We start from the raw sequence: 51052 nt of genomic DNA, 5'->3' as shown, positions 1-51052 counted from the left end.
GAAGGCGGCGCGCGCGCTGGCGAAGACCGCCGCGGTGGAGAACGGGCTGAACGGCCCGCTCGCCAGCGCGAGGGCCAGTTCGCCGAGCACCCACCCGAAGGAGATGTAGAAGTTGAGTTTGGCGGCCGTCAGCAATCCGGTCGCGGACGGGCCGAACAACCGGCCCCGCCGCCGGTCGCCGCGCAGGACCGGCTCGGCGCCCCGCCGAAGCTGACCAAGAACGGGCTGCGCGTGTTCGCGCTCGGCGGTATCGGCGAGATCGGCCGCAATATGACGGTCTTCGAATACGGCGGCAAACTGCTCATCGTCGACTGCGGCGTGCTCTTCCCCGAGGACCAGCAGCCCGGTGTCGACCTGATCCTGCCCGACTTCCGGCCGATCGAGAACCGGATGGACGACATCGTCGCCATCGTGCTCACCCACGGCCACGAGGATCACATCGGCGCGGTGCCGTTCCTGCTGCGCATGCGTTCGGACATCCCGGTGCTCGGCGCCAAGTTCACCCTCGCCCTCGTCGCCGCCAAATGCCGTGAACATCGGCTGCATCCCAAGCTCACCGAGGTCGTGGAGGGTGAGACCACCATCCACGGGCCGTTCGAATGCGAGTACTTCGCGGTCAACCACTCGATCCCGGACGCGCTCGCCGTCGCCATCCGCACGCCCGCCGGTGTCGTGCTGCACACCGGCGACATCAAACTCGATCAGCTGCCGCTCGACGGCCGCCTGACCGACCTGGCCGGATTCTCCCGGCTCGGCGACGAGGGTGTCGACCTGTTCCTGGTCGACTCGACCAATGCCGAGGTCCCGGGTTTCGTCACCCCGGAGCGCGAGATCGGCGGTGTGCTCGACACCGTGATCGGCAAGGCCAAGCATCGCGTCATCGTCGCTTCCTTCGCCAGTCACGTGCACCGCATCCAGCAGGTCGTCGACGTGGCCCAGAAGTACGGGCGCCGAGTGTGTTTCATCGGCCGCTCGATGGTGCGCAATATGCAGATCGCGCAGGATCTCGGCTACCTGACGGTGCCCGACAACGTGGTGGTCGACCTCGATGTGGCCGCCACGCTGCCCGGCGACCGGCTGGTCCTGATCTCCACCGGTTCGCAGGGCGAACCGCTGTCGGCGCTGTCGCGGATGGCGCGCGGCGATCACCGTCAGATCCACATCCGCCCCGACGATCTGGTCGTGCTGGCCTCCTCGCTGATCCCCGGCAACGAGAATTCGGTATTCGCCGTCGTCAACGGTCTGGCCCGGCTCGGCGCGACGGTCATCACCCAGCAGAACGCGAAGGTGCACGTCTCCGGTCACGCGTCCGCCGGTGAACTGCTCTACCTGTACAACGCGGTGCGCCCGACCAATGCCATGCCCGTGCACGGCGAATGGCGTCATCTGCGCGCCAACGCCGCGCTCGCGATCGCGACCGGCGTGCCCGAGGAACGGGTCGTGCTCGCCGAGGACGGCGTCGTGGTCGACCTGGTCGACGGGATCGCCTCGATCGTCGGCCGGGTCCCGGTCGGTCACGTCTACGTCGACGGCCTTTCGGTCGGCGATGTCGGCGAATCGACACTGTCGGATCGCCTCGTGCTCGGCGAGGGCGGATTCATCTCGATCACCGTCGCGATCGACTCGACCACCGGAAAGGCGGTCAGCACACCGGAAGTCAGCGGACGCGGTTTCTCCGACGATCCGACCGCGCTGACCGCGGCGGCCGAACTCGTCGAGGCCGAACTGCTGCGCTTGGCGAGCGAGGGCGTCACCGAGACCCACCGCATCGCCCAGGGCGTGCGCCGGGTGGTCGGGCGCTGGGTCGCCGACACCTACCGCCGTCGTCCGATGATCGTGCCGACCGTCATCGGAGTCTGAGTACCCGAACCGCGAAAAGGCGCCGGAGCCACAGGCTTCCGGCGCCTTTCGCGTGCGCTACCTGGCTTGGCAGGCCGCCGAATCGAGTTTCGCCGCCCGCACGATATTGCAGGTGAACAGGTTCGACACCTTCCACTGATCGTCCTGCGCGACGAATTCCACGAAGGCGTCCCGCACCGGTTTACCGTCGATCGTGACGTCGGCGTCGGCTTTCAATTTCCCGTCGACGGGATTCTGCACGCCGGTGATCGTCACCTTCACGTTGTTACGTTCGGCGGCGTCGACGAGTTTGTCGACCAGTTGCGGATCCCGTTCGGCATCCTGCACCCACGCGGTCTTCTCTTCGGCGCCGACCGTCGGATCGAATGCCCGGTTGATACGGGTATTGAGTTCCTCGGCCGTCGGTTTCGCCAGATTCGGCGGCGTGGTCGAGGTCGGCGCCTCGCCCTCGATGAGCGCGTCCTGGCTCTTACCCGATTCGAAGTTGTTCGCGGCCGAGGTGGTGGCGGGCGACGCGCCGGATTCCCCGCCGTCGGAGGAGGAACAGGCTGCGAGGCTCACGGCCGCGCCGATGGTGAGTGCGGCCACGACGGCGCGCACAGAGCGAAGTTTCACGAAATTCCCCTGGTGTGAAAGTAATTCGCCGCACCCGGAACGGGCGGCGATCGGCGGTGTCAGCTCGAGTAGCCCTGTGTGCAGCGCCAGTTCACGACGTAGCCGCCGTAGACGCGCGAGAGGGCGGTATCGCGTGCCGCCGGGTAATTGCTGCTCGACGCGCTGCTCCAGTGCGTCCTGGACCTGGCGAGCACCCCGCACCCGTTACGCCAGGAGATACTCACCGAGCAACCGGGACCGCAGGAGTTCACCGCGTTGATCTCGGCCGCGTTGTAACTGCCGTAATTGTTGCTGATGCTGTATCGGCCATTGCTGCCGACGGCGATCGCGCCGTAGAACCCGGCCTGGGCTTGCGCGGCGGGCGCGGCGGTCGCCAGCGCCACGCCGACCGCCGCTACCGCGACGGCCGTCGTGAGAAAATTCTTCACGGAATCGAATGCCCCTTCTCATCGAATGTCCATTCCCCGATGGACCACGTGACAACGTACAGTTCCCGCGTCCGGCCTGACAACCGAGTGAATCTTCACCGTGAGCGTGTTCGGGGCTGCCTTTACCGTGGGCCATCCGATATGTTCGGCAGGTGAATATGGCGCAGCGAGAACGTCGGGATCTGGTCGAGACGATGTCCGCGGTCGGCCCCGACGCGCCGACCCTGTGCGGGACGTGGACGGTGCGAGACCTCGCCGCGCACTTGATCGTTCGCGAGCGCCGCCCGGACGCCTCGCTCGGCATCATGCTGAAACCGTTCGCCGGATATCTCGAATCGGTGCAGAACAAGGCCGCCGCGAAACCGTTCGACGACCTGCTGGAACTCGTCCGCACCGGCCCGCCGCTGTGGTCGCCGCTGAAGCCGATCGACGCCGTGGCCAATCTCGGCGAGATGTTCGTCCACCACGAGGACGTGCGTCGGGCCGCGCCCGGCTGGGAGCCGCGTCGACTCGACGCGGACGACGAGACCGCCCTGTGGAACATGGTCCGACGGATGGGCCGCGCGGCCTACCGCAAATCGCCGGTCGCGGTGGCCCTGGAGACCCCGGACGGTCGGCAGGCACAGGTGAAGAAGGTCCAGGGACCCGTCGTGACGCTGGTCGGCGCGCCGTCGGAACTGGTGCTGCACGCCTTCGGTCGCGATCAGGTGCGCATCGAGACGCGTGGTGAGCCCGAGGCCGTACGCGCGGTACTCGAGCTCGATCGGTCCATCTAGCCGCCGATAGGGCCCTCTTCCGGGGCTCGAGGCGCGTGATACCTGTGTTGCGGATGGTCGCAGCGGTGCGTTTGCGGCTAGCCTGAGTCCATGGCAGGTAAGCCCCGCAGCACCACGTCGTCCAGTGCGCGGGCGGGAGCGGCCCGGGGGAGGGCAGGCGCGGCTCGGCCACGCACGGCCGCACCGCGCCGCGGAACCGCACCGAACGGGCGTGCCACCCCGGCGCGACGCCCCGCCCCGAGGGCGGCGACCCGCGCGTCCAATCGCGCGTCGAACACCGCCCCGCTGGCCGTGGTCAGCCGTGCCATCGGCAGCGGCTGGACCATGATCGCGCGCGGGGTCGGCGCGGCGACGCGAACGTTGAGCAAGGCCGGAGAGATCGAGCACGGTCACCGGCGCGACGGGATCGCGCTCGCGTTGATCGCGCTCAGCGCCGTCATCGCGGCCGCGGTCTGGCTGTCGGCGGGCGGTCCGGTCGGACACTGGGTCGACGAAGGCATCCGCGCCGTCTCCGGGTCCGCCTCGGCCGCACTGCCGTTCGTCGCCTGCGGCATCGCCGTGATCCTGATGCGCACCGAGCCGCGCCCGGAGATCAGGCCGCGCCTGGTACTGGGCGGGTTGCTCGTCGGTCTGCCGCTGCTGGGCATCTGGCATCTCGCGGCGGACGCCCCCGGTGACGCGCACGGTCGTTCGCGCGCCGCCGGTTTCATCGGTTTCGTGGTCGGCGGCCCGCTGGCGGGTGGACTCACCGCGTGGCTGGCCGTGCCGATTCTGTTGCTGGCCATCGTCTTCGGCGTGCTGCTTCTCACCGGCACCACCGTCCGCGAGGTGCCGCAGCGGTTGCGCGAGTATTTCGGCACCGCGAGCGGTGGCGACGAATACGGCGAATACCAGGGTGAACAACTCGAATTCGATCCGGCGAACTACGACGCCGAAGGATTCCCGGTCGGCCGAGGCCGCACACGCAAGCGCGGCCGGACCCCCACCGAGAACTATCCGGCCGACGAGTTCGGTGATCCGAACGCGGTCACCGAGGCGCTCGGCGAACCACCGTTGCGCGATGCCAAGACCATCGCCACCGCGGCCGAATTCGGCGCCGAGATCGATGCCACGCCGCCGAAGCCGGCGCCGAGGAAGCGGGCCGCGCCGAAGGTCGCCGACCAGACCCCGCCCCCACCGAAAGAACCCGAATTCGTCGCCGATCGGGTCACCGAGGGCGATTACACGCTGCCGCCGGTTTCGCTGCTCACAGACGGCGATCCGCCGAAGAAGCGCAGTGCCGCCAACGAATCGATGATCGAGGCGATCACCGAGGTGCTGGTGCAGTTCAAGATCGACGCGGCGGTCACCGGATTCGTGCGCGGCCCGACCGTCACCAGGTACGAGGTGGAACTCGGTCCGGGCGTGAAGGTCGAGAAGATCACCGCGCTGGCCCGCAATATCGCCTACGCCGTCGCCACCGAGAACGTCCGGCTGCTCGCGCCGATCCCCGGCAAATCCGCCGTCGGCATCGAGGTCCCGAATTCCGACCGCGAGCTGGTGCGCCTGGCCGACGTCCTCAAGGCGCCGTCCACCCGCAACGATCACCATCCGTTGGTGATCGGGCTCGGCAAGAACATCGAAGGCGAATTCGTCTCGGCCAATCTCGCCAAGATGCCGCATCTGCTCGTCGCGGGCTCCACCGGTTCCGGTAAGTCCAGCTTCGTGAACTCGATGTTGGTATCGCTGTTGCAGCGGGCCACCCCGGAAGAGGTCAGGATGATCCTGATCGACCCCAAGATGGTGGAACTGACCCCCTACGAGGGGATTCCGCACCTGATCACGCCGATCATCACCCAGCCGAAGAAAGCCGCGGCCGCGTTGACCTGGCTGGTCGAGGAGATGGAACAGCGCTATCAGGACATGCAGGCCAACAAGGTTCGCCATATCGACGACTTCAACAAGAAGGTGAAGTCGGGGGCGATCACCGCGCCGCTGGGCAGCGAACGGGTGTACCGCCCCTACCCGTACATCCTCGCCATCGTCGACGAACTCGCCGACCTCATGATGACGGCCCCGCGCGACGTCGAGGAAGCCATCGTCCGCATCACCCAGAAGGCCCGCGCCGCGGGTATCCACCTGGTCCTCGCCACCCAGCGCCCGTCGGTCGACGTGGTGACCGGCCTGATCAAGACCAACGTCCCGTCGCGCCTGGCCTTCGCCACCTCGTCGCTGACCGACTCCCGCGTCATCCTGGATCAACCGGGCGCGGAGAAGCTGATCGGCATGGGCGACGCGCTGTTCCTGCCGATGGGCGCGGGTAAACCGACCCGCCTGCAGGGCGCGTTCATCAGCGACGAGGAGATCCACGGCGTCGTCGAATTCAGCAAGAACCAGGCCGAACCCGAATATCAGGAGGGCGTGACCGCGGCGAAGGCGGGCGAGAAGAAAGACGTCGATCCCGATATCGGCGACGATCTCGATGTCTTCCTCCAGGCCGTGGAACTGGTCGTCACCTCGCAATTCGGGTCGACGTCGATGCTGCAACGCAAACTGCGCGTCGGATTCGCCAAGGCGGGCCGTCTGATGGATCTGATGGAGACCAGGGGGGTCGTCGGGCCCAGCGAAGGTTCCAAGGCCCGCGACGTGCTCATCAAACCCGACGAGCTCGACGGTCTGCTGTGGAGTATTCGCGGCGGCGACGCACCGGACGCCGACGGCGAGGACGAGTAGCTCGTCGTGGAGTCGAACCACGCGACCGGGCCTTATGAGAGCTCGGGGGCGAACCTGCATGAGCCGTGCGCGTCATCGGTGACGCGTGGCTGGAGTGCCAGGATTCGAACCTGAACCGACTGAACCAAAATCAGCCGTGCTGCCCTTACACCACACTCCAGTGGCGCGCCCGGGGTCGCTCTCGCCATTGAGCTACGGACGCCTGTCCCGCGTTCGGCGCGGGATCGTTCCCTCGGCGAGATTCGAACTCGCATCTACCGGTTCCTAGGGCCGGCGCCTCTGCCAGTTGGGCCACGAGGGATTGTCTGTGTGTGCTCGACGAGCCACATCCGCGTGCCAGGGCGCCCCGTACACAGAAAAAGGGTCACTCCCGGCGCTTGCCGCGAAGTGACCCCTGTCTCAGGTCTGCTCGATATCGAGACCTCAGAGGCCGCTCCCGGAGCGTGCGAAGCACATGGCCGATAGCGCGGCACGGCTGCGCCGGACACCACGCGGCGACGACTGTCGCTCTCGCACGGTTTGCCCGATCATGTGCCTGGTCCCTTCGGTTTCCGCCTGTGCGGCGGTCGATTTCGTCGGGTTCGACGCTAACACCCGAAATCGGTACGCGAAACCCATTTTCACGTGGTGTCGCGACGTTTCTGCCGAGGCCGACGCCGGGACACCGCGGCGGCGGCGATCCGCCGCGTGTGAAATCATGGTCAGCAACTCGACCGCAACGTTGCCGGAACGGACAAATCGGGCATGATGGCAGTCATGAACTTCGATCGGACCACCGCATGCAGGTAACCGCACTGATCTGGGTGATCACTATCGTGGTGATCCTCGGCCTGTTCGTCTTCGATTTCTTCGCCCATGTGCGCACCCCGCACGACCCGACCTTCAAGGAATCGGGATTCTGGTCGGCCGTCTATATCGGCATCGCGCTGCTGTTCGGCGGATTCGTCGCCTGGAAATGGGGCAGCACCTACGCGGGGGAGTACTACGCGGGTTTCGTCACCGAGAAAGCACTCTCGGTGGACAACCTGTTCGTCTTCCTCATCATCATGACCACCTTCGCGGTGCCGAGGATCTACCAGCAGAAAGTGCTGCTGATCGGCATCGTGCTCGCGCTGGTCATGCGCGGCGCCTTCATCGCCGTCGGCGCGGCCGCCATCAACGCCTTCAGCTGGGTCTTCTATCTGTTCGGGGCCTTCCTCATCTTCACCGCGGTCAAATTGCTCAAGGACAGCGGTCACGAGGTCGAGGTCGAGGAGAAACGCGACAGCAGAATCGTCGCGTTGGCGAAGAGGATTCTGCCCACCACCGACGAATACGACGGCGACAAACTCGTCACCCGTATCGACGGCAAGCGGGCGGTCACACCGCTGCTGCTGGCGCTGCTCGCGATCGGATTCGCGGATCTGCTGTTCGCGCTCGATTCCATTCCGGCGATCTACGGCCTGACCGAACAGCCGTATCTGGTGTTCACGGCGAACGCCTTCGCGCTGATGGGTCTGCGTCAGCTGTACTTCCTGATCGGCGGATTGCTCGACCGGCTGGTGTACCTGTCCTACGGCCTCTCCGCGATTCTCGCGTTCATCGGCGCCAAACTGGTGCTGCACGCGCTGCACGAGAACACGCTGCCGTTCGTCAACGGCGGTGAACACATCTCGGTACCGGAGATCTCGACCCCGGTCTCGCTCGGGGTGATCCTCGGCATCCTCGTCGTCGCCACCGTCGCGAGCCTGATCAAAACGCGCGGTGGTGTGAGCGCACCCCCGCAGGCCTGACCTCCGCGAAACGAACAGCCCCTCGATCGTCGCGATCGAGGGGCTGTTCGTCTGTCGGATCAGGAGGCGAACGCGCCCATCACCGGGAGCCACTCGACCGCGCGCACCGCGTCGACGAGGCCCGCACGGGCGAACGGATCCTGGGTCAGCAGATCCTTCAGCGCGGCCTCGTCCTCGGCCCGGAAGATCAGCAGCGCGCCCGAGCCGTCCGGGTACGGGCCGCTGCTGAGCAGTGTGCCCTCGTCGACCAGGCCGAACAGCCATCCGCGATGGTCGGCACGATGGACGTCCCGGTCCGTGAGGGTGGCGTCGGAGTATGTGTAGTGAACGGCGAAGATCGGCACGGTGGTCGCTTCCTGTCTCAGAGGTTCAGCAGCATTCGAGTATTGCCGAGAGTGTTCGGCTTCACATAGCTGAGGTCGAGGAATTCCGCGACGCCGGTGTCGTAGGACCGGCACATCTCGGCGTAGACCTCGGCGGTGACCGGGGTGCCGTCGATTTCGGCGAAGCCGTGCCTGCTGAAGAAATCCACCTCGAAGGTCAGCACGAACAGCCTGCTCAGCTCCAATTCCCTGGCCACGGTGATCAGGCGTTCCACGATGAGTCTGCCCACACCGTGGCCCTTCACATCGGGGTGCACCGCGACCGTGCGGACCTCGCCGAGATCGGCCCACAGCACGTGCAGCGCGCCACAGCCGACGATCCGGCCCGCCAGTTCGGCGATCCAGAACTCCTGTACCGCCTCGTACAGTGTGACCAGGCTCTTCTCCAGCAGGATCCGACCCGCGTAGACGTCGACGAGGCGCTTGATATCGGGGATGTCGGAGGTTCGCGCGCGTCGCACTACCGGGATGACAGGCTGCGCGGCGGGTGCCGCGCCCGGATATGCGTCGCTGGTCGAACCACCCTGTGGTCCCCGAGAGGTCATGGGGTGCACAGTAGTCGGCCCGGTTACCGATAGTCTGATCGTGTGCCGCACATCCTGTCGTTCCGCTCACCGCATCGCGCCGGGCATGACGACCGGGCGCGAAACGGCGCGGGACACGCGGTCGAAGGGGGGCTTGTCGGCGCGAGAGCGGGGGCGCCCGCGTGCGTCGCCGTGCCGGAGCCGAGCTTCGGCGAGGCGAGGGCATGAGCGTGCAGCCGGAAGAAATCGACCGTCAGCGGTACACGGTCCCGGTGCGTCCGGTACTCGCGCCGGGGCAGGCCGAACCGGCGGCGGTCCCGCTGATGAATATCGCGAACATCCTCACGATGGCGCGGATCGCGATCGTTCCGCTGTTCGTACTGGCCCTGTTCGCCGGCGACGGCCACGAGACCGGCTGGCGGATCACCGCGGCGGCGCTGTTCGGTATCGCCGCCATCACCGATCGTTTCGACGGGCAACTCGCGCGCAAATACGGTCTTGTCACCGATTTCGGCAAACTCGCCGACCCCATCGCCGACAAGGCGCTGATCGGGTCGGCGCTGATCGGGCTCTCGGCGCTCGGTGACGTCCCCTGGTGGATAACCCTGGTGATCTGCGGGCGCGAGATCGGCATCACCCTGCTGCGATTGGCCGTGGTTCGCCGCGGTGTCATCCCGGCCGGGCGCGGGGGCAAATTGAAGACACTGGTGCAATCGCTCGCGATCGCGATGGTGCTGCTGCCGCTGTCGGGCGCCGCCGCCACCGCGGGAACCGTCCTGATGTACGCGGCGCTGGTGCTGACCGTCGTGACAGGCCTGGACTACATCGGGCAGGCCGCGCGCGTGTGGTTCGCGGGCGGGTCGCACTCGCGCGGGCGATGACCGATCCGCTCACCGCCGCGGCGCCCGCCGCCGAACTGGTGCGCGCGCTCATCGACGCGGGCGAGACCGTCGCCACCGCCGAATCGTTGACCGCGGGCCTGATGGCGGCGACCATCGCCGGGGTTCCCGGCGCGAGTGCGGTGCTGCGGGGCGGGCTCGTGGTCTACGCCACCGATCTCAAACACAGCCTCGGCGGCGTCGACGCGGATCAGTTGGCGAACGAGGGGGCGGTGTCGGCGGGCACGGCGCGACAGTTGGCTGCCGGGGCGCGTACCGCGTGCGAATCGGACTGGGGGATCGGTCTGACCGGCGTCGCCGGACCGGATTCGCAGGACGGTCATCCGGTCGGCACCGTCTTCCTCGGGCTGTCCGGTCCGCGGCATGCCGAGGTGATTCGGTTGCGCCTGTCCGGTGACAGGTGGACGATCAGACTCACCGCGACACAGATCGCGGTACGGGAACTGCTCCGGTGCGTCCGGGGTTGACTCGTCGTCGCCGAGTTCATCGTGACGGGAACCAACCGACCCTCGTCCGACGTTGTGCCAGAAAGAACGGTGCGCGCCGCGCGTTGGCCCGGTGACTGCCCCAGTGGTGACCGCCCGAAGCGGTGATTGCCCGAGGTGAAGGAGAACGAGATGACGCTGCTGCGAGAGGCAATCGGGGACAGTCTGCGGCGTGCGCGTCTCGCCCAGCATCGAACCCTGCGCGAGGTGTCCACCTCGGCGCGAGTCAGCCTCGGCTACCTGTCCGAGGTCGAGCGTGGCCGCAAGGAGGCGTCGAGCGAACTGCTCGCCGCGATCTGCTCGGCCCTGGACGTGCCGCTGTCGCGCGTGCTCTGGGATGTGAGCACGATCATGGCCGGTGCCGACGGTCTGCCCGCCGACCAGGCCGCCGCGGTGCCGGTGGACGCCGAGCAGTCGGTCGGCGCTGAGGCCGCGCGGGGACCCGCCGTCGAACCGGCTCCCGCGGCCGAGTCGGAACCCGCGCTCGCCCCCGCGAGCGCGAGCATGTCGGTCGATTCGGGTCTCCCCGCCGAATCCGCGCCGGTGGAGCCGGGGCGTTCCTCGGGGCCGTCGCGTATCGCGGAGAAGACCAGGATCGTCATCCCGGCGCCGAAGTCGGACATGCTGGTCCTGGTGAAGAGCAACTGACGCCCGATCGACGTGCCAACGCTGCGGTCCGATGCGAAAAACGGATAGATTCTCCAGTAGGCGTCCGTCGGGTCGGTTCGTCCGCTCGACGGGCCATATGGTGGAGGATAGGCACAACTGGTGCGTGACGGTCGCGCACCGGAGCCGCTAGACGCGGTGCATCAGATGGAGGCGGGATCAATCGATGGCTAATCCGTTCGTCAAGGCCTGGAAGTACCTGATGGCCCTCTTCGACTCGAAGATCGAGGAGCACGCGGATCCGAAGGTGCAGATTCAGCAGGCTATCGAGGAAGCTCAGCGCCAGCATCAGGCCCTTTCGCAGCAGGCCGCGTCGGTCATCGGCAACCAGCGTCAGCTGGAGATGAAGCTGAACCGGCAGCTCGACGAGGTCGAGAAACTCAACGCCAACACGCGTCAAGCGGTCCTGCTCGCCGATCAGGCGTCCACGGCGGGCGATACCGAGAAGGCGATCCAGTACACCAACGCGGCCGAGGCGTTCGCCGCGCAGCTGGTCACCGCCGAACAGTCGGTCGAGGATCTGAAGGTGCTGCACGACCAGTCGCTGCAAGCCGCCGCTCAGGCCAAGAAGGCGGTCGAGCAGAACGCGATGCTGTTGCAGCAGAAGGTCGCCGAGCGCACAAAACTGCTCAGCCAGCTCGAGCAGGCCAAGATGCAGGAGCAGGTCTCGGCCTCGTTGCAGCAGATGGATTCCACGCTCTCGGCTCCCGGCACCACCCCGAGTCTGGACGCGGTCCGCGAGAAGATCGAGCGCAGGTACGCGAACGCGCTCGGCTCGGCCGAGCTGGCCCAGAATTCGGTGCAGGGCCGCATGATGGAAGTTCAGCAGGCCAGCATCCAGATGGCGGGCCACAGCAAACTGGAGCAGATCCGCGCCTCCATGCGCGGTGATTCGCTGCCCGCGGGCGACGGCCAATCCGCCATCAATCCCGCGCAGCCGCAGGCGAACCCGGCGCAGCCGCAGATGAACAAGGGCCAGACCGCTCAGCAGTAGGCGGCAGGTACGGCGGTAGAGGACGGTTCGGCATGCGACCTGACACGAGTCGGCAGCCCGGACCGTCGACGCCCTCGTCGGATCGCCCGCCCGATCCGATGGGGTCTCCCCACCGCGGCACCGGAAAATCGGTCATGATGGAACCGGGTGTCAGCGAGGTGCAGGGATGAGTCGCAGAAAAACACAGCACATGCCCGTGGTGGCGTACCCGGGCGTCAACTCCGTGTCGTCGTCCGGATTACCGGACACGTTGCGCGGCATGGGGGAGCACGCGCTGGTCGCGGTGCGCCGCTGGGCCGATCCGCGGGAACGCGAATTGCGCAAGCGCCGCCGGGCCCGTCGCCGCAGTTTCCAGCTGGGCACCGTATCCGGTCTGACCACCGCGGGAGCCGTTGGCCTCGTGGTCATTTCGGCACCCGCCTGGGCGGTGGTGTTCTTGAGCGGTGGCGCCGTCGCGCTGGTCACCGGCACCGCGCTGAGCGCTCGGCGCTATCTGCGCTTGCGGGGCACACCGCTGCCGCATCCGGTGTTCGTGCCGCGCAAACAGCCGCCCCCGCGTTCCGCGGCGCGGGCCCCGATCGCCCGCCTGGTCGGCGCGGAGCGCGCGTTGCACGGTCTGATCGCGCATCTGGGCGCGTCGAATCGACTGCCCCGTGAAGAACTCGTCGACATGGTCGAGACCGCGAATTCCGGCGCGGCCGCCCTGCACGCGCTCGGCGTCGATATCGTCCAGATGGAGAACGCCCTCGACGTGGTCGGCCGGAACAATCCGCAGGCGGCCGAGGCGCTGACGGCGAACGTCCGCTTCGCGCTGACGCGGCTGGAATCGGGCATCGTCGAATACGAGCAGGTCGTCACGGCCGCGGGTGCGATTCTCGCGGTACCCGAGAGCACCGTTGTCGCCTATAGATTCGACGGCATCGTCGCGGATCTGCGGCACGCGGCCGATCGCCTGGACGGCTGGGCGCAGGCATTGGCCGAGGTCGCCGATCGACCTGTCATCGCGACCGCCGAACCGCCGCGAGGGTACTCCGGATAGTCGTCCGGCGTACCACGGGCATACGAGCCGAATTCTTCGCGGGGACTCACGAAACTGTTTCTCGGAATGCTGTGCGAGTGAAATTACGAATTGTTCTCGGAAAGTGCAGGCTCTCGTTCGTCCGACGTCAGGGTTGACCGGAATCACGGCTGCTGGAATTCGTGGACGAATGGCGCCGGGTATCCGAGGTCGTCGCCGGCTCGTGAAGAGGTACGTCCCTCTCCGAGTGAGGAGCCGGTCGGAATTATCGAATGGTGTATCGGAATTGTGCCGCGAGCGTACTTCCGCCCCCGGCGGTACATATGCACCGCCGGGTCCGCGTTCGCGGCGGTTCGACCGGTCGACTGGCACGGCGCTGCGGGAACCGTGACAGGTATTCCGGTGAACCGGTGGAGACGGGGGCCGCCGGTATCTCTACCGACGCAGGGTAATAGGTGGGCGTATATCAACGGAAGTGTTGCCGCGGCGCGAATTCGTACCCACGCGTCGATCGAGGTATTACTCGACCGCGATTCGTGGTACCGCCCGGCACACTCCGTTCCGGTGTGATGCGGATATGTCAAAAGGGGTTCCTGAAGTAGTCGATAAAGCGATTGATTCACACCCTGCGGCCGTGGATCTCGGCCGTTGGGGAACATCCTGACAGTCGCCGAGTTTTGTAGCAACGGTTTCCGGGAATTCGCTCGCTTCGATCTTGGAACCGACCGGATGGTAGCTGCGCCCGCCCTGGTGAAGGCTCCGCTACCGTTCGGTAACCCCGATTCGGGGCCGTAAAGCCCCTTTGACGCTCGCTCGGGCGGGGAACCGGCGAGTAGGGGTGAACCCTGATTTGCACCCGGATATCGGTGGTGAGCTGGTGATTTACCTACCCGACGCTGCCAGCATGGAGGTGACGAACCACCGGACGGCGGATCGTCGGAGACTTCAGGAGGCTGAAATGCTGTGGAAGATAATCGGTGTCGTCGCGGTCGTCTGGATCGTGCTCACCCTCGTCGGTGCGCTGATCAAGGGACTGTTCCCGATCCTGGTGATCAGCGTCGTGGTGTTCGGCCTGTACCTGCTGTACAAGGCGATCTCGGGGTCGGACAACTCGAGCGTCACCAAGCTGTAGTGCGCGAATACGCTGCGGGATAGGCGCTTTCCGGCCGGGTGCGGGCCACCGGCTAACGGCTCCGTCCAGGTTGCTGCCCGCCGTCGGATCGGCTCCGGCGAGTTCGCTGGGCGGAGAAGGCCGCCGCGAGTGGCGGTCTCGCCGCGGCGGTCCGGTCCGTTGATTACACCGGAAGTCCATTCGTCACTGCTTGAATGGGGAACCGTGGACCAAGTACCCGAGGACTGGCAGCGCGGGCTCGTGATCGTCGCGCATCCCGACGATATCGAATACGGAGCCGCGGCGGCGGTCGCCCGCTGGACGGGCATGGGAAAAGATATTCGCTATGTACTCGTGACGAGCGGCGAGGCCGGAATGGCCGGGGTGCCGCCCGCCGAGGCGGGTCCACTGCGCGAGGCCGAGGAGATCGCGGCGGCCGAGGTGGTCGGCGTGCGCGAGGTCGAATTCCTGGGCTACCCCGACGGACGAGTACAGGAGACGTTGGCTCTGCGCCGTGATCTCGCCGCCGCGATCCGTCGCCATCGCCCGGAGATGGTGGTGCTGTTCCACTTCGGTGACACCTGGGCTCCCGGATACGTCAACAGCGCCGATCACCGCGCCGTCGGCCGGGCCGGACTGGACGCGATCTCCGACGCGGGCAACGAATGGATCTTCCCGGAGTTGTCCGATCCGACGCCGTGGTCGGCCCGGTACGCCGCGGTGGTCGGCCCGAAGGCCACCCACGCGGTCGATGTCACCGCGACGATCGACCTGGCGGTGGCTTCGCTGGCCGCGCATCGCCGCTATCTGGAGATTCTGAGCGAGGAACCCGTCGAATCCCAGGTGGGCGCGATCATCGAGATGGCGACGAGCCCGAAGGAAGGATTCCCCGCGGCGCGTGCGGTCGGTTTCGAGCTGTACCGGTTCGGCGGCTGAGTTGCCCTCCGAGTTCGCGCTCCGATGTCCGGAGGGCGGGTGCCGTCACCGCCGGGACCGGTGTGGCAGGCTGGGCGAATGCGTGTTGCCGTAGTCGCCGGGCCTGACCCCGGGCATGCGTTTCCGGCGTTGGCGCTGTGTGAGCGGTTCCTGGCTGCCGGGGACGATCCGGTGCTGTTCACCGGACCGCGATGGTTCGACACCGCCAAGAACGCGGGGATCGCGGTACGCAGACTCAAAGGTCTGGCTCCGCGCGCGACCGACGACGACGCCGATGCCGGGCAACGCATCCACGAACGCGCCGCGCATATCTCGACCGAGATCCTGCCCGATCTGAGCGCGATGCTGCCCGAGTTGGTGGTGTCGGACGTGCTGACCGCGGGCGGTGGTCTCGCCGCCGAACGACTCGGGGTGCCGTGGGTGGAACTGTCCCCGCATCCGCTCTATCTGCCGTCGAAGGCGCTGCCGCCCATCGGCAGCGGGCTCGCCGTCGGCGAGGGAATGCGCGGACGGATGCGCGACGGTGTGCTGCGCACCATGACCGCCCGCGCGATCCGCAACGGGCAACGCCAGCGCGAGGAGGCCAGGCGGACGGTGGGTCTGCCCGCTACCGACCCCGGTCCCGCCGCACGGCTCATCGCCACCATTCCCGCCATCGAGCTGCCACGTCCGGACTGGCCCGACAACGCCCACCTGATCGGCCCGCTGTTCTGGGAGCCCACCGAGGAGATCCTCGCGCTGCCGCCCGGTGACGGTCCGGTCGTCATGGTCGCCCCGTCCACCGCGCACACCGGCGTCGCGGGAATGGTCGAGACGGTGCTGGAGGCCCTCGACGGCACCGGCGTCCGTCTCGCGATCTCCATGCTCGACACGCCGCCGGCCGACCTGCCCTCCTGGGCCACCGCGGGGCTGGGCCGTCAGGACGAACTGCTGACCCACGCCGCCCTCACCATCGGTGGCGGCGGCCACGGACTCCTCACGAAATCCCTGATCGCCGGGGTTCCGATCATCACCGTCCCCGGTGGCGGGGACCAGTGGGAGCTGGCCAACAGGGCGGTCCGCCAGGGCAGTTCGATCCTGATCAGGCCGTTGACCGCCGACGCGGTGCGGACTGCCGTGCTCGCGATACTCGACGACCCGCGATACACGGCGGCGGCCCAGCACGCGGCACAGAGCGCGGGCGAGGTCTCCGACCCGATCGCCCTCTGTCACGGCGTCGTCACCACGGCCGACCACCGCTGACCGGGTTCCCGCGCGTGGCGGGTGGTTCCTGTCGCGACCGCCGGAGGACGAACCGGACCTCTGTCGGCGGCGGATACCACGCGGCCGCCGAGTCCGAGTGTCACGGTGGTCCAGCGACGCGGTGCGGGTCGGAGGCCGAAGGCGGACGCGAGTATCTTGAAAACGGTGCGGTTGACCGAATTCCAGGAACTGTTGCATACCGAGTTCGGGGTGGCGCGCGGCGACGCCCTGCTCAACGACCATTCGATTCTGTCTCTCGGGCGTACCGGGGCGGACGCGATCGAGGCCGGTGTCGACCCGCGTGAGGTCTGGCGGGCACTGTGCGCCGAATTCGATGTGCCGCGGGTGCGGTGGTGACGAGACGGAGCACGGAGGCAGGAGCCGACGAGCGATGACGAGAATTCCCGGGCGAACGCGATGACGGCGGACCCGCGCGCGTATGCCTTCGATGAACGACAGCGGATGATCCCCGCCGATCCCGAGGCGCTGGCGGCGCGGGTGGCGGCCGCCGTGCCCGGTGATTTCGCGGACTACCGGCGCACCGGTATCGAGTTGATGCTGCTCGGTCGGTACGAGGAGGCGCTCGACCATCTCGATCGGGCGCTGGAGACCGTCGACACCGAGACCCGCGCCATCACGGTGTGGATCAACCTCGCCGATGTCTATCGGTACCGGGGCGACGCCGTCACCGCGATCGCGCTGTACCGCCGCGCGGTGGACGCGGCCCGGGATCGCGCGCCCGAGGTGCTCTCGACCGCGGTGCAACATCTGGGCAAGGCCCTGGCCGAACAGGGCGACACCGAGGCCGCGCGGGCGCTGCTGCGAGAGGCGCTGCGCCTGCGGGTCGCCGAGGGCGATCCGGAATCGATCGAATCGGCGAGGATCGCGTGGGAAACCGTCGAGAACGCGCGGATACCGCTGCCGCCGATGATCGCGGCACTGTTCGGTGCGGACCCGGAGTTCTCCGACGACCACGAGGGAATGAGCGGCGGGGTGGTGCGCGTGAACGGCACCTTCTGGATGAAGCGCGGTCCACGCGCCGTCGCGGAGTACGCCCGTCTGAACTGGTTGCGCGACAGTGGAATTCGGGTACCGGATATCGCCGCGTTCGAATCGGACGTTCTCGTCCTCGCCGACGCGGGAGTGCCGAGCCTGGCGGCGGGCTCGGCGCGTCGAGTCGATGGCATGGCGGAGTTGTCCGAAGAGGGAGGAGCCGGGTCGCGGCGGGCCGAAACGGTCGGCGCGACCCTCGGCACGCTGTTGCGTGACCTGCACGCTCTCCCGACGGAGGGGTGTCCGTTCGACGGCGGGCTGGACGCGACGCTCGCGCCCGCGCGCCGAAATGTGCTCGAGGGGCTGGTCGATTCCGGCGATTTCGACGACGACCACGCGGGGAGCACACCGGAGGATCTGCTGCGCCGCTTGGTCGCCGAACGCCCCGACGAGTCGGATCTCGTTGTCACGCACGGTGATTTCACCCCGGCCAATGTGCTGGAGGGCGGAATCCTGATCGATGTGGACCGGCTCGGCGTCGCGGACCGGTACCGCGACCTGGCATTGGCCGAACGCGACCTGCGCGAGGATTTCGGCGCCGCGGCGGTGGACGCGTTCTTCGACGCCTACGGACTCGCGGACCCGGACCGGCGGCGATCGGACTACTACCGCCTGGTGGACGAATTGTTCTGATCCCTCCTGCCCCGCCGCGACGCCGCGACATGATCTCGGCCGCGTCACTTGACTCGAACATCTGTTCGTTTAAGCTGGGCGCCGGAACTTGTCGGTGCCGCCCTCTAATGTGGGCGCCAACCAAAGAACGAGACTTCACCCGGCGAAAAGGGGATCAGGACATGGCACCACAGGCGTACGACCGCGACAAGGCGCTCGAACTGGCGCTGGCCCAGGTCGAGAAGAGTTTCGGCAAGGGCGCGGTCATGCGGCTGGGCGAGGAAGCCCACCAGCCGATCTCGGTGATCCCGACCGGTTCCATCGCCCTCGACGTCGCCCTCGGCATCGGCGGCCTGCCCCGTGGCCGCATCGTCGAGATCTACGGTCCGGAATCCTCGGGTAAGACCACCGTCGCCCTGCACGCCGTCGCCAATGCCCAGACCGCGGGCGGTGTCGCCGCCTTCATCGACGCCGAGCACGCGCTCGATCCCGACTACGCGCGCAAACTCGGTGTCGATACCGACGCGCTGCTGGTCTCCCAGCCCGACACCGGTGAGCAGGCCCTCGAGATCGCGGACATGCTGATCCGTTCCGGCGCCATCGACATCATCGTCATCGACTCCGTCGCCGCCCTGGTGCCGCGCGCCGAGATCGAGGGCGAGATGGGCGACAGTCACGTCGGCCTGCAGGCCCGCTTGATGAGCCAGGCCCTGCGCAAGATGACCAGCGCCATCAACAATTCCGGCACCACCGCCATCTTCATCAACCAGTTGCGCGAGAAGATCGGCGTCATGTTCGGTTCGCCGGAGACCACGACCGGTGGTAAGGCGCTGAAGTTCTACGCCTCGGTGCGCCTGGACGTGCGCCGTATCGAGACCCTCAAGGACGGCACCGACGCGGTCGGCAACCGTACCCGCGTCAAGGTCGTGAAGAACAAGGTGTCGCCGCCGTTCAAGCAGGCCGAATTCGACATCCTCTACGGCCACGGCATCTCCAAGGAGGGCTCCCTCATCGATATGGGCGTCGAGCACGGCTTCATCCGCAAGTCCGGCTCCTGGTACACCTACGAGGGCGACCAGCTGGGCCAGGGCAAGGAGAACGCCCGCAAATTCCTGCTCGAGAACATCGATATCCGCGACGAGGTCGAGAAGAAGATCAAGGAGAAGCTGGGTATCGGCGCCGTGGTGACGGCGGAGGCCGGTGCCGAGGTTCCCGCGGAATTCTGATCCGGGGCCGACCATGAGCACAGCGTCCTCGGAGACCGGTCCGGGTGCGGGGCGGTCGAACGGACCTGGCTCACACCCGGCGGCGACCGATCCCGTCTCGGAGATGCGCAGGCGTCTGGCCGAACTCGGTGTCGCCGAGACGATCCCTTCCCGTACGGACGGGTGGGAACAACGACCAGTCCGGTCGGCCGAAGGTGGTTCGGGCGATCAGGACTTCGCGGGCGCCCGGTCGAGCGAACCCGATCCGCAGCGGGGACGCTCGACCGGGGCCACCGCTCGCGCGGGTCGTTCACGGGGTCGCCGAGCGCGATTCACGACAGATGACTCCCGGACGGCCGCCGAGGGAGGAACCGGCGGCCGACGGGGGGATCCGGTGGCGGCCGGATCCGGGCGCGGTGCCGAGCGCACCCCGCAGGGCGGGACGGTCGAGCAGGCGAAGGACGCGTGTCTTCGCCTGCTCGCTGTCCGTGCTCGCAGCCGCGCCGAACTCGCACGGCGTCTGGCGGAGAAGGGCTACACCGAAGAGATCACCGATCTGGCACTGGCACGTCTCGCCGAGGTGGGGCTGATCGACGACGCGGCCTTCGCCGAACAGTGGGTGCAGTCCCGCCACACGTTCTCGGGTAAGGGCAGGCAGGCACTCGCGCAGGAACTGCGCCGCAAGGGCGTCGCGCGGTCCGATGCCGAACCTGCCCTCGAGGCGATCTCCTCCGACGACGAGACGGCCCGTGCCACCGAGTTGGTCCGGCGCAAACTCCGCACCATGCCCCGGGATCTCGACGCCGACAAGACGGTGCGCCGCCTGGTCGGCATGCTGGCCCGCCGCGGGTACAGCAGCGCCACCGCCTTCACCGTCGTGAAAGCCGAACTCGCCGGGATCGAATCGGCCGACGAGTTCGACTGATCGACAGCGGGCTCAGGGGTGGGCCGGTGCTTGCCGGAGTACTTCCAGTCCCTGATGCAGACGCTCGAACAGCAGCCGGTGGTCCATGCGCGGCTCGTCGTCGGGCTCGTGGACGAAGACCTCGGGCGCCAGGAGTTCGCGCAGTCTGTCCTGCACGCCTTCTCCGTACCCCTGCCGGAAGGTGTCCATGTCGAAATGGTGCTCGGCCCGCACGGTGGCGATGACGCAGTGGTCGTCCTCGATGACCAGCCCGGCCTCGATCGCCTTCGCCTCGAGGGTGTGGTCGTTGTAGTAGCAGTAGACGATCTCGGCCGAGATCGTGTCGCTCACATACATCTCGCCGTCGGTGTAGACGGCGCGGGCTCGCAGGCCGTCTCCGATCATCACCGACGAGTCCGGGCCCGAATCCGTGAACACGTTCCGCACCGTCACCGATCCGGTGACGAGGAACGGGGCCACCACCCGCAGGTCGCCCGCGACGACCAGATCCCCGTGGTGGAAGAACGGCTTCCCGACGCGGGTGTCCTTGTCGAGTTCGAGCCGGGAACCGGGCGCGGTCAGTGTGCGCCTGCACAATTCCATGACGATCCATCGATCGTCCGGGGGCACGGTCCTGTGCGCCAGTGCGGCGAATTCCGGCCAGGAACCGGTCTCGGCCCCCACCAGATTCGCCAGCCATCGGGGGTCGAGATCCTCCGCGCGCAGCGCCGTCGCCGCCGCCCGCAACGCGTCGAGATCCGGCGCTTCCTTCGCGGCCTTCGCCATGTCCGTCATGCCCGACACCATAGAGCAGTGCGACGACGATTCCGCACGGTACGGCAGTATCCGCCCCCGCTGCCGGGGTACTCGAAATGGGTTGTGGCCGTATCGAACTCTCGGACCGCGCGAATCCCGTACGCGCGGCCCGAGGGATTTGTGAGGGGGGCCGACGGAGGGGGCGGCGCCGCTTGCTTTACTGATCGGGATCGCGGCGCGGAGCCCCTATCGATCGCTTTCCGGCTCTCGCGCATCCTGTGAACGACGCGCGTGCTACGCACGCGTCCACATCATGGATGAACATCGTTGGGAGAGAGGCGATTCGGATGATCACGAGAGATCGACCTTCGGTTAGGGATGCCTTGCCTAACCATCTGGCCTTCGGATAGTCTCGTGACCGTTCTCGATGTGCCGGTGGAGTCCTGCGTCACGACCCGCCACCAGTTTTCCGCGCACAGCCGAAAGACCACACGGACCGCGGACCGCGGCGTGCCTCGCGAAGGGAGATTTCAGGATGTCGTCTGCGGTGGACAGCACTGTGCGTCCGCTCGAGATCCGGACGCTCGGCCCGAGATCGCGGACCCTTCTGCACGAGCTCGGGACGACGCTGGCCGCGGCATACGGATCGCTGTCCAATCCTCGCTGTAGGCAAGCGATCTCGGCGTTCGCCGCGAATATGGACGGCGAGTTGCGCGAGAAGATCCGCCCACCGGCGACCGACAGCGGCATCTGCGTGGTCCGCGGCCTGGTCGTCGACGAGCGCTCGCTGGGCCGCACCCCGCCCATCTGGTCGGCCGTCGACGAGGCCGCGAGCCTGCCGACGGACCTACAGATGCTGTTGCTCGGCAGTATGATCGGCCGTCCCTTCGGCTGGCGCGGTCAGCAGGAAGGGCGGCTGGTGAACAATGTCATGCCCGCGCGCGGCTACGAGAACGTGCAGACCGGGGCGAGCAGTTCGCTGCTGCTGAGTCCGCACACCGAGGACGCCTTCCATCCGCATCGCTCGCATGTATTCCTGCTCAGCTGTATTCGCAATGTGGACGCGGTGGCGACGACCATCTCCTCGGTGCGCGATGTCGAACTCTCACCCGCCGATCGCGCGACACTCCTGCGCCCGACCATTCCGATCATGCCCGATCTCACCTACGGGGATATGGAACGGTGGGGCCCCGCCGGACCGATTCCGACACTGTGGGAACGGTCGGACGGGCTGTGTCTGCGCTACGACCCGGACTTCACGCCGTGGACCGAGGCCGACCCGGAATATCAAGCGGCATACCGGCGATTGAGCCAGGAACTCGAGCGTGTCGGCAGGCGTGTCGTGCTCGAACCCGGTGATGTCGCCATCGTCGACAACGACGTAGTGGTGCACGGACGAGTTCCGTTCACGGCGCGTTTCGACGGCACCGATCGGTGGCTGAAGCGGGTGAATATCGCCATGCCGGATAGGCCCCGTCCGGTCACGGAACTCGATGAGAACGGATACGGTCAGCAGGTCGAATATCTCTGTTTGGAGTCGAAATGACTGACATGCCGCTGCGCGTGCTCTCGCGTAATGATCTGGTAGATATCGCCATAACCCCCGCCGAAGTGATCGCCTCCGTGCGCGATGTTTATGTGACCCTCGCACAAGGGCACTCGCGCAATCCGGCCAAGATCGCGCTACCGGTTCCGGATCGGGATTCGATCTCGTATTCGATGCTCGGCTACGACGGTTCGAGGAAGGTCGTCGCCTTCAAGACCTCGTACAAACAGGAGAAGGGGCGTGGTGAGAAGAACTACTACACGACCATCACGCTCTACGACGACGAGACCGGCGCTCCCATCGCGCTGATGGACTGCGCCAGGATCGGCGCGTTGCGCACACCGGCGGCCACCGCGCTGCTCGCCGAGGCGAGCGCCGCGCCGACCGCGCGGTCGGCGCTGCTGATCGGAACCGGCACCCAGGGACGCCAGGCGCTGCCGTATCTGCTGTCGGTATTGCCCGATCTGGACCACCTGATGCTGTACGGAACCCACGAGGCCGGGATCGCCGCGGTACTGGAGGTATTCGCCGGGCATCACCCGGACCGCACGATCGAGATCGTCACCGATCCGTACGGCGCGGCCGGCGAGGCCGATATCGTGCTGGCCGCCTCGGGTCCGGCCACCGAGGTCAAGATTCGGACGAATTCGCTCAAACCCGGCGCGGTGCTGGTCGACGTGGGATACGGCGTCGCCGATTCGGCCCTGCTCGACTCCGACTACGCCATCGCCACCAGCGCGAGCCAGTTGGCCGTCACCGGAAAGTATCTGGCGGATTCGGACGGATCACTGCGACCGGTCGACGCCGAACTGCCGCACATACTCGCGGGCAACGGGTTCGGCCGTAAAACACCCGAGGATCGGGTATTCGCCTACAACAGCGGTCTCGTCGTCACCGATATCGCCGTGGGACACGCATTGGCCACCCGCGCCATCGAAGCGGGCCGTGGACAGGAGCTACGACTGTGGAAGTGACACAGGCCGCCCACCCGCTACCGGCGCGTGAGCCGGAGTGGGTGCGGCGCGTCTACGCCGACCCCGCCGCACTCGGCGATATCGCCGACGCGGTGGGCGGCGGCCCTTTTCATGTGCTGCATCCCGACCAGTTCACCGTGAACCTGGCGGGATTCGTCGACGCCATGGTCACCGCGGGCGTGGACGGCAAGGTCTACTTCGGCAAGAAGGCCAACAAGGCCGCGTGCTGGCCGCGTGCCTGCGCGGGCGCGAACGCCGGGGTGGATGTCGCGAGCGCGCCGGAATTGGTGCACGCCTTGGCGAATGGGGTTCGCGGCGAGGATCTGGTGGTGACCGGGCCCGCGAAAACCGATGATCTGCTGTGGCTGGCGGCCCGCCATCGCGGTCTGATCGCGGTCGACGCGCTCGACGAATTGGATCGGCTCGTCGCCATCGCCGACGCGGCCGACCCCGTGCGCATTCTGCTGCGGGTACTCCCGGCCTCGAATCCCCACAGCCGCTTCGGATTCGACGACGCCGAGCTGGCGCTCGCGCTGGATCGGTGCGTGGAACATCGCGCCCGGATCACCATGGAGGGATTCTCCTTCCATCTCACCGGCTACGCCGTCGCGCCGCGCGCCTGGCAGGCGTCGGACGTGATCGACCGGTGCCTGGCGGCACGGGCGCGGGGTCTGGCGGCCACGTCGGTCTCGATCGGCGGCGGATTCGCGGTGGACTACGTCGACGAGACCGCGTGGCAGGAATTCCTGCGCGACTACCGCGACGACTGGTTCCATACCGGGAAGAAGTTCAGCGGGTTCTATCCGTATCACGCCGATCCCGCGGGCGGCGAGATGCTTGCGGCGATCCTGGCCAGTTCGGTGGCATCGCAGCACGCCGATCTCGCGGCCAAATTCGCGCAGACCGAGACGCGGTTGCTGATCGAACCCGGCCGCGCGATGCTCGACGGCTGCGGTTTCACGGTATTTCCCGTTCTCGGATACAAACAACGCGAGGAATACGGTTTCATCACCGCGTCGGGGCTGAGTCTGAGCCTGTCCGAACAATGGTTCGCCAGCGAATACCTGCCGGACCCGTTCCTGTGGCCGCAGCGCGGTACAGGTGTGCCGACCAGTGCCTGTGTCGGCGGATCCAGTTGTCTGGAAACCGACATGTTGTCCTGGCGCAAGATTCGGTTCGATCGCGTTCCGCACCGGGGCGATCTGCTGATCTATCCGAATACCGCCGGATACCAGATGGATTCGAACGAATCGGAATTCCATCAGCTGGAATTGCCGCCGAAGATCGTCGTGACGACCACGTCGGACCGCATCGGCTGGCGATGGGAATCCGCGCGGCGCGGAGGAATGTGATCATGACCGTTGACGACGTGGCGCGTACGACCGACGACAGCACCGATCGCGGTGATCGGGCCGTCGGCACGCGGCCGGAGAACATCGTCGGCAGCGTCTCCGACCTGGTCGGGCGCACGCCGCTGATCGAACTGTGCCGGACGGGGTCGGGCTCGCGCCTGTTGCTCAAACTCGAGCAGTTCAACCCGACGGGTTCGGCGAAGATCCGCATGGCCAGGCAGATGGTGCTCGACGCCGAACGCGACGGCCGGTTACCACCCGGCGGACACATCATCGAATCCACCTCGGGAAATACCGGCCTGGGTCTCGCGGTGATGGCGGCCGAGCGCGGCTACCGTTTCACCGCCGTGGTGGACAACCACGCCGCCAAGGACAAATTGCGCGCGATGGCGGCCATGGGCACCCGCCTGGTGTACGTGGCCGATACCAGCGACGACGGTCCGAGCGCGACCGCGCGCGAAGAACACGCCGCCGAACTCGCCGAGGCCGAGGACGGCGCCTACTTCTTCGACCAGCACAACAACCCGAGCAACGCGCGGGGGTACCACGCGCTCGCCCACGAACTGCGCACCGATCTGAACTCCGACGTCGACTATCTGGTCAGCTCGGTGGGGACGGGCGGTTCGCTGTTCGGTACCGCGCGCGAACTGCGTCGTCTCGGGTCGTCGGTGACGGTGATCGGTGTCGAACCCGTGGGTTCCATCGTCTTCGGCGGTCCCGGCGGACCGTACTGGCAATCGGGAACGGGCACGCCGCCCGGTGGGGAGATCGGCAGCACGATCGACTACGAACTCCTCGACGAGGGGGTTAAGGTATCCGATGTCCACGCGTTTGCTACGGCACGTGTGGTGGCGCGGCGCAACGGACTCATGCTCGGCGGTTCGGTCGGTGGCGCGGTCTATATTGCGATGCGACTGCTCCGCGAAATACCTTCCGGTAGCACGGTGGTCACGATCGCGTGCGACGGAGGCGAGAAGTATCTCGATACGATCTTCAACGACGAGTGGATGCGTGACAAGGATTTGCTGAGTCCGGCCGCAGAGGGAGAGGTTCGACAATTGCTGGATGAATACGCCCGCGAGGTCTCGTCGGCCTCGGATCCGCGGCAACCGGGTAGGCCGACGCAGGCATGACCATCGCCCTCGGTGTGCGTGAGAGTCGGCCGCTGATCGCCCTCGCCGCGCCCATTGCCGGTATCCAACTCGCCCAGGTCGCCCTGACCACCACCGACCTGGCGATGATGGGTCTGCTGGGGGTCCAGGCCATCGCCGCGGGCGGGCTCGCACTGACCCTCTACAACCAGATCCGCACCATGTGCGTTGGCGTCGTCACCGCCGTCGGCAATCTCGTCGCCGCCGCGGTGGGGCGTTCGGAAGCGCGCGCGGGCACCGATCACCTCGACCAGCGCGCCCATACCGAGATCCGCCAGATCGTGCGCGCGGCCTTCCTGGTCGCCACCGTCGTCGGTCTGCTCGCGGGCGGTGTTCTCACCGCGTTGAGCTACGCCCTCGTATGGTTCGGCCAGGACCAGGTCATCCTCGAACTGGCCCGCCCGATGATGATCGCGCTCGCGTTCGGTCTCGTGCCCATGCTGTGGCTCAACGTGCTGCGCCAATTTGCCGTCGGCATGCGCAGACCGGGTTCGCTGCTGTGGGTCACCATCGCCTCGATCGGTATCAACGCCGCCCTCAACGGCGCGTTCATCTACGGCTGGCTCGGCCTGCCGGTCCTCGGGCTCACCGGCATCGGTGCGGCCACGTCCTTCGTCAATCTGCTGACCTTCGGCGCGTTCTTCCTCATCGTCCGCCGCGACCAACATCTCGCGCCCCTGCTGTCGATCCAGGCCTGGCATGCCGATATGGGCACGGTCCGCGAAATTCTGCGCCTCGGGATCCCGATCAGTCTCACCTACGGCTCCGAGGCCGGGATCTTCTCCGTCGCGGTCCTCATCATGGGCAGCTTCGGTCCGGCCGCGCTGGCCGCGCACAATGTCGTCATCCAACTGACCTATATCGTCTTCCAGGTCACCATCGGACTGTCCCACGGCTCATCGATCCTGGTCAGCCGGGTGGTGAGCAAGGGAGATCTCGACGAGGCCAAGCGCATCTCACGCACCGCGCTCACCCTCGGCGGAATCGTCATGGGCGTGGTCGGCGCGGTGTACCTGGTGGCGCCGGAACTGGTCCTGCGACCGTTCCTGGACAGCGACGAGGCCGCCGAGGTGATGCCGCTGGCGCGGGCGCTGCTGCTGGTGGCGGTCGTCCAGCAGTTCATGGACTGCGCGCAGAACATCGGCGTCGGACTGCTGCGCGGTCTCGGCAACACCAAGAGCGGGTTCCGCATCACGCTCATCGGTTACTGGGCCGTGGGGCTGCCGGTCCTGCTGGTCTTCGCCTACGGATTCGGGCTCCGCGGGCCGGGGGTATGGCTCGGCCTGTGCGCGGGCCTCGCGGTCACCGCGGTGCTGCTGCTGCGGCGGTTCGACCACGACCTACGGGCGTTACGGCCGGAACCGGAGCGACGGGGAACCGTCACCGCTCAGCCCGGCTCGCCGTAGAGTTGCTCGCCCGCCAGGAACCGTCGCTCCAGATCGCCGAGGATTTCGCGGACCGTATCCGTATCCAGGTCCGACAGACGCTTGAACCGGATACACGATTTGCCGCACGAGACCTTCCCCAGCCGGTCCGCGTACACCTCGGCGATGTAGCGCCCGTCCTGGAGCGCCGAAATATACAGCGATACATAGTTCTTCCGAGCGGCCAGCGATACCACCGGCCACTCGGAGGGCTTCTTCATACTCTTGCTCTGGTAGGGGATCAGGCCGTATCCGAGCATGCTCGCGCCCATGGATCCGGTCAGCACCGGCTCGAAGGCGGGCGCGCTCGCCCGGATGATCGCGTCGAGCTCGCGCAATTCCTCGGCCTTCGGCCCGGCCGCCGCCAGGAATTCCTCGAAGGCGGCCGCGTCGATGCTCATCGGTCGACGCTCATCGTCTGGTCACGATGTCCACGCCGGGGGCGGCGTCGGTGATCACCGAATCGGCGGCGAGCACGGCGCCACCCTTGATCCGCCGCCTGGCACGCAGCCTCTGCTCCAGCTTCGTCGCGGTGAAGGACAGCGAACTGTTGAGGATGATCATGATGACCGCGACGACGATCAGCGCCGGGATGATGTTCTGCTCCGACGCGCCGAGCTGCTTGCCCTCGCGGACGATCTCGCCGTAGGTGATCTGATAACCGAGCGCCGTATCCTTCAGCGCGACAACCATTTGCGAGATCAGCGCGGGCAGCATCGCGGTGACCGCCTGCGGCAGCAGGATCAGACGCATCAGCTGGTTCTTGCGCAGGCCGAGTGCGACGGCGGCCTCGGTCTGCCCCTTGGGCAGCGAGCGGATGCCCGCACGGACGATCTCGGCGATGACCGATCCGTTGTAGATGGTCAGCGCGACGACCACCGCGGCCAGCGCCAGATCATCGGATTTGAAGACTTTGTACTCGGAGAAGATCGCGAACAGGAAGATCATCAGGATCAGCACCGGGATGGCCCGGGAGAATTCGACGATCGCACCGGCCACGATGCGCACCCACCGATGTTCGGAGAGCCGCAGGATGCCGAAGATCATGCCCAGTACCAGCGCGAAGACGATGGAGAGCACCGCGGCGACGATGGTGCCCTTCAGGCCGGGCAGCAGGTAGGTCTCCCAGACGTCGGAGTCCAGGAAGGGTTTCCACTTCTCGGCGGCGAACTGTCCCTGCTCGTCGAACGCCCGGTACAGCACGAATCCGAGCGCGATGATCACCGCGGCCACCAGCACCGAGATGAGGTTGTTGCGCAGCCGCGCGCGGGGCCCCGGCGCGTCGAAAAGTACGGATGCGCCGGAGCTCATCGGGCCACCTCGAATCGCTTGGCGAGCCAGCCGAACAACAGGCCGGCTGGGAGGGTCAGACAGACGAAGCCGAGGGCGAAAATGGCGCCGATCGCGATGATGGCGGCCTCGTTCTCGTTCATCTCGGCCATGAGGTAGGCCGCCTCGGCGACGCCGATGGCCGAGGCGATCGTCGAATTCTTGGTGAGCGCGATGAACACGCTGCCCAGCGGGGCGATCACCGATCGGAAGGCCTGCGGCAGCACCACGTAACGCAGATTCTGAGCGAAGCTGAAACCGAGCGAGCGACCCGCCTCGGACTGGCCGAGCGCCACGGTGTTGATACCCGAGCGCAGCGATTCGCAGACGAACGCGCCGGTGTAGACGCTGAGCCCGACGATGGCCCAGCGGTAGTTGTTGTCGGTGATCGAATCGCCCGCGAGCTTCCAGCCCAGCGTGAGGTAGAGACCGAGCGAGCAGAACAGGATGATCAGCGTCAGCGGGGTGTTGCGGAAGACGGTGACGTAGGCGGTGCCGAGCGCGCGAGCGACCGGAACCGGGGATACGCGCATCGCGGCGACCAGGGTTCCCAGGATCAGTGCGCCGACGGCGGAGAAGACGGTCAGCTGGATGGTCACCCAGAAGGCTTCCAGAATCCTGGTGTCGTATTCCGAGATCAGGTCGAACACGGTGGGCGTATCCCTCCGATCGGTAGGGGGTCGGCAGTTCGGCGAAACGGGTGGCCGGCGCGATCGCCGACCACCCGCGCCGGGATCAGTAGCGGTTCACCGTGGGCGGCTGCGGCGCCGGGTAGCCCGAGCTGCCGACCGTCGTGGCGAAGGCCTTGGACCAGGAACCGTCGGCGATCATGGCCTCGATGGCGTCGTTGATCTGGCCGCGGATCTCGGTATCGCCCTTCTTGACGCCGATGCCGTAGTTCTCCGTGGTGAACGGTTTGCCGACGACCTTGAGCTGGCCGGGGGACTGGGCGGCGAAACCGGCGAGAATGATGTCGTCGGTGGTCACGGCGTCGACCGAACCGTTGCGCAGCGCCTCGACACACAGCGAGTAGGTGTCGAACTCCTGCAACTGGACGTCCTTGGCGTACTTGTCCTTGACGTTCTGCGCGGGTGTCGAACCCTTCACCGAGCACAACTTCTTGTTGCCGGTCAGCGATTCGGCGCCGGTGATATCGGTGTTGTCGGCCTTCACCAGCAGCGACTGGCCCGCCACGAAATACGGACCGGCGAAATCGACCTTCTCCTTGCGCTTGTCGGTGATCGAGTAGGTGGCGACGACGAAGTCCACCTGACCGTTCTCGATCAACGTCTCACGCTGGGCCGACGGTGATTCCTTGAATTCGATGTTCTCGGGTTTCACGCCGAGCTTCCCGGCGACGTACTTGGCGACCTCGACGTCGAAACCGCTGAACGAGCCGTCCTTGTTGCGCAGGCCGAGGCCGGGCTGATCGAATTTGATGCCGACGGTCAGCTTGCCGTCCTTGGCGTTTTCGAGGCCGGATTTGTCGTCGCCGCCGCCACAGGCGGAGACGGCGAGCGCCAGGGCGATCGCCCCGACACCGAAGCGCAGTGCACGGTTGATCCTCATCGAGTTCCTAACTCCTCTTATGGTTTTCGTTGCCGTGTTCCAGTGCGGTCAGTGGCTCAGGATCTTGCCGAGGAAATCCTTGGCACGGTCGGATTTCGGTGCGGTGAAGAAGGATTCGGGCTCGGTGTCCTCGACGATCGATCCGTCGGCCATGAACAGCACGCGATTGCCCGCCCGGCGGGCGAAACCCATCTCGTGGGTGACCACGAGCATGGTCATCCCCTCCTTGGCCAGCGAGACCATGACGTCGAGCACCTCGTTGACCATCTCCGGGTCCAGGGCCGAGGTCGGCTCGTCGAAGAGCATCACCTTCGGGCTCATCGCCAGCGCGCGGGCGATCGCCACGCGCTGCTGCTGACCGCCCGAGAGTTGCGCCGGATACTTGTCGGCCTGGTTCGCGATACCGACCCGCTCGAGCAGTTCCATCGCGCGTGCGCGGGCGGCGTCCTTCTTGACCTTGCGGACCTTGATCGGCGCGAGCATCACGTTCTCGACGATGGTCTTGTGCGCGAAGAGATTGAAGGACTGGAACACCATGCCGACGTCGGCGCGCAACGCCGCCAGCGCCTTTCCCTCGGCGGGCAGCGGTACCCCGTCGATGGCGATATCGCCGGAATCGATCGGCTCCAGCCGATTGATGGTGCGGCACAGCGTCGACTTACCCGAGCCGGACGGGCCGAGCACGATGACGACCTGACCCCTGGGCACCTCGAGATTGATGTCGCGCAGGACGTGGAGTTCGCCGAAATGCTTGTCCACCTTGCTCATCGCGATCATGGGCGGTCCGGCGGCGGGGGCCTGCGCGGGGGCGTCCTTGCTCAGCGACTGCGGCACGTCCGCGGCGGCTTCGTTCCCGGTCGTGGCGTCCCCGGCGGAATCGGGCGCGGCATCGGCGTCGGTCATGGTCCTTGACCTTAGGCGGAAAAACGAGTTTTGCCCTGCTTTCCATGACACGCCGTCACGGCACGCCGAGTGGTCACATGGCCGTAACCTCCGCGTTCCCCCCGCGCGCAAACTCCGGTATGCCCCGAGCCTGCGCCGATGCGCGCGAAAGGCCGCACGCGGGCACCCGTACCCTGGACGGGTGGATTCGATCGGACACACCGCGCTGCATCCCCTCCGGCTCCAGCCCGAAGAAGACGCTCGCAGTTACGAGGTCCGCACCTTCGGTTGCCAGATGAACGTGCACGATTCCGAACGCTTGTCCGGGCTGCTGGAGGATGCGGGATATGTGAAGGCCGCGCCCGGCGCGACGGCCGACCTCGTCGTCTTCAACACCTGTGCGGTGCGCGAGAACGCCGACAACAAGCTGTACGGCACCCTCGGTCATCTCGCGCCGATCAAGGCCGGACGCCCCGGGATGCAGATCGCCGTCGGCGGCTGCCTGGCGCAGAAGGACCGCGACGTGGTCGTGCGCAAGGCGCCCTGGGTGGACGTGGTGTTCGGCACCCACAACATCGGGTCGCTGCCGGTGCTGCTGGAGCGGGCCCGCCACAACGCCGAGGCGCAGGTCGAGATTCTCGAATCGCTGGAAGCCTTCCCGTCCACGCTGCCCGCCAAACGCGAGTCGGCCTACGCGGGGTGGGTCTCGATCTCGGTGGGCTGCAACAACACCTGCACCTTCTGCATCGTGCCCGCGCTGCGCGGCAAGGAAGTCGACCGGCGTCCCGGCGATGTGCTCGCCGAGGTACGGGCACTGGTCGAGCAGGGCGTCCTCGAGGTGACGCTGCTCGGTCAGAACGTGAATTCCTACGGCGTCAATTTCGTCGATCCGGCCGACTCAAGTGATTCCTCGGGATCGCGCGACCGCAGCGCGTTCGCGAAACTGCTGCGCGCGTGCGGCGATATCGAAGGCCTGGAGCGGGTGCGTTTCACCTCGCCGCATCCGGCCGAATTCACCGACGACGTCATCGAGGCCATGGCCGAGACGCCGAATATCTGCCCGCAATTGCATATGCCGCTGCAATCCGGCTCGGACCGCGTCCTCAAGGCCATGCGCCGCTCCTACCGCAAGGAGCGCTACCTCGGCATCATCGAGAAGGTCCGTGCCGCCATGCCGCACGCGGCCGTCACCACCGACATCATCGTCGGCTTCCCCGGCGAGACCGAAGAGGATTTCCAGGAGACCCTGGACGTGGTGCGCCGGGCCCGTTTCACCAGCGCCTACACCTTCCAGTACTCGAAGCGTCCGGGAACTCCGGCCGCCGAGATGGCCGACCAACTGCCCAAAGCGGTGGTGCAGGAACGCTACATGCGGCTCATCGCGTTGCAGGACGAGATCTCCCTCGAGGCCAATCGCGCGCTGATCGGCACCGAGGTGGAACTGCTCGTCGCCGAGGGCGCGGGGAAGAAGAACGCGGCGACCGCGCGCATGAGCGGGCGCGCGCGGGACGGCAGACTCGTGCATTTCCGCCCCGTCGACACCGCCGAACCGATCCGTCCCGGCGATATCGTCACCGTCGACATCACCGAGGCGGCCCCGCACCACCTGATCGCCGATTCACCGATCAGGACGCATCGGCGCACCACCGCGGGCGACGCGCACGAGCGCGGCATCACCCCGAAGACCGAGCCGATCGGCGTCGGTCTCGGTCTGCCGAGGATCGGCGCCCCGGCCCAGGAACCGGTCGCGGCCTCGGGGTGCGCCACCGGATGCGGTGTCTGATCGCGGTGACGATGTGACCGAAGACAGGTGTTACCCGAGCCGACCGCACGATCGACGCGAGGCGCGCGTTTCAGCAGCGGCGGGCAGGTTTCCGGCACGGGAGAATTCGTGAAAGACGAATCGGACCAGGTAGACCCCGACGACGGACCGGAGACCTCCGACTCCCGTTCCGGTGCCGCATCGGGCGGCGGCGCGGCGGATCAGCCGCCTACTACCGGCCGTAGTGGGTCGGATGCCGAGCCCGGCCCCTCGAATGGCACAGTGGACCGGTCCGGAGCAGTCGGCGAACCAGGCGAAGGAGACGAAGGCGCAGTGAACTCGGTCGAGAACGGCAAGGACTTCGAGCAGTTCCGCGACGAGCTCGACGCCGTGGAACGTCGCATCGCGGGCGAGATCGACCCCGGTGCGCGCGCCATGGTGGTCGCGGGCGCGGTCTTCCTGCTTCTGCTGTCGCTGGTGCTGCCGCATACCGGCGATGCCAGGGGGTTCGACGTCCTGCTCGATACCGAAGCGGGCCGGATCGAACATATCGGTCTGCCCTCGCGCGTATTCGTCTGGTTCGTCGTGGTGTTCGGCGTCGGTTTCTCACTGCTCGCCCTGATGACCCGCCGGTGGGTGCTGGCGTGGATAGCGGTCGCGGGTTCGGCCATCGCCAGCGTCTTCGGCGTGCTGTCGATCTGGCACCGCCAGACACCGGGCATCGGCAATCACGTGGTCTCGGGCCCCGGCATCGGACTCGTGCTCGGCACCCTGGCGATCGTGGTGCTGACCTTCCACTGGATCCGCGTCGTGTGGAGTCGCACCGCATTGCAGTTGGAAGCCGAGGAACAGCGACGTATCGCCGCCGCCAGGGCCGAAGCCGACGACCACCGCCGACTCACCGGCGAATAGGAATTCAGCGCGGGGCCGCTGCCTCGGAGGTTGCTGCCTCAGAGGTTGCTGACAGCGCCTTCGGCGGCCTCGGCCCATTCGCGCCACTGTTTGGCCTGGTCCAGCGCCTTCTGCGCGTCGCGCGCCTTACCCGCGGCCTCGGCCTTGGCGGCCTGCTCCTCGTAGTGGGCGACCTTCTCGCGGAACTGCGCCGCGCGGGCCATCGCCTCCGGATCGCTGCGCCGCCACTGCGCGTCCACCGCGTCGCGCACCCGCTTCTCGATGGCGCGCAACTTTCCTTCCAGTTCCTGGATACGTTCGCGCGGCACCTTGCCGAGGGCGTCCCAGCGGTCCTGCAATTCGCGCAGGGCGGAGCGAGCGGCCTCGAGACCGTTGGCCGGGTCGATGTTCTCGTAGGTGTGCAGCAGTTCTTCCTTGGCGGTGGCGTTGTGCTCGAATTCCGCGTCGCGTTCGGAGACCGCGGCATTGCGCGCCGAGAAGAAGACGTCCTGCGCGCTCTTGAAGCGCCGCCACAGCGTCTCGTCGGCTTCGCGCGGTGCGCGGCCCGCGGCCTTCCACTCGGTCAGCAGGTCACGGAAGACCGACGCGGTGCCGACCCAGTCGGTCGAACCCGACAGTTCCTCGGCCTGCTCGCACAACTCTTCCTTGCGTGACTTCGCGGCGGCGCGTTCGCGATCGAGTTCGGCGAAATGCGCGCCCCGACGACGGTTGAATGCCTCGCGCGCCTTCGAGTACCGCTTCCACAGCGCGTCGTCCACCTTGCGGTCGACCCCGCGGATGGATTTCCACTCGTCCAGGATTTCGCGCAGCCGATCGCCCGCGGCCTTCCACTGGGTGGACTCGGCGGCGATCTTCTCGGCCTCCGCGCACAGCGTTTCCTTGCGCTCGGTGTGCTCGTGCCGCGCGCGGTCCTTCTCCTCCTTGGCGTGGGCGGCGGCCTCTTCGGAATGTTCGGTGATCGCCTGCAAGCGGCGGGCCAAACCGTCGATATCGCCGATGACGGCGGCGGTCGGCAGCGATTCGGCCAGCGTCAACGCCGCGGCCTTGGTCTTGCGGGCATCCGCGCCCGCGGCCAGTCGCGCCTCGAGCAGCGCCACCTCGGTGGCGAGATCGTCGAAGCGTCTGCCGAAATGCGCGAGCCCCTCGGCGGCGTCACCGGCCTGCCACGATCCGACGACGTGTTCGCCCTCGGAGGTTTTCACCCAGGCGGTGCCGTCCTCGTCGACGCGGCCCCACGCGCTGGGGTCGGTGACGGTCGGGACGACCACCGGATGGGGATGCTGGGCGCTCTGGCCGGGCGCGGGCTTGATCGCGTGCGGCTTCGGATGGGGGGTCGAACCACCGGGTTTCGGGGCGCCGGACGGTCGCGGTGCACTGCCGGGGGTGGCTTTCGCGGTTCCGTTGCTGTCGCTCATTGCTCTCCGTCCCTGCCGCGCGTCACGGCTGCCTGGTTACGCCCTAGCTCATCCCATTCAACCCGGTCCGAGCCGCCGAGACCATTGATCCGCGCCTCTCACGGGTTGTTCCCAGGGATGCGAACCCGTGATGACCTGGGTTGTAGCAACCTCGACACTATCAATCCCGGCAAGGATTGACGCAGAGACACTCGAAGCCGCCCACCGTCGCGGCCGGTGCCGACGGGCGCGAAGCGCCGTCGGGACGAACGGCTACCGTTACGTGGTGCTCTCCATTGCGGCCCTGGTCCCGTCGCCGCCGATCCTGGTTCCCGAGCTCGTCGGCGCCGCCTCACGCGCACCAGGAGCCGATCCGGACGACCCGCCCGCCGTGCTGCGGGCGGCCGTTTCCGCCGCGGGCGCGACGCTGGCCGGGGCGGCTCGGCACTGGACGGTGCTCGGTTCCGGTGACGCCGACCAGGTCTTCGGACCGGACGCGAGGGGCACCTTTCGTGGCTACGGGCTCGACGTCCGCGTCGGGCTGTCCCCCGACGCCGTCGCCGATTCCGGGGCGGGGCCCGATCCCGAGCTTCCGCTGTCCGTGCTGATCGCCGGATGGTTGCGTGGGCAGGTCGGCCCCGATATCAGCGTGCGGGCCCGCGTTCTCGCGGCCGACACTTCCGCCGAGCGGTGCGCCCGGGCCGGGGCCGATCTGCGCGCCGAACTCGACGCGGCGGACGAACCGCACGCGGTGCTCGTCGTCGCGGACGGCGCGGCGACCCTGTCGCTGAAGGCGCCCGGATATCTCGACGATCGCGCGGCGGGCAGCCAACAGGCGCTGGACCTGGCACTCGACGCGGGTGATCGCGCGGCCCTGCTCGCACTCGACCCTGCCCTGTGCGCCGAATTGTCCATCGCGGGACGTCCCGCGTTTCAGGCGCTGGCAGGTTTGTTCGCGGCCGATTCCGTCGATCCGAGCGTCGACACGCTCTACCGTGACGCGCCCTACGGCGTCGGCTACCACGTCAGCCTGTGGCGACCGGGCGGCGCCGGATGAGCAGGCGAGCCACGCCCCGCGCGGCAGGGCAGCGGGTATGACCGAGGTAGCGTCCACCGGGATCACCCCGATCGCCGTCGTCGGGCCGACCGCGTCCGGAAAATCCGATCTCGGAATCGATCTGGCCGAACGCCTCGACGGCGAGATCGTGAACATCGACGCCATGCAGCTGTATCGGGGCATGGATATCGGCACGGCCAAATCGCCGCCGTCCGAACGCCGAGGCATCGCGCACCACCAGCTCGATGTTCTCGACGTGACCGAATACGCCACCGTCGCCGCGTATCAGAGCGCGGCGGGCGCGGATGTCGAGGCCATCATGGCGCGCGGTCGGACCCCCGTCATCGTCGGCGGTTCGATGATGTATGTCCAAGCGCTGCTGGATCAATGGGATTTCCCGGCCACCGATCCCGTCGTGCGCGCGCGGTGGGAGCGGGTACTCGCCGAACGCGGTGTGGTCGCGCTGCACGAGGCGTTGCGCCAGGCCGATCCGGCGGCCGCGGCGACCATCCTGCCCACCGACGGACGGCGCATGGTGCGCGCGCTCGAGGTCGTCGAACTGACCGGACGCCCCTTCGCGGCCTCGGCCCCCGTGATCGGTGAACCACGGTGGGGGACGATCATCATCGGGGTGGACCGCGATACCGCGGAACTCGACGCCCGGATCGAAGCGCGGACCGCGCTGATGTTCGACAGCGGATTGGTCGACGAGGTACGCGGGCTGATAGATCTGGGCCTACGCGAGGGTGTCACCGCGCGCCGGGCCATCGGCTACGCGCAAGTCCTCGCCCATCTCGACAACGAATACGACCTGAACGACGCGCGGGAACGCACTCTCATCGGCACCCGGCGTTATGTGCGAAGGCAGCGTTCGTGGTTTCGCCGGGACACCCGGGTGCGCTGGGTGAACGGCGCCGACCCGGATCCGGCCGCGACGGCGCTGTCTGTGCTCGAATCGACGGAACGGACCAGTAGGTGATCGGACAGAACAATCGGGTGGTGTCCGCCCGGACGGCTCGGACAGCACCGGCGGCAGGGACGGCGGGGCCGCGGTGATGAACAGGGAATCTCCCCGCGCCAGGCAGGCCCGCGGCGGATCCGGCCGCACCGCGGGTGACGTCGCGAACCGCAGGGTGAGCACCCGCAACGCCTCGATGCAGGTGTGGGAGGCGTACCTGAACAATCGCGCCACCCGCAATCGCGACGGACGTTTCCTCGTGCAGGGCGTGCGTCCCATCACCCAGGCCGTGGCCAACGACTGGCCCATCGAGACGCTGCTCTACCGGCTCGGCACCCCCGAACTGTCCGGCTGGGCCAGGGAACTGCTCGATTCCGCCGAGGTCCCGTGCATCGGACTCGTCCCCGAGTTGATGGCCGAACTCGGCGAGAAGGCAGGCGGCATACCGGAAGTCGTGGCCGTCGCGGAATCGCGGACGACCGAACTCGATGATTTCGCACCGGGTGAACCCGGTGAGGACGCGCCCGTCGTGGTGGTGTTCGACCGGCCCAATTCGCCCGGCAATCTCGGCACCCTGATCCGTTCGGCGGACGCGTTCGGCGCGGACGCGGTGATCGTCACCGGACACGGCGCCGATCACTACGATCCGCAAGCGGTGCGCGCGTCGACCGGATCGCTGTTCGCGGTGCCGGTGCTGCGGGCGGCGGGCGCGGCCCAGGTGCTGGCCTTCCGGGATCGCCAGATCGGGCGCGGCATTCCCACCCGCGTCGTCGGCACCGACGAGAACGGCACGCACGCGGTCTTCGACCACGATTTCGCCGACGCGACCATCCTGGTGGTCGGCAACGAGTCGAGCGGTATGAGCGCGGCCTGGCAGCAGGCGTGCGACGACCTGGTCTCCATTCCGATGGGAGGTTCGGCGAGTTCGCTCGGCGCGCCGTCGGCGGGTGCGGTGGCGCTGTACGAAATTTCCCGACAGCGCCGGACGTTCGTCGGATAGGGAGTAACCCGCCCGTATACCGGGGCGTCGCCGACCCGGATAATCGAGGAAAAGCACCCGAGGATCAGGAGCGCACGTGGCGGATATCGAGTTCAGCAAAGGGCACGGCACCGAGAACGATTTCGTGGTGCTGCCCGATCTCGACGTCCGTCTCGAATTGACCGAGGAGCGCGTCGCCGCGCTCTGCGATCGTCAGCGCGGACTCGGCGCCGACGGTGTGCTGCGCGTCGCCCGCGCGGGCACGCTGCGCGAGGCGGGGGTGCTGGCGACGATTCCGAACGGCATCGCCGAAACCGACTGGTTCATGGACTACCGCAACGCGGACGGCTCCGTCGCCGAGATGTGCGGTAACGGGGTGCGGGTCTTCGCCCACTACCTCGCGGTCGCCGGTCTGGAAGCCGCCGCCGAATTCGTCGTCGGCAGCCGCGCTGGTGCGCGCCCGGTCACGGTCCACGCCGCGGACCACGCGTACGGCGATGTCACCGTCGGAATGGGTCGGATCACCGAACTGGGCTCCTCGACCGCGACCATCGCCGGCTGGGGCTACCCGGGAATCGGCATCGATGTCGGGAATCCGCATCTGGCCTGCGTCGACGCGAATCTGTCCGCCGAGGCGTTGGCCAAACTGGATCTGACGGTCTCGCCCGGCTACGACCCGGACCTCTTCCCGCTCGGGGTCAATATCGAGATCCTCACCCCGCTGGGCGCCGACCGGGCGGCCGATATGCGCGTCTACGAACGCGGTGTCGGCGAAACCCGTTCCTGCGGAACGGGAACCGTCGCGGCGGCGGCCGCGGTCCTGGCCGCGGAAGGGTTCGCCATCGGCACCGACACCGACGAGGTGACGATCCGGGTGCCCGGCGGTTCGGTGCGCGTCGGACTCGACGGCGGCGACGCGTGGCTGCGCGGCCCATCGGTCCTCGTCGCCTCCGGACGCCTCGCCGAACAGTGGTGGAACGGGCTCTGACGGCGGATTCGCGAATATCGAAGTGCGCTGACCCGCACGAACGTGGCAAGCTGGATGGCGTATGAGGAATTCAGAGACTTTCGATATCAATCCGGCCGCCGACGACGATCTCGTCGAGACGGCCGATGACACCGTGGACGCCGGGGACGTGGTGGCCGAACATGCCGCCCGTATGCGCGCTCGCGACGAGCAACTGAAGGGCACCCGCCACGCGGGCTGGGCGAGCGAACCGACCACCGGTGAACTCCAGCTCGACGACCGCGCTTCCCTGCGCCGTGTCGCCGGTCTGTCCACCGAACTCGCCGACATCACCGAGGTCGAGTACCGGCAGCTGCGCCTGGAACGGGTCGTGCTGGTCGGGGTGTGGACCGCCGGTTCGTCGGCCCAGGCCGATGCCAGCATGGCCGAGTTGGCGCTGCTGGCCGAAACCGCCGGTTCCGAGGTGCTCGAAGCGCTGATCCAGCGTCGCGATCGGCCCGATCCGGCCACCTACATCGGCTCGGGCAAGGCCGAGGAACTGCGCGCGGTGGTGCTCGAGTCCGGCGCGGACACGGTGATCTGCGACGGTGAACTCACCCCGGCCCAGCTGACAGCGCTGGAGAAGGTCGTCAAGGTCAAGGTCATCGACCGGACGGCGCTGATCCTGGACATCTTCGCCCAGCACGCCACCTCGAGCGAGGGCAAGGCGCAGGTCGCGCTCGCGCAGATGGAGTACATGCTGCCGCGGCTGCGCGGCTGGGGTGAATCCATGTCACGGCAGGCCGGTGGTCGCGCGGGCAGCAACGGCGGTGTGGGTCTGCGCGGTCCCGGTGAGACCAAGATCGAGACCGACCGCAGGCGCATCCGCGAGCGGATGGCGAAACTGCGCCGCGAGATCCGCGAGATGAAGACCGCGCGCGACACCAAGCGGGCCCGTCGCACCTCCAGCGGCGTGCCCTCGGTGGCCATCGTCGGCTACACCAACGCGGGCAAGTCGAGTCTGATGAACACCCTGACCGGCGCGGGGCTGCTGGTTCAGGACGCGCTGTTCGCCACCCTCGATCCGACCACCCGCAGGGCCGCCCTCGACGACGGCCGCGAGGTGGTCTTCACCGACACGGTCGGATTCGTCCGCCACCTGCCGACCCAGCTGATCGAGGCGTTCCGTTCGACGCTGGAAGAGGTCACCGGCGCGGATCTGCTGCTGCACGTCGTCGACGGTTCCGATCCGATGCCGTCGGGGCAGATCAAGGCGGTCCGCGAGGTGATCACCGACGTGATCAAGGAGCAGGGCGCCGCCGCGCCACCGGAATTGCTGGTGGTCAACAAGATCGACGCCGTCGATCCGAACGAACTCACCCGCTTGCGCGGTGTGATGCCGGACGCCGCCTTCGTCTCGGCCCACACCGGTACCGGCATCGCCGAACTGCGCGACCGGCTCGCCGAGGTGCTCGGCGGACTCGACGTCGAGATCAGCGTGCTGCTGCCCTACACGCGCGGTGATCTGCTGGCACGCATCCACGCCGACGGCCGCATCATCGCCTCCACCCACGAGGAGGGCGGAACCCGGGTACGTGCCCGCGTTCCGCACGCGCTGGCGGCGGCACTGTCGGAATACGCCCACGCGGGTGGCTCCGCGCGCGGCGAGGCTTGATCCGTCGGCGGTTATTCCAGTTCGCTGAGGGATCTGCCGACGTCGGCGAGGGTTATCGGCCTGCCGAAGTCCTGGGTGTACCGGTACGGGGTGAATCCGCACCGGAACACCCCGGTGTTCGGGCCGAATTCCGCGGCTTTCCACCCCTCGGGCGTCGCCTGCTGGACGTTGAAACATCGCGTCTGCTCGGCCATCGGCCGTGACAGGTCCAGCGGCGCCTGCAAGCCCCCGGCGGTCCAGGCGGTCTCCTTGCGCGCGGCGTGGTAGACGCAGGCCCGCGTCAATTCGTCACCGCAGGTCGCGGCGGATTTCGCGAACAGTACCCACGCCTGAAAAGCCCGGAGCACCTGGAAGGTGATGTCGCTACTGGGCGCGTACTGATCGAACATATCCTTCAACTGCCGCACGGCGGGCACTCGCGCGGCGGCGTCGAGCGGGGCGATGCCGCTCAGGTCGATGTAGTAGTTCCTGTTCTCCAGCGAATCCCGCATCGCGCCGAGGAATTCGGAGTTGTAGGAGGTGGCGTTGGCGTCGATCCAGTCCGGCTGGTACCCGATATCGGTGAGCGCTTCCTGGAGGCGGGCCAGATGGCGGAATTCGCCGAGGAAGATCAGTCCGCGCACCCGGTCGGCCCTGAGCGCACGGGCATACGATGTCCAGTCCGAAATCCCGGCGGGAGGATACTTCTCGTTGTAGACGACCGTCGCGCCCGTCGCGGTCAGTGATTCGGTGATCTTCTCGCTCATGACCTCGGTGATCGGGGAATCGCCGACCAGCACGCCGATCGAGTTCGCCGAGCCGGGATGTTCGTCGTTGATCAGCCAGTCGTGGAAGCCGGAGTAGGGATCGACATTTTCCGAGACCGTGGCCCCACTGCTCAGTTGCAGGTCCGATCCGGTGTTCGCGCTCGTCGTGACGTGCGCCGGAAATTCCGGGAGCAGGCAGGACAGCCGGTCCTTCACGCCGAGACCGTCGAGCGCGGCCCCGCCGCCGACGAGAAAGAAATCCTCGCGGCACGATTCGACCATCCGCTGATGCACCTCGGTCAGATTGGTGTCGCGGATATTCGCCACGAGTGTGCGCCCGTTGATTCCGCCCGCGGCATTGCACCAGGACGTGAACACCTTCGCCGCGTCGATGAAATCCCGGTATCGCGTGAAGCCGACGTCGGAGAAGGTGCCGACTTCGATCTCGTCGGCCGTCACGCCCGGCGCCGACGCGCTGCTCGCGTCGCCGGGACGGCAGATGTCGGTCAGGTTGCCGAAGGAACCCGACGCCGCGCTCTTCGCGTCCTGCGCACCCCCGCCGCTGCCGCACCCCGTCGCGATCAGGCAGGCCGCCACGACGGCGACGCCGATTCTGTTCGGTCTCAACGTATTCCTCCCGTGCGACGCCCCGCATGACACCGGGTCGTCACCGATTCCCGCCCTGTGCCGGAGTCGACGATCTCGAGGCACGATCGACGAATCCTGTTGCAGGCAAACGCATCGCGACCGTGCGTGCGTGAAGTCGAAGTTACCGCAACGAGATCCGGGATCGGGAACCGCGTACCCCGATCAGGTCGAGTCGCGCGGCACCAGGTGCGCGAAATCGCCGTCCGGCGTGACCGATTTGCTGGGATATCCCAGCGTCGTCATCATGGCGGACACCGCGACATCCACGATTTCCGTGGCGTGGAAGGCGATCGAGGTCAACGGCGGATCGCTCACCGCGGCGAGCGCGATGGTGTCGACACCCATCACCGCCAGATCCTCCGGGCAGCGCAGACCGGCCCGGCGGATCCCGTGCAGGACGACGAAGGCGACCTCGTCGCTCTGGGCGCAGACGGCCGTCACGCCCTCGTCGACCCAGCGCGACACCGTCTCGGCCGCGCCGGAACCGTCCGTGGCGAATGTCGCGACTTCCACGTCGGGCAGATTCCGCACTCGCGCGGCGGCCCGCATTCCTCGCAACCAGTACTCGCCGAGCGGTCGCAATTTCTTGTCGTCGGAGTACGCGAACGCCAGACGCCGGTGTCCGCGCTCCTCCAGATGCGCGACCCGCAGTTCGCCGACCGTCAGGTCCAACGCGGCCAGGGCGCGCAGATTGTTGCTGCCGAGGTGGATCTGCGGGATGCCCGCGGCCTCGACGGCCGCGAGCGCCGAACCGCGCAGCGGGAAGGTGCCCGCGACCGCGATGGGATTCAGATTCGAGATCGCGTCGACCACATTGCTCGCGTCCTCGGTCTCGAATTGCAGCGACAGCACGATGCCCTGCTGGGCCAGTGCGGTGGTCAGTCGGCTGCCGACTTCCATCGCCAGCTCGCCCATCGCCATGCGCGGGACGATGTAGAGCACGATGCCGCTGCCGCCGATGGCGAGGTTGCGGGCCGCGAGGTTGGGCCGGTATCCCAACTGCCTGGCGGCCTCGCGAACCACGGCCTGGGTCTGCGCCGAGATGGTCTGACCGGCGACATTGTTCAGCACATAGCTGACCGTCGCCGTCGACACATTGGCGAGGCGGGCGACATCGGCCTTCGTCGGCCGCGCCGATCGCCGCGCACGTACCTCCGCCCGGGTCTCCGAATCGCTCGTCACCAGCGCATCATCGCACGCGATGCTGTCAGGTCGGTCGTCCAGATCCCCCGAAGGCTCTCGCTGCTCCGGCGTCGGTCCGCCCCCGCGGTGCAACCTGTTCCAATCTCGTACGGTACGGTGTCTGGGGAGGCCGTATCTCTACACGGCGCAGGGGCTGTGCATTCCGCTGGGAAATTCCACTACGACGAAGTGCTGGGATCCGACATTCGATGGGGACACCGATGCTTGAATCCTCGCCCGCCGAGGCGTATCTGTCCGATGGCGCGAAGCTCGACGTGACGTTGGACGACACCGATATCCGATTGCTGGAGGCGCTGCTGGCGCCGTTGCGCGCGTGGACCAGTCCGCGCTTCTTCGGCCTGGAGAACATTCCGGCCGAAGGACCGGTGCTACTCGTCGGCAATCACAATCTGATGGGCGTCATCGACGCGCCACTGCTCTTTCCGGAAGTACTGCGTAAACGGGGGCGGGTGATTCGCGGTCTCGCCGAGAACGTGTTGATCGCGGTGCCGGGACTGCGCCATTTCCTGCACTACTACGGCACGGTGCGTGGCACACGCGAGAACTGCATGGCGATGTTGCGCCGCGGGGACGCCGTGATCGTGTTCCCCGGCGGCGGACGCGAGGCGATTCGCCGCAAGAACGAGAAATACCTCCTCAAGTGGGAGGGTCGCACCGGATTCGCGCGGATGGCGATCGAGGCGGGCGCGCCGATCGTGCCGGTCGCGATGATCGGTGTCGACGATGCGTACGACATCGTCTTCGACGGCGATCATCCGGTGATGCGTCCGGTGCGCTGGACCGTCGAGGCGCTGGGATTGAAGGCGAATCTGACTCCGCCGCTGTTGCGCGGTGTCGCGGCCACGATGTTGCCCCGTCCGGAACGGTTCTATTTCTCGGTGGGCGCGCCGATCGATCCGGCGCCGTGGCGCGATGCCACCGACCTCGACGTCGCGGCCGCCGATCTGTGCGATGTGGTCCGCAAAGGACTCGAAGAGGAGATGAACTACCTGTTCGAGGCCAGGGACCGTGACACGGGACGGACCCTCGCGGGACGCCTGCGCGCGATGCTGCCGATCTGAGTTCGGTTCCCGCGCCTACGACGCCCGTCGCAACGCGGTGCGCAACCCGCTGTGACCGGAACGATTGCCGCGACCGCCGGGAAATGGTCCGGGCACGTCGAACTTTCGTTCCGACGCCGTCTCCGGGGCGTCATCGGAGGTCGCGAGCAGCAGACTGTCCGGGAGCGCCAGTTTGTGAATCGTGCGCAGCGTCAGCAGGTACTGGCGCAGCAGCGGTCCGGTCGTATAGGGCAGGTCGTATCGGTCGCAGAGATCGCGCACCCGATGTGCGATCTCCGCGTAGCGATTGCTCGGTAGATCCGGGAACAGGTGATGCTCGATCTGGTAGCAGAGATTGCCGCTGAGGAACGCGAGAACACGTCCGGCGTCGAAATTCGCGGAGCCGAGCATCTGACGGAGATACCACTCGGACTTGGTTTCGTTGTCCAGCACGTTGGGTTCGAACTTCTCGGCTCCGTCCGGGAAATGTCCGCAGAAGATCACCAGGTATGCCCAGATATTTCGCAGCACGTTGGCGCTCGCCGTCGCGGACAATGTCCGCCGCCAGCGTCGGCCGTTGAACGCGGGGAAGAGGAGATAGTCCTTGCCGATCTGCCGCGTGATCTTGCGAAGCAGGGCCCGGGTGTGTTTGGTCTTCTCTACCGGATCTCCGGAGCGTTCCTGCGCGGAATAGAGGCCGTGCAGGGCTATACCCCATTCGAAGGTGGCGGCCAGCAGGAGATTCCGAACCGGTTGCAGCAGATGTTCCGGTCGCCACGACTCGTCGCGGGTCACACGCATCACGCCGAAGCCGATGTCCTCGTCCATGCCGAGCACATTCGTGAAGACGTGATGGCGATAGTTGTGTGAATATCGCCACTGCGCGGACACACCGGCCATGTCCCATTCCCATGTGCTGGAATGTATTTCCGGATCGTTCATCCAGTCCCACTGGCCGTGACCGACGTTGTGCCCGATCTCCATGTTCTCGATACTCTTGGCCACCGCGAGCCCGACGGTACCGAGGACCCAGCCGGGTCTGTTCCTGGTGAGTGCGATGGTCAGCCGCGCGGTCACATCGAGTGCCCGCTGGAATGCGATGGTGCGCCGGATATAGGCCGCGTCCCGGCTGCCGCGCCGATCGGTGATGTCGCGGCGGATCGCGTCGAGTTCGCTACCGAGTGCTTCGATATCGGACGCGCTCAGATGCGCGTACGCGGCGACCTGTGATATTGCCATTCTGGTATGTCCCCGAGCTGTTGGATTGTTGCCACGATGGGCCGACGAACGAGACGTGACGCGAACCGGTCGTATCGAGGGTTCACCGTTCGAGATCGCGGCCGAGCAGTCGTGTCGCTCGACCGACCGCGCTGTGCGGGGGCTTGCCGCCGATATCTGTCCGACGACGGCTGGCATTGTCGGTCCGGGCCAGGAGCGACCGCGCGCCCGCGATGAACGCCCGTATTCGCGCCGCGATCCAGCCCGTGGTGGTCATCGGATCGTTCCTACCTGCGGTTCGGCTGTATCCCGCGTGTTTTCTGTCGGACATATCGGCCACCGCATGAAACCGTTGTCATCTCAGCGTACGCCGCGACTACAGCGTATGTCTACGCTGTAGATTCACAGCGTAGACATGCCGTGGAGACGGCAAAAATGCCGAGGTCAGACGGCGTTCGGGATCGTCGCGGCCAGGCCGGTCAGCAGGGTGTCCAGCCCTCTCTCCAATTCGGCGGCGCCGTCGTAGGCGGCGAGCACCGGAGCCAGTTCCCGCAGCAGCGGGAATTCGCTGATCGGTAAACGATGCAGGCCGAGTCGCAGCACCTGGTCGGTTTCCTCGGGCCGCTCGACGATTTCCTGGATTTCGTTGAGTACGTGGCCGTAGAGGAATCCCGACAGCGCGCGGTAGATGTGCAGGGCGTCGGCGCCGGAGAATCCGGCGCCGGTGAGCAGCGCCAGAATATCTTCCAGCGGTCGGACCACCGCGGGCGGGCGCAGACCCAACGGGGTGGCCAGCGGTCTGGTGACCAGCAGTGGAACCACGCGTGGATGCGCCAGTGCCAGGCGGCGGAAATCGCGCGCGATCATTCGCAGTTGCGCGGCCCAATCCGCGTCCGAGGAATCGATCGACAATTGCGCGATGACGATCTCGGCGACACCGTCGAGTACGGCGGCCTTGTTCGCGAAGTGGCGATAGATGATCATCGGATCACGGCCCATGGCCTCGGCCAGACGGCGCATCGACAAACCGTCGACGCCGTCGGTGTCGACGATCTCGAGTGCCGCTTCCAGCACCGTCGCCCTGGTGACCGGGCGTTCCGAGCGCTTGGCGTTCGCCGCGGCGTTGTGCCGGTTCCCGGACGTGGAACCGGAGCGCCTGATCGGCGGCTCGGCCATATCGGAGGCCTTCCCATGCATGGCGGGATCTTCGTTGTAGGTCATCAGTGTAGACCTACAACGTTGACGTCATCGTAGCGATCACAACGCGCGCGCGTTCGCGGCTCGGATATCGACGGTTCGTCGGGAATTCGTCGCACGCCGCAGTGATACGGTGGGAGGACCAGTGGACGATCCTGCGTGTTCTCTTCCCGCGGATTCTCGAGCGCTTCGGCGCGACACGTTCGGCCAATCGAGTGGTTGCAGACAGCGGCACCGTCGGCGCTGGCTAGAAGCAGAAGGGGCTGTCCCGGTGTCGAATCGAGAATTCTTCCGAAGGTCCGCGAGCGCGCGCTGTCGCGACGAGCAGAACCGATGGCGCACGAAATCGGTGTCCGCGTGAATACCGCGACCGTTTCCTACGCGCATCTGTTCCGGCTCAGCGATGAATGCGGGATATTCGAACACGCGAAACTGACCGTTCCCCGTGTCGAAAACGGTTACTGCGTGGACGATGTCGCCCGTGCCCTCGTCGTGGCGGTCAGGGAGCCGGAGCCGAGTGCGCGATTGCTCGAACTCGTCCGGGTATATCTGGACTTCGTGATCGCGGCGCTGGACGAGGACGGTCGCTGCCACAATCGCCGGGGCTCCGACCGCGGGTGGCAGGACGACGCGGGCGTCGAAGACCATTGGGGCCGTGCCATCTGGGCGCTCGGTTCGGTGGTCGCTCGCGCGCCCGAACTGGCGGCTACCGCGCTGACGCATTTCACCTCCGCGGCCCGTCGGCGTTCGGAATTTCCCCGCGCGATGGCCTTCGCCGCGCTCGGCGCGTCCGAGGTGCTGCGGGTGCGCCCCGACAACGCCCAGGCGCGTGAGTTGATGGCCGACGCCGCCGAATCTATCGGCGCGCCCACCCGTCGCCTCGACTGGCGCTGGCCGGAACCTCGATTGCACTACGCCAACGCGGTATTGGCCGAGGCGCTGCTCGCGGTCGGCGCGCAGCTGCCGGGGCAGGGCCGCATCCAGGCCGACGGACTCGCGATGCTGCGCTGGCTGCTCGATATCGAGACCTCCGACGGTCATCTGTCGGTCACGCCCATGGACGGGTGGACGACCGGGGAGGCGCGTCCCGGATTCGATCAGCAGCCCATCGAGGTCGCGACGCTCGCCGACGCCTGCGCCCGCGCCTACGACGACACCGGTGACGAGCGGTGGAAGGATTCGGTCCTGCTGTGCCAGGCGTGGTTCCACGGCGCGAACGATATGGCGACCCCGCTGATCGATCCGATCAGCGGCGGATGTTCCGACGGCCTCGAACACACCGGCCGCAACGACAATCAGAGTGCCGAGTCGACCCTCGCGATGATCTCCACCCAGCAACAAGCCCGCAGGTTGACCTCCGCATCGTGACGGGCGTGGACATTCACGCCCTTCCTGATGAGAGACTGAGAAGCGCATAGCAAATTCTCAGTTATCGCACCGTATGTTGGGGTGATGGTCTGGACACGAACTCGAACCGCGGTGGTGGTGACCGCGGTCGCGATGGTATGCGGAATGTCGGTGGGTGGCGCTTCGGCCGATAGTCGCCCGCCGGATCCCGTCATCGCCACGGGGTCGATGCTCGCCTCGCCGAATACCGCCGACGGCTCCCGCGTGGGCGCGGTCACCGTCGACGGCGACCGCACGATTCGGCTCGCGGTGTACTCCGCCGCGATGGGCAGGGATATCCAGGTCGACGTCCAGCGTCCCGCCGACACCTCGGCCCCGCGCCCCACCCTCTATCTGCTCAACGGCGCAGGCGGTGGGGAGGATTCCGCGACGTGGAAGGCGCGTTCGGATGTCATGGACTTCCTGGCGGACAAGGATGTCAATGTCGTCACCCCGGTCGGCGGGGCGTGGAGTTACTACACCGACTGGATCGCGGACGACCCGGTCCTCGGGCGCAACAAATGGCAGACCTTCCTGACCCGTGAACTGCCGCCGCTGATCGACGCGGGTCTCGGCACGAATTCGGTCAACGCGATCGCGGGCATCTCCATGGCGGGCACCTCGGTGCTGCAATTGCCGATCGCGGCCCCCGGACTGTATCGGTCGGCCGCCGCCTACAGCGGATGCGCGCAGATCAGTGATCCGGTCGGCTACAACTTCGCCAATACCGTCGTCGCGGCGGGCGGCGGCAACTCCGCGAACATGTACGGGCCCGCCGGTGACCCCGGGTGGGCGGCGAACGATCCCTACGTCCACGCCGAAGGGCTGCGCGGGGTGAACCTGTACCTGTCCGACGGCAGCGGGATGCCGGGGAAGTACGACACGCTGGACGGCCCGAACGCGCTGCCCGGTGTGGGCGGACTGGTCAACCAGGTCGCCGTCGGCGGCGCTCTGGAAGCGGCGACCGACTACTGCTCGCGCAATATGCGGGCCGAACTCGATCGGCTCGGCATCCCCGCCACCTACCATTTCGCGTCGACCGGCACCCATTCGTGGGGCTACTGGCAGGACGAACTGAAGCGATCCTGGCCGGTGCTCGCCCACGGACTCGGCCTGCCCGCGTAACCGTTCGGTTTGTGGGGAATTGCGCTGGACCGAAAGTTTCAGCACCAGGTGAGACAACGATTCTGCCACCAGAAGTGAACAACGGTTCTCGTTCCGGGTACCGTGTGTGACAACGACGGGTCGGTGTGGACCGGCCGGTGTGGTCACTAGGAGGTTGGTGTGGAGCGCACACTGTTCGAACCCGAACACGACTTGTTCCGCGAGTCGTTCCGCAAGTTTCTCGATCAGCACGTCGCGCCGAACCACGCGAAGTGGGAAGAAGCGGGCATCGTCGACCGGGATGTGTGGCTGGAGGCGGGTAAGCAGGGCTTCCTCGGCATGGCCGTTCCGGAGGAGTGCGGCGGCGGTGGCGTAGTCGACTTCCGCTACAACGCCGTGCTGACCGAGGAAGTCACCCGGGGCCAGTTCTCCGGGCTCGGCTTCACGCTGCACAACGATGTGATCGCTCCGTACCTGGTCGATCTGACCAACGACGAGCAGAAGCAGCGCTGGCTGCCCGGATTCTGTTCCGGCGAGATCATCACCGCCATCGCCATGACCGAACCCGGCACCGGCTCCGATCTCCAGGGCATCAAGACCCGCGCGGTCCGCGACGGCGACGACTGGATCATCAACGGCGCCAAGACCTTCATCACCAACGGCATCAACGCCGATATCGTCATCGTGGTCGCCCAGACGGACCCGGACAAGGGCGCGATGGGTTTCAGCCTGTTCGTCGTCGAACGCGGGATGGCGGGTTTCGAACGCGGCCGCAACCTCGACAAACTCGGCCTCAAGGCCCAGGACACCGCCGAACTCAGTTTCGCCGACGTGCGCGTCCCCGGGAAGAACCTGCTCGGCACCGAGGGCATGGGCTTCATCCACCTCATGCAGAACCTGCCGCAGGAACGTCTGTCGATCGCGGTCATGGCCGCGGGCGCGATGGAGGGCTGCCTGGACACGACCATCCAGTACGTCCGTGATCGCAAGGCCTTCGGCAAACCCATCGGCGCACTGCAGAACACCCGTTTCGTGCTGGCCGAACTCGCCACCAAGACGACCGCGGTCCGCATCATGGTCGATCGCTTCATCGAGGATCTCAACGCGGGCAAACTCTCCGCCGAGGACGCCGCCAAGGCGAAATGGTGGAGCACCGAGGAACAGCTCGACCTGATCAACCGCTGCCTGCAACTGCACGGCGGATACGGATACATGAAGGAATACCCGATCGCCAAGGCGTACATGGACGCCAGGATCCAGACGATCTACGGCGGAACCACCGAGATCATGAAGGAGATCATCGGGCGGTCGCTGAAACTGTCCTGATCGCAAGACTTTTCGCGCCCGGCCCGGACGCGGGCCTCCGCGACGGGCCGGGGCGCGCACGGATCAGGCGTCGCTGTCCGGAACGAGCACGGCGGCAACGGAATCGGGCGTCCACCTCAGATCGGCTCCCGGCCGGGTCGCCAGGTATTCGGCGATCTCGGGTAGCGCCCAGCCGTGGGATTCGGCCAGTCCGGCGGCGAGATGACGCAGGTACGCGGGGGCGGGCGGGTTGCCGGGAATATCGGTGTGCCGCCACGGGGCGGTGCAGGTCAGCACGGGGTGGCCGTCGAGAGTGCCGGTGCGGACGAGGGTTTCGTAGCGTC

General features: G+C 67.1%; 49 protein-coding genes and 2 tRNA genes (1 of these 51 cut by a window edge). 32 read left to right on the top strand and 19 right to left on the bottom strand.

Features of this window, described 5'->3' with window-relative positions; all coding sequences use genetic code 11:
• Window positions 1–231: 231 nt before the first annotated feature.
• Window positions 232–1860, top strand: a complete 1629-nt coding sequence (locus JZ792_RS05155) for a ribonuclease J (RefSeq protein ID WP_308165148.1) — start codon at window positions 232–234, stop codon at window positions 1858–1860.
• 57 nt (window positions 1861–1917) lie between these two features.
• Here JZ792_RS05155 and JZ792_RS05150 read toward each other — a convergent pair whose 3' ends face one another.
• Both JZ792_RS05150 and JZ792_RS05145 read right to left on the bottom strand, forming a co-directional pair.
• Complete coding sequence (locus JZ792_RS05150; RefSeq protein WP_216907310.1) at window positions 1918–2475, bottom strand: WKL family lipoprotein; 558 nt, start codon at window positions 2473–2475, stop codon at window positions 1918–1920.
• A gap of 59 nt (window positions 2476–2534) precedes the next feature.
• Complete coding sequence (locus tag JZ792_RS05145) at window positions 2535–2903, bottom strand: DUF4189 domain-containing protein (RefSeq protein WP_216907308.1); 369 nt, start codon at window positions 2901–2903, stop codon at window positions 2535–2537.
• Window positions 2904–3055: 152 nt separating this feature from the next.
• Between JZ792_RS05145 and JZ792_RS05140 the strand changes: the two genes are divergently transcribed.
• Window positions 3056–3679 (top strand): TIGR03085 family metal-binding protein, encoded by a 624-nt coding sequence (locus JZ792_RS05140; RefSeq protein ID WP_216907306.1) that lies wholly within the window; start codon window positions 3056–3058, stop codon window positions 3677–3679.
• Window positions 3680–3769: 90 nt separating this feature from the next.
• On the top strand, window positions 3770–6391 hold the full coding sequence (locus JZ792_RS05135) for an FtsK/SpoIIIE family DNA translocase (RefSeq protein ID WP_216907304.1): 2622 nt from the start codon (window positions 3770–3772) through the stop codon (window positions 6389–6391).
• 86 nt (window positions 6392–6477) lie between these two features.
• Here JZ792_RS05135 and JZ792_RS05130 read toward each other — a convergent pair.
• Both JZ792_RS05130 and JZ792_RS05125 read right to left on the bottom strand, forming a co-directional pair.
• Window positions 6478–6551 (bottom strand) — tRNA-Gln (locus tag JZ792_RS05130).
• A gap of 67 nt (window positions 6552–6618) precedes the next feature.
• Window positions 6619–6692: transfer RNA gene (locus JZ792_RS05125), tRNA-OTHER, on the bottom strand.
• Window positions 6693–7170: 478 nt separating this feature from the next.
• Between JZ792_RS05125 and JZ792_RS05120 the strand changes: the two genes are divergently transcribed.
• On the top strand, window positions 7171–8163 hold the full coding sequence (locus tag JZ792_RS05120) for a TerC family protein (RefSeq protein ID WP_216907302.1): 993 nt from the start codon (window positions 7171–7173) through the stop codon (window positions 8161–8163).
• Between the two features lie 59 nt (window positions 8164–8222).
• Here the strand turns inward: JZ792_RS05120 and JZ792_RS05115 are convergent, their stop codons facing one another.
• Both JZ792_RS05115 and JZ792_RS05110 read right to left on the bottom strand, forming a co-directional pair.
• Entirely contained in the window at window positions 8223–8507 is a 285-nt protein-coding gene (locus tag JZ792_RS05115; protein ID WP_216907300.1) for a YciI family protein, read from the bottom strand.
• Window positions 8508–8524: 17 nt separating this feature from the next.
• Entirely contained in the window at window positions 8525–9091 is a 567-nt protein-coding gene (locus tag JZ792_RS05110) for an amino-acid N-acetyltransferase (RefSeq protein ID WP_216907298.1), read from the bottom strand.
• A 203-nt stretch (window positions 9092–9294) separates the two neighbouring features.
• Here JZ792_RS05110 and pgsA point away from each other — a divergent pair, with 203 nt between their 5' ends.
• From pgsA to recX, 12 genes are all read left to right on the top strand, one after another.
• On the top strand, window positions 9295–9951 hold the full coding sequence (gene pgsA, locus JZ792_RS05105; protein ID WP_216907296.1) for a CDP-diacylglycerol--glycerol-3-phosphate 3-phosphatidyltransferase: 657 nt from the start codon (window positions 9295–9297) through the stop codon (window positions 9949–9951).
• Complete coding sequence (locus JZ792_RS05100) at window positions 9948–10436, top strand: CinA family protein (RefSeq protein ID WP_216907294.1); 489 nt, start codon at window positions 9948–9950, stop codon at window positions 10434–10436. Before pgsA ends, JZ792_RS05100 begins: the two co-directional genes overlap by 4 nt.
• 150 nt (window positions 10437–10586) lie before the next feature.
• Window positions 10587–11102 carry a helix-turn-helix domain-containing protein gene (locus tag JZ792_RS43495; protein WP_216907292.1) on the top strand — a complete coding sequence of 172 codons (516 nt, stop codon included), beginning with the start codon at window positions 10587–10589 and terminating at the stop codon, window positions 11100–11102.
• Between the two features lie 184 nt (window positions 11103–11286).
• The gene (locus tag JZ792_RS05090) at window positions 11287–12114 is read left to right on the top strand and encodes a PspA/IM30 family protein (protein ID WP_216907290.1); all 828 of its coding nucleotides are present in this window, start codon (window positions 11287–11289) and stop codon (window positions 12112–12114) included.
• Window positions 12115–12280: 166 nt separating this feature from the next.
• On the top strand, window positions 12281–13153 hold the full coding sequence (gene pspM, locus JZ792_RS05085; protein ID WP_254189294.1) for a phage shock envelope stress response protein PspM: 873 nt from the start codon (window positions 12281–12283) through the stop codon (window positions 13151–13153).
• Between the two features lie 937 nt (window positions 13154–14090).
• Window positions 14091–14264 (top strand): hypothetical protein, encoded by a 174-nt coding sequence (locus JZ792_RS05080; RefSeq protein WP_198654441.1) that lies wholly within the window; start codon window positions 14091–14093, stop codon window positions 14262–14264.
• Between the two features lie 204 nt (window positions 14265–14468).
• Window positions 14469–15179 carry a PIG-L deacetylase family protein gene (locus tag JZ792_RS05075; RefSeq protein WP_216907288.1) on the top strand — a complete coding sequence of 237 codons (711 nt, stop codon included), beginning with the start codon at window positions 14469–14471 and terminating at the stop codon, window positions 15177–15179.
• A 78-nt stretch (window positions 15180–15257) separates the two neighbouring features.
• Window positions 15258–16421: a glycosyltransferase gene (locus JZ792_RS05070; RefSeq protein ID WP_216907286.1), complete on the top strand. Its 1164-nt coding sequence runs from the start codon at window positions 15258–15260 to the stop codon at window positions 16419–16421.
• 165 nt (window positions 16422–16586) lie between these two features.
• Complete coding sequence (locus JZ792_RS05065; RefSeq protein WP_109527568.1) at window positions 16587–16778, top strand: DUF3046 domain-containing protein; 192 nt, start codon at window positions 16587–16589, stop codon at window positions 16776–16778.
• 60 nt (window positions 16779–16838) lie between these two features.
• Window positions 16839–18107 carry an aminoglycoside 3'-phosphotransferase gene (locus JZ792_RS05060; RefSeq protein WP_216907284.1) on the top strand — a complete coding sequence of 423 codons (1269 nt, stop codon included), beginning with the start codon at window positions 16839–16841 and terminating at the stop codon, window positions 18105–18107.
• A 161-nt stretch (window positions 18108–18268) separates the two neighbouring features.
• Complete coding sequence (recA, locus tag JZ792_RS05055) at window positions 18269–19312, top strand: recombinase RecA (RefSeq protein ID WP_216907282.1); 1044 nt, start codon at window positions 18269–18271, stop codon at window positions 19310–19312.
• Between the two features lie 373 nt (window positions 19313–19685).
• On the top strand, window positions 19686–20216 hold the full coding sequence (gene recX, locus JZ792_RS05050) for a recombination regulator RecX (protein WP_216907280.1): 531 nt from the start codon (window positions 19686–19688) through the stop codon (window positions 20214–20216).
• Between the two features lie 12 nt (window positions 20217–20228).
• On the opposite strand, the gene JZ792_RS05045 is transcribed toward recX, so the two are convergent.
• Window positions 20229–20990 (bottom strand): hypothetical protein, encoded by a 762-nt coding sequence (locus JZ792_RS05045; RefSeq protein ID WP_216907278.1) that lies wholly within the window; start codon window positions 20988–20990, stop codon window positions 20229–20231.
• 496 nt (window positions 20991–21486) lie between these two features.
• Here JZ792_RS05045 and JZ792_RS05040 point away from each other — a divergent pair, with 496 nt between their 5' ends.
• The 5 genes from JZ792_RS05040 to JZ792_RS05020 are packed head-to-tail and all read left to right on the top strand — an operon-like array spanning window position 21487 to window position 27380.
• On the top strand, window positions 21487–22497 hold the full coding sequence (locus JZ792_RS05040) for a TauD/TfdA family dioxygenase (RefSeq protein WP_216907276.1): 1011 nt from the start codon (window positions 21487–21489) through the stop codon (window positions 22495–22497).
• Window positions 22494–23471 carry an ornithine cyclodeaminase family protein gene (locus tag JZ792_RS05035; protein ID WP_254189293.1) on the top strand — a complete coding sequence of 326 codons (978 nt, stop codon included), beginning with the start codon at window positions 22494–22496 and terminating at the stop codon, window positions 23469–23471. The genes JZ792_RS05040 and JZ792_RS05035 overlap by 4 nt, the downstream gene beginning before the upstream one ends.
• On the top strand, window positions 23462–24823 hold the full coding sequence (locus JZ792_RS05030) for a type III PLP-dependent enzyme domain-containing protein (protein WP_308165147.1): 1362 nt from the start codon (window positions 23462–23464) through the stop codon (window positions 24821–24823). Before JZ792_RS05035 ends, JZ792_RS05030 begins: the two co-directional genes overlap by 10 nt.
• Before the next feature lie 2 nt (window positions 24824–24825).
• The gene (locus tag JZ792_RS05025) at window positions 24826–25956 is read left to right on the top strand and encodes a PLP-dependent cysteine synthase family protein (RefSeq protein ID WP_216907274.1); all 1131 of its coding nucleotides are present in this window, start codon (window positions 24826–24828) and stop codon (window positions 25954–25956) included.
• Window positions 25953–27380, top strand: a complete 1428-nt coding sequence (locus JZ792_RS05020) for an MATE family efflux transporter (RefSeq protein ID WP_216907272.1) — start codon at window positions 25953–25955, stop codon at window positions 27378–27380. The genes JZ792_RS05025 and JZ792_RS05020 overlap by 4 nt, the downstream gene beginning before the upstream one ends.
• Here the strand turns inward: JZ792_RS05020 and JZ792_RS05015 are convergent.
• The 5 genes from JZ792_RS05015 to gluA all read right to left on the bottom strand — a co-directional run bounded on the left by JZ792_RS05015 (window position 27362) and on the right by gluA (window position 31073).
• Window positions 27362–27799 (bottom strand): DUF1801 domain-containing protein, encoded by a 438-nt coding sequence (locus JZ792_RS05015; protein ID WP_216907270.1) that lies wholly within the window; start codon window positions 27797–27799, stop codon window positions 27362–27364. The genes JZ792_RS05020 and JZ792_RS05015 overlap by 19 nt on opposite strands.
• 10 nt (window positions 27800–27809) lie before the next feature.
• Window positions 27810–28709: an amino acid ABC transporter permease gene (locus JZ792_RS05010; RefSeq protein ID WP_216907268.1), complete on the bottom strand. Its 900-nt coding sequence runs from the start codon at window positions 28707–28709 to the stop codon at window positions 27810–27812.
• Window positions 28706–29377, bottom strand: a complete 672-nt coding sequence (locus JZ792_RS05005; protein ID WP_216907266.1) for an amino acid ABC transporter permease — start codon at window positions 29375–29377, stop codon at window positions 28706–28708. Before JZ792_RS05005 ends, JZ792_RS05010 begins: the two co-directional genes overlap by 4 nt.
• An 85-nt stretch (window positions 29378–29462) precedes the next feature.
• Window positions 29463–30296: a glutamate ABC transporter substrate-binding protein gene (locus JZ792_RS05000; RefSeq protein ID WP_216907264.1), complete on the bottom strand. Its 834-nt coding sequence runs from the start codon at window positions 30294–30296 to the stop codon at window positions 29463–29465.
• Between the two features lie 48 nt (window positions 30297–30344).
• Window positions 30345–31073: a glutamate ABC transporter ATP-binding protein GluA gene (gene gluA, locus JZ792_RS04995; protein WP_109527742.1), complete on the bottom strand. Its 729-nt coding sequence runs from the start codon at window positions 31071–31073 to the stop codon at window positions 30345–30347.
• 307 nt (window positions 31074–31380) lie between these two features.
• On the opposite strand from gluA, the gene miaB reads away from it, so the two are divergent.
• Both miaB and JZ792_RS04985 read left to right on the top strand, forming a co-directional pair.
• Window positions 31381–32961 carry a tRNA (N6-isopentenyl adenosine(37)-C2)-methylthiotransferase MiaB gene (miaB, locus tag JZ792_RS04990; protein ID WP_438804293.1) on the top strand — a complete coding sequence of 527 codons (1581 nt, stop codon included), beginning with the start codon at window positions 31381–31383 and terminating at the stop codon, window positions 32959–32961.
• Between the two features lie 312 nt (window positions 32962–33273).
• Complete coding sequence (locus tag JZ792_RS04985) at window positions 33274–33852, top strand: Rv2732c family membrane protein (RefSeq protein WP_216907262.1); 579 nt, start codon at window positions 33274–33276, stop codon at window positions 33850–33852.
• A gap of 38 nt (window positions 33853–33890) precedes the next feature.
• Here JZ792_RS04985 and JZ792_RS04980 read toward each other — a convergent pair whose 3' ends face one another.
• Entirely contained in the window at window positions 33891–35267 is a 1377-nt protein-coding gene (locus tag JZ792_RS04980) for a DUF349 domain-containing protein (RefSeq protein ID WP_216907260.1), read from the bottom strand.
• Between the two features lie 265 nt (window positions 35268–35532).
• On the opposite strand from JZ792_RS04980, the gene JZ792_RS04975 reads away from it, so the two are divergent.
• The 5 genes from JZ792_RS04975 to hflX all read left to right on the top strand — a co-directional run bounded on the left by JZ792_RS04975 (window position 35533) and on the right by hflX (window position 40861).
• Window positions 35533–36303, top strand: a complete 771-nt coding sequence (locus JZ792_RS04975) for a class III extradiol ring-cleavage dioxygenase family protein (protein ID WP_216907258.1) — start codon at window positions 35533–35535, stop codon at window positions 36301–36303.
• A 37-nt stretch (window positions 36304–36340) separates the two neighbouring features.
• Window positions 36341–37282: a tRNA (adenosine(37)-N6)-dimethylallyltransferase MiaA gene (gene miaA, locus JZ792_RS04970; RefSeq protein WP_216907256.1), complete on the top strand. Its 942-nt coding sequence runs from the start codon at window positions 36341–36343 to the stop codon at window positions 37280–37282.
• Between the two features lie 175 nt (window positions 37283–37457).
• Entirely contained in the window at window positions 37458–38261 is an 804-nt protein-coding gene (locus tag JZ792_RS04965; protein WP_254189336.1) for a TrmH family RNA methyltransferase, read from the top strand.
• 85 nt (window positions 38262–38346) lie between these two features.
• Window positions 38347–39228, top strand: coding sequence for a diaminopimelate epimerase (gene dapF, locus JZ792_RS04960; RefSeq protein WP_216907346.1), 882 nt, complete (start codon window positions 38347–38349; stop codon window positions 39226–39228).
• A 172-nt stretch (window positions 39229–39400) separates the two neighbouring features.
• Window positions 39401–40861: a GTPase HflX gene (gene hflX / locus JZ792_RS04955; RefSeq protein WP_216907345.1), complete on the top strand. Its 1461-nt coding sequence runs from the start codon at window positions 39401–39403 to the stop codon at window positions 40859–40861.
• 11 nt (window positions 40862–40872) lie between these two features.
• Here the strand turns inward: hflX and JZ792_RS04950 are convergent, their stop codons facing one another.
• Both JZ792_RS04950 and JZ792_RS04945 read right to left on the bottom strand, forming a co-directional pair.
• Window positions 40873–42234: an ABC transporter substrate-binding protein gene (locus JZ792_RS04950; RefSeq protein ID WP_254189292.1), complete on the bottom strand. Its 1362-nt coding sequence runs from the start codon at window positions 42232–42234 to the stop codon at window positions 40873–40875.
• 183 nt (window positions 42235–42417) lie between these two features.
• Complete coding sequence (locus tag JZ792_RS04945; RefSeq protein ID WP_216907252.1) at window positions 42418–43437, bottom strand: LacI family DNA-binding transcriptional regulator; 1020 nt, start codon at window positions 43435–43437, stop codon at window positions 42418–42420.
• A 221-nt stretch (window positions 43438–43658) separates the two neighbouring features.
• On the opposite strand from JZ792_RS04945, the gene JZ792_RS04940 reads away from it, so the two are divergent.
• Window positions 43659–44519, top strand: a complete 861-nt coding sequence (locus tag JZ792_RS04940) for a lysophospholipid acyltransferase family protein (protein WP_216907250.1) — start codon at window positions 43659–43661, stop codon at window positions 44517–44519.
• A 15-nt stretch (window positions 44520–44534) separates the two neighbouring features.
• On the opposite strand, the gene JZ792_RS04935 is transcribed toward JZ792_RS04940, so the two are convergent.
• The 3 genes from JZ792_RS04935 to JZ792_RS04925 all read right to left on the bottom strand — a co-directional run bounded on the left by JZ792_RS04935 (window position 44535) and on the right by JZ792_RS04925 (window position 46892).
• Complete coding sequence (locus tag JZ792_RS04935; RefSeq protein ID WP_216907248.1) at window positions 44535–45737, bottom strand: fatty acid desaturase family protein; 1203 nt, start codon at window positions 45735–45737, stop codon at window positions 44535–44537.
• An 82-nt stretch (window positions 45738–45819) separates the two neighbouring features.
• Entirely contained in the window at window positions 45820–45993 is a 174-nt protein-coding gene (locus JZ792_RS04930; protein ID WP_216907246.1) for a hypothetical protein, read from the bottom strand.
• A gap of 167 nt (window positions 45994–46160) precedes the next feature.
• Window positions 46161–46892, bottom strand: a complete 732-nt coding sequence (locus JZ792_RS04925) for a TetR/AcrR family transcriptional regulator C-terminal domain-containing protein (protein WP_216907341.1) — start codon at window positions 46890–46892, stop codon at window positions 46161–46163.
• Window positions 46893–47246: 354 nt separating this feature from the next.
• On the opposite strand from JZ792_RS04925, the gene JZ792_RS04920 reads away from it, so the two are divergent.
• The 3 genes from JZ792_RS04920 to JZ792_RS04910 all read left to right on the top strand — a co-directional run bounded on the left by JZ792_RS04920 (window position 47247) and on the right by JZ792_RS04910 (window position 50729).
• On the top strand, window positions 47247–48281 hold the full coding sequence (locus JZ792_RS04920; protein WP_216907244.1) for a glycosyltransferase: 1035 nt from the start codon (window positions 47247–47249) through the stop codon (window positions 48279–48281).
• A gap of 144 nt (window positions 48282–48425) precedes the next feature.
• Complete coding sequence (locus tag JZ792_RS04915; RefSeq protein WP_254189290.1) at window positions 48426–49424, top strand: alpha/beta hydrolase; 999 nt, start codon at window positions 48426–48428, stop codon at window positions 49422–49424.
• 159 nt (window positions 49425–49583) lie between these two features.
• Window positions 49584–50729, top strand: coding sequence for an acyl-CoA dehydrogenase family protein (locus tag JZ792_RS04910; protein ID WP_216907240.1), 1146 nt, complete (start codon window positions 49584–49586; stop codon window positions 50727–50729).
• A 63-nt stretch (window positions 50730–50792) separates the two neighbouring features.
• On the opposite strand, the gene JZ792_RS04905 is transcribed toward JZ792_RS04910, so the two are convergent.
• On the bottom strand, window positions 50793–51052 hold the end of the coding sequence (locus JZ792_RS04905; protein WP_216907238.1) for a histone deacetylase. It continues 370 nt past the right edge of the window; the window shows 260 of its 630 coding nt (coding positions 371–630); the start codon falls outside the window, past its right edge — the gene reads right to left on this strand; it ends in the stop codon at window positions 50793–50795.

Origin of the sequence: Nocardia noduli (assembly GCF_019038455.1) — a bacterium.
Taxonomy (GTDB): domain Bacteria; phylum Actinomycetota; class Actinomycetes; order Mycobacteriales; family Mycobacteriaceae; genus Nocardia; species Nocardia noduli.
Note: the sequence above shows the minus strand (reverse complement) of the source record. Positions and strands in the feature narration are given on the sequence as shown.

Coding starts and splice junctions, on each gene's coding strand:
- JZ792_RS05135 (WP_216907304.1), top strand. CDS start 3,770: ATGGCAGGTAAGCCCCGCAGCACCACGTCGTCCAGTGCGCGGGCGGGA.
- JZ792_RS05120 (WP_216907302.1), top strand. CDS start 7,171: ATGCAGGTAACCGCACTGATCTGGGTGATCACTATCGTGGTGATCCTC.
- JZ792_RS05110 (WP_216907298.1), bottom strand. CDS start 9,091: ATGACCTCTCGGGGACCACAGGGTGGTTCGACCAGCGACGCATATCCG.
- pgsA (WP_216907296.1), top strand. CDS start 9,295: ATGAGCGTGCAGCCGGAAGAAATCGACCGTCAGCGGTACACGGTCCCG.
- JZ792_RS05100 (WP_216907294.1), top strand. CDS start 9,948: ATGACCGATCCGCTCACCGCCGCGGCGCCCGCCGCCGAACTGGTGCGC.
- JZ792_RS43495 (WP_216907292.1), top strand. CDS start 10,587: ATGACGCTGCTGCGAGAGGCAATCGGGGACAGTCTGCGGCGTGCGCGT.
- JZ792_RS05090 (WP_216907290.1), top strand. CDS start 11,287: ATGGCTAATCCGTTCGTCAAGGCCTGGAAGTACCTGATGGCCCTCTTC.
- pspM (WP_254189294.1), top strand. CDS start 12,281: ATGAGTCGCAGAAAAACACAGCACATGCCCGTGGTGGCGTACCCGGGC.
- JZ792_RS05080 (WP_198654441.1), top strand. CDS start 14,091: ATGCTGTGGAAGATAATCGGTGTCGTCGCGGTCGTCTGGATCGTGCTC.
- JZ792_RS05070 (WP_216907286.1), top strand. CDS start 15,258: ATGCGTGTTGCCGTAGTCGCCGGGCCTGACCCCGGGCATGCGTTTCCG.
- JZ792_RS05060 (WP_216907284.1), top strand. CDS start 16,839: ATGACGGCGGACCCGCGCGCGTATGCCTTCGATGAACGACAGCGGATG.
- recA (WP_216907282.1), top strand. CDS start 18,269: ATGGCACCACAGGCGTACGACCGCGACAAGGCGCTCGAACTGGCGCTG.
- JZ792_RS05045 (WP_216907278.1), bottom strand. CDS start 20,990: ATGACGGACATGGCGAAGGCCGCGAAGGAAGCGCCGGATCTCGACGCG.
- JZ792_RS05040 (WP_216907276.1), top strand. CDS start 21,487: ATGTCGTCTGCGGTGGACAGCACTGTGCGTCCGCTCGAGATCCGGACG.
- JZ792_RS05035 (WP_254189293.1), top strand. CDS start 22,494: ATGACTGACATGCCGCTGCGCGTGCTCTCGCGTAATGATCTGGTAGAT.
- JZ792_RS05025 (WP_216907274.1), top strand. CDS start 24,826: ATGACCGTTGACGACGTGGCGCGTACGACCGACGACAGCACCGATCGC.
- JZ792_RS05020 (WP_216907272.1), top strand. CDS start 25,953: ATGACCATCGCCCTCGGTGTGCGTGAGAGTCGGCCGCTGATCGCCCTC.
- JZ792_RS05015 (WP_216907270.1), bottom strand. CDS start 27,799: ATGAGCATCGACGCGGCCGCCTTCGAGGAATTCCTGGCGGCGGCCGGG.
- JZ792_RS05010 (WP_216907268.1), bottom strand. CDS start 28,709: ATGAGCTCCGGCGCATCCGTACTTTTCGACGCGCCGGGGCCCCGCGCG.
- JZ792_RS05000 (WP_216907264.1), bottom strand. CDS start 30,296: ATGAGGATCAACCGTGCACTGCGCTTCGGTGTCGGGGCGATCGCCCTG.
- gluA (WP_109527742.1), bottom strand. CDS start 31,073: ATGATCGCGATGAGCAAGGTGGACAAGCATTTCGGCGAACTCCACGTC.
- JZ792_RS04980 (WP_216907260.1), bottom strand. CDS start 35,267: ATGAGCGACAGCAACGGAACCGCGAAAGCCACCCCCGGCAGTGCACCG.
- miaA (WP_216907256.1), top strand. CDS start 36,341: ATGACCGAGGTAGCGTCCACCGGGATCACCCCGATCGCCGTCGTCGGG.
- JZ792_RS04965 (WP_254189336.1), top strand. CDS start 37,458: ATGCAGGTGTGGGAGGCGTACCTGAACAATCGCGCCACCCGCAATCGC.
- hflX (WP_216907345.1), top strand. CDS start 39,401: ATGCGCGCTCGCGACGAGCAACTGAAGGGCACCCGCCACGCGGGCTGG.
- JZ792_RS04940 (WP_216907250.1), top strand. CDS start 43,659: ATGCTTGAATCCTCGCCCGCCGAGGCGTATCTGTCCGATGGCGCGAAG.
- JZ792_RS04935 (WP_216907248.1), bottom strand. CDS start 45,737: ATGGCAATATCACAGGTCGCCGCGTACGCGCATCTGAGCGCGTCCGAT.
- JZ792_RS04930 (WP_216907246.1), bottom strand. CDS start 45,993: ATGACCACCACGGGCTGGATCGCGGCGCGAATACGGGCGTTCATCGCG.
- JZ792_RS04925 (WP_216907341.1), bottom strand. CDS start 46,892: ATGGCCGAGCCGCCGATCAGGCGCTCCGGTTCCACGTCCGGGAACCGG.
- JZ792_RS04920 (WP_216907244.1), top strand. CDS start 47,247: ATGGCGCACGAAATCGGTGTCCGCGTGAATACCGCGACCGTTTCCTAC.
- JZ792_RS04915 (WP_254189290.1), top strand. CDS start 48,426: ATGTCGGTGGGTGGCGCTTCGGCCGATAGTCGCCCGCCGGATCCCGTC.